General features: G+C 58.8%; 51 protein-coding genes and 3 pseudogenes (2 of these 54 running past the window's edge). 33 read left to right on the top strand and 21 right to left on the bottom strand.

The window, feature by feature from the left end; translation table 11 throughout:
* The 5 genes from ACSQ8V_RS34875 to ACSQ8V_RS34855 all read left to right on the top strand — a co-directional run.
* Window positions 1-199 carry the 3' end of a DUF1697 domain-containing protein gene (locus ACSQ8V_RS34875; protein WP_436208857.1) on the top strand. It extends 311 nt beyond the left edge of the window, so 199 of the gene's 510 nt are visible here — the last part of the coding sequence; its start codon lies off the left edge, out of view; its stop codon occupies window positions 197-199.
* A 313-nt stretch (window positions 200-512) separates the two neighbouring features.
* Window positions 513-1,316, top strand: coding sequence for a hypothetical protein (locus tag ACSQ8V_RS34870; protein WP_436208856.1), 804 nt, complete (start codon window positions 513-515; stop codon window positions 1,314-1,316).
* A gap of 331 nt (window positions 1,317-1,647) precedes the next feature.
* Window positions 1,648-2,691, top strand: a complete 1,044-nt coding sequence (locus ACSQ8V_RS34865) for a rod shape-determining protein (RefSeq protein ID WP_089164788.1) — start codon at window positions 1,648-1,650, stop codon at window positions 2,689-2,691.
* Window positions 2,692-3,459: 768 nt separating this feature from the next.
* On the top strand, window positions 3,460-3,951 hold the full coding sequence (locus tag ACSQ8V_RS34860; RefSeq protein ID WP_436186247.1) for a polyhydroxyalkanoate granule-associated phasin: 492 nt from the start codon (window positions 3,460-3,462) through the stop codon (window positions 3,949-3,951).
* Entirely contained in the window at window positions 3,948-4,835 is an 888-nt protein-coding gene (locus ACSQ8V_RS34855) for a class I SAM-dependent methyltransferase (protein ID WP_436208855.1), read from the top strand. Before ACSQ8V_RS34860 ends, ACSQ8V_RS34855 begins: the two co-directional genes overlap by 4 nt.
* A 141-nt stretch (window positions 4,836-4,976) precedes the next feature.
* Here the strand turns inward: ACSQ8V_RS34855 and ACSQ8V_RS34850 are convergent, their stop codons facing one another.
* Window positions 4,977-5,888, bottom strand: coding sequence for a LysR substrate-binding domain-containing protein (locus ACSQ8V_RS34850; protein WP_213763049.1), 912 nt, complete (start codon window positions 5,886-5,888; stop codon window positions 4,977-4,979).
* A 549-nt stretch (window positions 5,889-6,437) separates the two neighbouring features.
* On the opposite strand from ACSQ8V_RS34850, the gene ACSQ8V_RS34845 reads away from it, so the two are divergent.
* The 6 genes and pseudogenes from ACSQ8V_RS34845 (at window position 6,438) to ACSQ8V_RS34820 (ending at window position 10,399) form a co-directional block, all read left to right on the top strand.
* Entirely contained in the window at window positions 6,438-7,514 is a 1,077-nt protein-coding gene (locus tag ACSQ8V_RS34845; protein WP_436208854.1) for a tartrate dehydrogenase, read from the top strand.
* Window positions 7,515-7,662: 148 nt separating this feature from the next.
* A pseudogene (locus tag ACSQ8V_RS34840) lies at window positions 7,663-7,788 on the top strand (aldehyde dehydrogenase family protein); the annotation flags it as partial.
* Complete coding sequence (locus ACSQ8V_RS34835; RefSeq protein WP_436208853.1) at window positions 7,785-8,774, top strand: succinylglutamate desuccinylase; 990 nt, start codon at window positions 7,785-7,787, stop codon at window positions 8,772-8,774. The pseudogene ACSQ8V_RS34840 and the gene ACSQ8V_RS34835, both read left to right, overlap by 4 nt.
* Before the next feature lie 30 nt (window positions 8,775-8,804).
* A pseudogene (locus tag ACSQ8V_RS34830) lies at window positions 8,805-9,035 on the top strand (cupin domain-containing protein); the annotation flags it as partial.
* A 338-nt stretch (window positions 9,036-9,373) separates the two neighbouring features.
* Complete coding sequence (locus ACSQ8V_RS34825; protein ID WP_213762821.1) at window positions 9,374-9,601, top strand: DUF2934 domain-containing protein; 228 nt, start codon at window positions 9,374-9,376, stop codon at window positions 9,599-9,601.
* Between the two features lie 600 nt (window positions 9,602-10,201).
* The gene (locus tag ACSQ8V_RS34820) at window positions 10,202-10,399 is read left to right on the top strand and encodes a hypothetical protein (protein WP_213762822.1); all 198 of its coding nucleotides are present in this window, start codon (window positions 10,202-10,204) and stop codon (window positions 10,397-10,399) included.
* Between the two features lie 131 nt (window positions 10,400-10,530).
* Here the strand turns inward: ACSQ8V_RS34820 and ACSQ8V_RS34815 are convergent, their stop codons facing one another.
* From ACSQ8V_RS34815 to ACSQ8V_RS34790, 6 genes are all read right to left on the bottom strand, one after another.
* Window positions 10,531-11,658 carry a VIT1/CCC1 transporter family protein gene (locus ACSQ8V_RS34815; RefSeq protein ID WP_436208852.1) on the bottom strand — a complete coding sequence of 376 codons (1,128 nt, stop codon included), beginning with the start codon at window positions 11,656-11,658 and terminating at the stop codon, window positions 10,531-10,533.
* A gap of 1,051 nt (window positions 11,659-12,709) precedes the next feature.
* Window positions 12,710-13,900, bottom strand: coding sequence for an acetylornithine deacetylase (gene argE, locus ACSQ8V_RS34810; protein WP_436208851.1), 1,191 nt, complete (start codon window positions 13,898-13,900; stop codon window positions 12,710-12,712).
* A 3-nt stretch (window positions 13,901-13,903) separates the two neighbouring features.
* Window positions 13,904-14,575 (bottom strand): DUF1028 domain-containing protein, encoded by a 672-nt coding sequence (locus ACSQ8V_RS34805; RefSeq protein WP_436208850.1) that lies wholly within the window; start codon window positions 14,573-14,575, stop codon window positions 13,904-13,906.
* Between the two features lie 13 nt (window positions 14,576-14,588).
* Window positions 14,589-15,002, bottom strand: a complete 414-nt coding sequence (locus ACSQ8V_RS34800; RefSeq protein WP_436208849.1) for a RidA family protein — start codon at window positions 15,000-15,002, stop codon at window positions 14,589-14,591.
* Between the two features lie 7 nt (window positions 15,003-15,009).
* Entirely contained in the window at window positions 15,010-16,494 is a 1,485-nt protein-coding gene (locus ACSQ8V_RS34795; RefSeq protein ID WP_436208848.1) for a 4-hydroxyphenylacetate 3-hydroxylase family protein, read from the bottom strand.
* Window positions 16,495-16,575: 81 nt separating this feature from the next.
* Window positions 16,576-17,118, bottom strand: a complete 543-nt coding sequence (locus ACSQ8V_RS34790) for a flavin reductase family protein (protein ID WP_213762828.1) — start codon at window positions 17,116-17,118, stop codon at window positions 16,576-16,578.
* 157 nt (window positions 17,119-17,275) lie between these two features.
* On the opposite strand from ACSQ8V_RS34790, the gene ACSQ8V_RS34785 reads away from it, so the two are divergent.
* The 7 genes from ACSQ8V_RS34785 to ACSQ8V_RS34755 all read left to right on the top strand — a co-directional run bounded on the left by ACSQ8V_RS34785 (window position 17,276) and on the right by ACSQ8V_RS34755 (window position 24,874).
* Complete coding sequence (locus ACSQ8V_RS34785; protein WP_436208847.1) at window positions 17,276-18,199, top strand: LysR family transcriptional regulator; 924 nt, start codon at window positions 17,276-17,278, stop codon at window positions 18,197-18,199.
* Between the two features lie 188 nt (window positions 18,200-18,387).
* Window positions 18,388-19,554, top strand: coding sequence for an SRPBCC family protein (locus tag ACSQ8V_RS34780; RefSeq protein WP_436208846.1), 1,167 nt, complete (start codon window positions 18,388-18,390; stop codon window positions 19,552-19,554).
* 71 nt (window positions 19,555-19,625) lie between these two features.
* Entirely contained in the window at window positions 19,626-20,783 is a 1,158-nt protein-coding gene (locus ACSQ8V_RS34775; RefSeq protein WP_436208845.1) for an ABC transporter ATP-binding protein, read from the top strand.
* 1 nt (window position 20,784) lies between these two features.
* The gene (locus ACSQ8V_RS34770) at window positions 20,785-21,849 is read left to right on the top strand and encodes an ABC transporter substrate-binding protein (protein WP_436208844.1); all 1,065 of its coding nucleotides are present in this window, start codon (window positions 20,785-20,787) and stop codon (window positions 21,847-21,849) included.
* A gap of 32 nt (window positions 21,850-21,881) precedes the next feature.
* Complete coding sequence (locus ACSQ8V_RS34765; protein WP_213763050.1) at window positions 21,882-23,126, top strand: ABC transporter permease; 1,245 nt, start codon at window positions 21,882-21,884, stop codon at window positions 23,124-23,126.
* 12 nt (window positions 23,127-23,138) lie between these two features.
* On the top strand, window positions 23,139-23,966 hold the full coding sequence (locus ACSQ8V_RS34760; protein WP_436186233.1) for an ABC transporter permease: 828 nt from the start codon (window positions 23,139-23,141) through the stop codon (window positions 23,964-23,966).
* A 116-nt stretch (window positions 23,967-24,082) separates the two neighbouring features.
* Complete coding sequence (locus ACSQ8V_RS34755) at window positions 24,083-24,874, top strand: phytanoyl-CoA dioxygenase family protein (RefSeq protein WP_436186232.1); 792 nt, start codon at window positions 24,083-24,085, stop codon at window positions 24,872-24,874.
* A gap of 202 nt (window positions 24,875-25,076) precedes the next feature.
* Here the strand turns inward: ACSQ8V_RS34755 and ACSQ8V_RS34750 are convergent, their stop codons facing one another.
* Window positions 25,077-25,376, bottom strand: a complete 300-nt coding sequence (locus tag ACSQ8V_RS34750) for a VF_A0006 family four-cysteine protein (RefSeq protein ID WP_213762835.1) — start codon at window positions 25,374-25,376, stop codon at window positions 25,077-25,079.
* Window positions 25,377-25,835: 459 nt separating this feature from the next.
* On the opposite strand from ACSQ8V_RS34750, the gene ACSQ8V_RS34745 reads away from it, so the two are divergent.
* A complete protein-coding gene (locus ACSQ8V_RS34745) occupies window positions 25,836-27,737 on the top strand; it encodes a putative bifunctional diguanylate cyclase/phosphodiesterase (RefSeq protein ID WP_436208843.1) in 1,902 nt (633 codons plus the stop codon).
* 125 nt (window positions 27,738-27,862) lie between these two features.
* On the opposite strand, the gene ACSQ8V_RS34740 is transcribed toward ACSQ8V_RS34745, so the two are convergent.
* The gene (locus ACSQ8V_RS34740; RefSeq protein ID WP_436208842.1) at window positions 27,863-28,264 is read right to left on the bottom strand and encodes a hypothetical protein; all 402 of its coding nucleotides are present in this window, start codon (window positions 28,262-28,264) and stop codon (window positions 27,863-27,865) included.
* A 232-nt stretch (window positions 28,265-28,496) separates the two neighbouring features.
* Here ACSQ8V_RS34740 and ACSQ8V_RS34735 point away from each other — a divergent pair, with 232 nt between their 5' ends.
* Window positions 28,497-29,303: a DeoR/GlpR family DNA-binding transcription regulator gene (locus ACSQ8V_RS34735; protein WP_436208841.1), complete on the top strand. Its 807-nt coding sequence runs from the start codon at window positions 28,497-28,499 to the stop codon at window positions 29,301-29,303.
* Entirely contained in the window at window positions 29,300-30,451 is a 1,152-nt protein-coding gene (locus ACSQ8V_RS34730; protein ID WP_436208840.1) for an MFS transporter, read from the top strand. Before ACSQ8V_RS34735 ends, ACSQ8V_RS34730 begins: the two co-directional genes overlap by 4 nt.
* 309 nt (window positions 30,452-30,760) lie before the next feature.
* Here the strand turns inward: ACSQ8V_RS34730 and ACSQ8V_RS34725 are convergent.
* The 3 genes from ACSQ8V_RS34725 to ACSQ8V_RS34715 form a co-directional block, all read right to left on the bottom strand.
* Window positions 30,761-31,572 (bottom strand): IS5 family transposase gene (locus tag ACSQ8V_RS34725; protein ID WP_436180705.1). Its coding sequence is split into 2 segments (ribosomal slippage): window positions 30,761-31,224 and window positions 31,224-31,572, totalling 813 coding nucleotides; the frame shifts between segments, so codons are not numbered across the junction.
* An 865-nt stretch (window positions 31,573-32,437) separates the two neighbouring features.
* Window positions 32,438-33,166 (bottom strand): DUF2968 domain-containing protein, encoded by a 729-nt coding sequence (locus ACSQ8V_RS34720; protein WP_436208839.1) that lies wholly within the window; start codon window positions 33,164-33,166, stop codon window positions 32,438-32,440.
* 202 nt (window positions 33,167-33,368) lie between these two features.
* Window positions 33,369-34,241, bottom strand: a complete 873-nt coding sequence (locus ACSQ8V_RS34715) for a LysR substrate-binding domain-containing protein (RefSeq protein ID WP_436208838.1) — start codon at window positions 34,239-34,241, stop codon at window positions 33,369-33,371.
* 238 nt (window positions 34,242-34,479) lie between these two features.
* On the opposite strand from ACSQ8V_RS34715, the gene ACSQ8V_RS34710 reads away from it, so the two are divergent.
* From ACSQ8V_RS34710 to rbsK, 4 genes are all read left to right on the top strand, one after another.
* The gene (locus ACSQ8V_RS34710; RefSeq protein WP_213762843.1) at window positions 34,480-35,454 is read left to right on the top strand and encodes a sugar ABC transporter substrate-binding protein; all 975 of its coding nucleotides are present in this window, start codon (window positions 34,480-34,482) and stop codon (window positions 35,452-35,454) included.
* A gap of 209 nt (window positions 35,455-35,663) precedes the next feature.
* Entirely contained in the window at window positions 35,664-37,283 is a 1,620-nt protein-coding gene (locus ACSQ8V_RS34705) for a sugar ABC transporter ATP-binding protein (RefSeq protein ID WP_436208837.1), read from the top strand.
* Window positions 37,280-38,281: an ABC transporter permease gene (locus tag ACSQ8V_RS34700; protein WP_213762845.1), complete on the top strand. Its 1,002-nt coding sequence runs from the start codon at window positions 37,280-37,282 to the stop codon at window positions 38,279-38,281. The genes ACSQ8V_RS34705 and ACSQ8V_RS34700 overlap by 4 nt, the downstream gene beginning before the upstream one ends.
* Before the next feature lie 214 nt (window positions 38,282-38,495).
* The gene (rbsK, locus tag ACSQ8V_RS34695; RefSeq protein WP_436208836.1) at window positions 38,496-39,428 is read left to right on the top strand and encodes a ribokinase; all 933 of its coding nucleotides are present in this window, start codon (window positions 38,496-38,498) and stop codon (window positions 39,426-39,428) included.
* 464 nt (window positions 39,429-39,892) lie between these two features.
* Here rbsK and ACSQ8V_RS34690 read toward each other — a convergent pair whose 3' ends face one another.
* On the bottom strand, window positions 39,893-41,029 hold the full coding sequence (locus ACSQ8V_RS34690; RefSeq protein WP_436208835.1) for an acyltransferase family protein: 1,137 nt from the start codon (window positions 41,027-41,029) through the stop codon (window positions 39,893-39,895).
* A 189-nt stretch (window positions 41,030-41,218) separates the two neighbouring features.
* Here ACSQ8V_RS34690 and ACSQ8V_RS34685 point away from each other — a divergent pair.
* Window positions 41,219-41,557, top strand: a pseudogene (locus tag ACSQ8V_RS34685) (LysR substrate-binding domain-containing protein); the annotation flags it as partial.
* A gap of 142 nt (window positions 41,558-41,699) precedes the next feature.
* On the top strand, window positions 41,700-42,065 hold the full coding sequence (locus tag ACSQ8V_RS34680) for a VOC family protein (RefSeq protein ID WP_436208834.1): 366 nt from the start codon (window positions 41,700-41,702) through the stop codon (window positions 42,063-42,065).
* 264 nt (window positions 42,066-42,329) lie between these two features.
* Here ACSQ8V_RS34680 and ACSQ8V_RS34675 read toward each other — a convergent pair.
* Together ACSQ8V_RS34675 and ACSQ8V_RS34670 are read right to left on the bottom strand one after the other, a co-directional pair.
* A protein-coding gene (locus ACSQ8V_RS34675; protein ID WP_436207327.1) for an IS3 family transposase occupies window positions 42,330-43,510 on the bottom strand; the annotation gives its coding sequence in 2 pieces (ribosomal slippage) (window positions 42,330-43,258 and window positions 43,258-43,510; 1,182 coding nt in all).
* Window positions 43,511-43,668: 158 nt separating this feature from the next.
* Complete coding sequence (locus ACSQ8V_RS34670) at window positions 43,669-44,433, bottom strand: transporter substrate-binding domain-containing protein (protein WP_436208833.1); 765 nt, start codon at window positions 44,431-44,433, stop codon at window positions 43,669-43,671.
* 544 nt (window positions 44,434-44,977) lie between these two features.
* Here ACSQ8V_RS34670 and ACSQ8V_RS34665 point away from each other — a divergent pair.
* Window positions 44,978-45,700 (top strand): hypothetical protein, encoded by a 723-nt coding sequence (locus ACSQ8V_RS34665; RefSeq protein ID WP_436208832.1) that lies wholly within the window; start codon window positions 44,978-44,980, stop codon window positions 45,698-45,700.
* A gap of 359 nt (window positions 45,701-46,059) precedes the next feature.
* Window positions 46,060-46,710: a hypothetical protein gene (locus tag ACSQ8V_RS34660; protein ID WP_436208831.1), complete on the top strand. Its 651-nt coding sequence runs from the start codon at window positions 46,060-46,062 to the stop codon at window positions 46,708-46,710.
* Window positions 46,711-46,819: 109 nt separating this feature from the next.
* Here the strand turns inward: ACSQ8V_RS34660 and flhC are convergent, their stop codons facing one another.
* Window positions 46,820-47,479, bottom strand: a complete 660-nt coding sequence (flhC, locus tag ACSQ8V_RS34655) for a flagellar transcriptional regulator FlhC (protein ID WP_436208830.1) — start codon at window positions 47,477-47,479, stop codon at window positions 46,820-46,822.
* Between the two features lie 959 nt (window positions 47,480-48,438).
* Between flhC and ACSQ8V_RS34650 the strand changes: the two genes are divergently transcribed.
* Window positions 48,439-48,819: a hypothetical protein gene (locus tag ACSQ8V_RS34650; RefSeq protein ID WP_436186217.1), complete on the top strand. Its 381-nt coding sequence runs from the start codon at window positions 48,439-48,441 to the stop codon at window positions 48,817-48,819.
* Window positions 48,820-49,015: 196 nt separating this feature from the next.
* On the opposite strand, the gene ACSQ8V_RS34645 is transcribed toward ACSQ8V_RS34650, so the two are convergent.
* From ACSQ8V_RS34645 to ACSQ8V_RS34635, 3 genes are all read right to left on the bottom strand, one after another.
* A complete protein-coding gene (locus ACSQ8V_RS34645; RefSeq protein WP_213762854.1) occupies window positions 49,016-49,687 on the bottom strand; it encodes a flagellar basal body L-ring protein FlgH in 672 nt (223 codons plus the stop codon).
* A 140-nt stretch (window positions 49,688-49,827) separates the two neighbouring features.
* The gene (locus ACSQ8V_RS34640) at window positions 49,828-49,977 is read right to left on the bottom strand and encodes a DUF6726 family protein (protein WP_346730462.1); all 150 of its coding nucleotides are present in this window, start codon (window positions 49,975-49,977) and stop codon (window positions 49,828-49,830) included.
* A gap of 522 nt (window positions 49,978-50,499) precedes the next feature.
* On the bottom strand, window positions 50,500-51,204 hold the full coding sequence (locus ACSQ8V_RS34635) for a hypothetical protein (protein WP_436208829.1): 705 nt from the start codon (window positions 51,202-51,204) through the stop codon (window positions 50,500-50,502).
* A 489-nt stretch (window positions 51,205-51,693) separates the two neighbouring features.
* Between ACSQ8V_RS34635 and ACSQ8V_RS34630 the strand changes: the two genes are divergently transcribed.
* Window positions 51,694-51,954, top strand: coding sequence for a hypothetical protein (locus tag ACSQ8V_RS34630; protein WP_213762856.1), 261 nt, complete (start codon window positions 51,694-51,696; stop codon window positions 51,952-51,954).
* A gap of 1,399 nt (window positions 51,955-53,353) precedes the next feature.
* Here the strand turns inward: ACSQ8V_RS34630 and ACSQ8V_RS34625 are convergent.
* Window positions 53,354-54,595, bottom strand: a complete 1,242-nt coding sequence (locus ACSQ8V_RS34625) for an HD-GYP domain-containing protein (protein WP_436208828.1) — start codon at window positions 54,593-54,595, stop codon at window positions 53,354-53,356.
* 698 nt (window positions 54,596-55,293) lie between these two features.
* On the opposite strand from ACSQ8V_RS34625, the gene ACSQ8V_RS34620 reads away from it, so the two are divergent.
* Window positions 55,294-55,848 carry a lysozyme inhibitor LprI family protein gene (locus ACSQ8V_RS34620; protein ID WP_436208827.1) on the top strand — a complete coding sequence of 185 codons (555 nt, stop codon included), beginning with the start codon at window positions 55,294-55,296 and terminating at the stop codon, window positions 55,846-55,848.
* 106 nt (window positions 55,849-55,954) lie between these two features.
* Here ACSQ8V_RS34620 and ACSQ8V_RS34615 read toward each other — a convergent pair whose 3' ends face one another.
* On the bottom strand, window positions 55,955-56,425 hold the full coding sequence (locus ACSQ8V_RS34615) for a hypothetical protein (RefSeq protein WP_436208826.1): 471 nt from the start codon (window positions 56,423-56,425) through the stop codon (window positions 55,955-55,957).
* A gap of 327 nt (window positions 56,426-56,752) precedes the next feature.
* Between ACSQ8V_RS34615 and ACSQ8V_RS34610 the strand changes: the two genes are divergently transcribed.
* Window positions 56,753-57,079 carry the beginning of an NfeD family protein gene (locus tag ACSQ8V_RS34610; protein ID WP_436209251.1) on the top strand. The gene runs 1,128 nt beyond the window's last position, so only the first 327 of its 1,455 coding nucleotides appear in the window; the start codon lies at window positions 56,753-56,755; its stop codon lies off the right edge, out of view.

The raw sequence follows: 57,079 nt of genomic DNA, 5'->3' as shown, positions 1-57,079 counted from the left end.
CGACGCACCGCCTCCCGCAAATGTGCTGGATAGTGTGAGTGGCCGGCAAGCAGAAGAAATCGCACTCGGGACGCGTGAGATTTATGTGCACTACAAAGACGGAATCGCCCGTTCAAAACTCAAAATCCCGGCCGTTGGGATGGGCACCGCTCGCAACATGAATACCGTGGCCACGCTCGCCGAGTGGACCGCGGCGTAGGTCGATCGACGTGACCGCACGCATGACCGTCCCCCCCAGTGCTCGCTGCTCACTCGTCAACCACGGCGGCTACGGCAGATACCGGACTATGAGCCGCGTGGCCTCGTCGACGAGCGCTCCAAACCCTTCGTCCGAGAGGCTTTCAGAATGGTGCACGACCGCTATATGTGTCAGTGCCTCTATTGATGTCACGCACACAAACACCGCAAGCCCGCGTGATTGGAAACGGCCAGCCCATTGGTTTCAGCGATCGCCATGCCCTCCACCGGACAATCGACAACTTGGAACTATACTGGGGCACTTGGAGGTTTCAATGGCCGATCACGACCGACTGCATCCACTACGTCCGCTCCTGAAGAATTGGGTTTGGGAGCATGGTCGAATTGGGACTCGCTATCTCGACTGCGCCGATGGCGAAATCAAGTTTGATGAAGGCAAGAAATCGCATTTCGCAGCCGAGAAATATATCTACGTGCCCCTCGATAAGGACGCTCAAGACGATGTATCCGCGGAGGGTCCTGCGATCCAGGACGCGGGACTTGCGCGCTTCTTGCGGGCGGCGCAATTAGGCACGCCAGAGGAAGCCGGTTCTGTCGCGGAGGTTCAGCGCGCAGTGCAGGATTGCGTGGAACTCGGGCTATTCAGCGCATATCAACTGGAGGCTCGAGAGGCATTGGCCCGCTATACGCAGGAGCCCATGTTCGAGGACGAGATCCGCGCGGCGGTTGTCGAAGACATCCGGCGTATTTACACCGGCATGCGGGAGCAACTGGCGCTATACGATTTCAGTGTGCTTTACGGCTTGCCCGCGCCGCTGCTGATCAGCGAGACGCCCTTCATCGACTGGCGCGTGCGGGCCAGTCCGGGACTTCCGTTTGTATCGCTTCCGCTGGGACCTTACTGCCTGCTGGTCGGCGCGGTGTCGGGCAGGAAAAGCCGGATCGGCCCGGTGGTCTGGAAGGCCGCTACTGCCATGGGGCCGTTGAAGGACCACAACCGATGGATTGCGGAGCACGCACGTCTGTGGCTGGTGGCGACCACGGATGACCAGCTCATCGCGGCCCAAAGCCGCTTTGCCGCGGCCATGGGCTCCAGGCAGGAGGATGCGAAGCCCTGACCGAAACCGGCGACGGGGGACAACTCCTTCTCCCGATTAAGGGCGCTTATGGCCGACGCCTGTCGCAAATTTTGGCTTCTTGCAGCTCACAATGCCGGAGCCATCCACCACCGACATACGACAGAGCCGTTGCGGCCGGCTACGCTGGTTTGCCAGAATTCATCGACGGCCGGCCCTCCATCTCCAGGCATGCAGGTCCTCGTTGATAACAACGTGCGGGCGGCGCTGCGGCTCCGTTCCCCCGAAGCTGTTACTCTTCCCCATTCTCGACCGCAGGTTGGTCGCACGCGATGGGGCCAAGCGCTTGCCGTCAAGCAACACAGGATTTTGAATGTTCGGTTTTCTGCGCAGTTATTTTTCCAACGACCTGGCGATTGATCTCGGCACCTCAAATACGCTGATCTACATGCGTGGCAAGGGTATCGTGCTCGACGAACCCTCGGTCGTGTCGATTCGTCAGGAAGGCGGCCCGAATGGCAAAAAAACCATTCTGGCCGTGGGCAAGGAAGCCAAGCAGATGCTCGGCAAGGTGCCGGGCAACATTGAAGCTATCCGCCCGATGAAGGACGGTGTGATCGCCGACTTCAGCATTACCGAGCAGATGATCAAACACTTTATCCGGATGGCGCACGAGCCGCGCATGTTGGCGCCATCGCCGCGGATCGTTGTCTGCGTGCCCTGCGGATCCACTCAGGTCGAACGGCGTGCGATCAAGGAAGCCGCCCATAGCGCCGGAGCGTCGCAGGTGTACCTGATCGAAGAACCCATGGCGGCCGCCACCGGTGCCGGTCTGCCCGTGTCCGAGGCGACCGGCTCAATGGTCGTCGACATCGGCGGCGGCACCACCGAGGTCGGCGTCATTTCACTCGGCGGCATCGTGTACAAGGGGTCCGTGCGCGTCGGCGGCGATAAATTCGACGATGCGATCGTCAACTATATCCGTCGCAACTACGGCATGTTGATCGGTGAGCAGACCGCTGAAGCCATCAAGAAGGAGATAGGCTCCGCGTTCCCTGGCTCGGAAGTCAGGGAAATGGACGTGAGGGGCCGCAACATGTCCGAAGGTATTCCGCGTAGCTTCACGGTATCCAGCAATGAGATCCTCGAAGCGCTCTCCGATCCGCTGAACCAGATAATTTCCGCAGTCAAAATCGCGCTCGAAAACACGCCGCCTGAACTTGGCGCTGACATCGCCGAGCGCGGCATCATGCTCGCGGGCGGCGGTGCCCTGCTTCGCGACCTCGACCGTTTGCTTGCCGAGGAGACCGGCCTGCCGGTGCTCGTCGCTGAAGCCCCCTTGACGTGCGTCGTGCGCGGCTCGGGCATGGCGCTCGAACGCATGGACAAATTCGGCAGCGTCTTCTCCTACGACTGAAGGCGGCGGCGAGTGCTGGGCACAGTGAGACAGCCACGATTGCCGTGGTCAAAGGGGAAGAGGATTTCTATACTTTGCAATGGTCTCAGAGAGGCAATGCAATGCCGGCTCCGATTGATATCGCGTGAACAGGTGGGCCGGAAGGATGCAAGCTCTCATGCCCTTGAAACTTTGCTTGAACGTGCCCGGGGAACAACCACCGTATCCGAGTTGCGTCGGACATTGAAGCCTGCTTCCACGCTCGACAGCCGCTGATGCTAACGTCGAGCACTACGCCCATTTCAAGCGGCGTAAACACCTTGATGTGCGCGCCAGCCCAGGCGTCCCTCAAGGGGATTTCCTGTGCGGCATACTTCACAGAGCATCCCGCGTGAAGTATGCCGCTGTTTTTATGATCTCGTTCTCCCGATCAGGCCGAGCTCTATCGCCCCTTCCGTGATCGTCTGTCCAGCGCCTTGGAATTCCGTATCAGCGCCATTCATGTGCGCCAAAACGCGCTCAAATGACTTGTTGCGACGCAGCATTTATCGGCCTATGCTGCAGTGTGCCGACGGCGACTTAGGCGAGCTATGCCGATCGTAGAAACCTTGCGAAAGAGCCACGGACGCGTCGTATGAACTTGGTCTGTCAAACCTGCATGTCTTTGAACTCGACAGCGGATGGAACTGCGGACTACAACCGAGCCCTTTCGGCGTTCGACAAAAAAGTCGCTGCGTTCAGCGATCAGTTGTTCGAATCAGAGGCGCAAACGCATCCCTGGAGTACTTCATGACTTCCTCGACTTTCTTACCATCTCTCGGTGAACTTTCCACGAACTGGTTGCGCCTTTTTACGGAGACGTGCGAAATGCTCAACGCGACCACCCAGGTCGTTAAAGTTCGCACCACTCGCATGGCGATGGCCGGCCCGCTGCCCAATGAGCGGGACCGGGTTGAGTTCACTCTAATGAGCCGGGAAAAGAGCGAGGCAGCGTCCGAATCTATCCAGGCGATGGGTTCAGGATTCGTAAATCTGGGCATGGCATTGGCGATGGATACCAGCAAACATATCTGGGCTACGTCCGCGGCGGCCTCAGCCTTGGCGTCGAGTCAATCTGCAACGCAATGGATTGAATGCCAGGCGGCGCTGTTGAAGATCGCAGCAGCCTCTCCGGCCAATCCGTTGCAGTTGGCCAATTCAACCGCCCGCGTGGTCCAGGAGAGCCTCGCACCTATTCACGGCCGTGCGACCGCAAACGCCAAGCGTCTAGGTGTGCTTTGACAGCCGCCGTGTTAGGCGCACCGCTTCTTGAAGAGGATTCGCGGGCTCGCAATCACCGCGCCGGCAGTTTCTCGAAGGTCCCATGCAAATTGGATGGTGTGTCAGAAACCATGCTGTGGACGCTTTACGACCGTGCGTGCGAGGCATGTCGGCCTGACGGCATTCTCGCTGACCCCGATAGCGTGCGCATCTGCAATGCTATCGACTACGATTTCGTGCGTCGTTTTGGAGAGCCCGTCGGTTCGTTTGCCGCACGGGCGGCAAAGATCGACGAATTGTTGAAGCGATGGCTCCAACGCCATCCGGATGGCCTGGTTGTATCCCTGGGTGAAGGCCTCGAAACGCAAGCTCACCGCGTGGACAACGGCCGGATGCGATGGCTCACGGTCGATCTGCCTGCTGCGATCGAACTACGCCAGCACTTTCTTCCTTCATCCACGCGCTTGCGCCACGTTGCTGCGAGCGTGTTCGAGCCGGGTTGGATTGAAGGGATCGAACCGGGCCCTGATGTATTTATCGTGGTCCAGGGCCTCTTCATGTACCTTGAGCCCGACGCGGTGAGACGTTTGTTCATCAGGATCATCGAGCATTTCCCAGGCGCCGAGATCGCCTTCGACGTCATTCCGCGGTGGTTTTCCCAGTTAACCCAATGGGGTGTCATGCAAACGCCACACTATCGCCTGCCTCCCATGCCCTGGGGTATCAATAGCGATGAGATAGCAGCGCGCCTGCACAACTGGTCGTCAGCCATCACGGCATTGAGCGTGCTTGAGTACCGAGCCCCCCGCGGTTGGCCAAAGATAATGGAAGACCTTTTCCGTATGAATCCGCTAACAAAAGGCCATTTACCTTGCCTGGTACATGCCAGGGTTCGGAATCAATGACCGCCTGGACTCGTGATAAAGAAAATAGCCAACACAGGCAGACCACTAACCGCGAAAGCAGCAACCCGGCATTGCGACCGCTAACGCTTAAACCCATCCCCTGGCGTGAGCGCCTTCATCGACTCATTGTGCAACAGCGTCTCAAAGCGCCGGCAGGTTCCATTGCGCGAACTCGTCGGCGAGAAAGTCCACGCACACCCTCACTTTCGCCGAAGCAGCCAGCCGCGCCGGGTACACCGCCCAGACGTTAGCGGGTTGCGTGACATCAGGCAGCACTTGCAGTAACTGGCCGCTCTCAAGCAACGGGCGAACGTCCCACAGCGAGCGCAGCACAATCCCGCGTCCGGCCAGCGCCCATTGCACCGCGACCTCGCCGTGATTCGTCGACAATGGCCCGGTCACCTTGATCGAAACCGGTTCGCCACGCACATGCAAGCGCCACAAACCGAACGGGTGATCGCGTTCCTTGATCGCCAGGCACGCATGGCTCGCTAGATCGGCCAGTTGCTTCGGCGCACCATGACGTTCGACATAGTCCGGCGACGCGCACAGCACGCGATGATTCGACGCCAGCCGCTTCGCAATCAAATGCGCCGCGATCTCGTCGCCAATCCGTATATCCAGGTCGAAACCTTCCCCCGCCACGTCCACCAGCCGGTCGAACAGATCCAGGCGTATGCTCAGTTGCGGATGTTGGTCGGAGAGCCGCGCCAGCGCCGGGGCCACAATATGCCGCCCAAAACCAAAGCTGCTGGAAATACGCAGCGTGCCGCGCGGAATGCGGCGCGTAGTGGACACGTCTTCCACGAGATGATCGACGTCGTCGAGGATTTTTTCAGCCCACGCGTAGACACGTTCGCCCGCCTCGGTAATGGCGACACGGCGTGTGGAGCGATGCAGCAGGCGAGTGCCGAGATCGGTTTCGAGCACACTCACGCGCTTGCTGACGTACGCCGCCGAGACCGACAGGACCTCTGCCGCCGCGCTGAAGCTGGACTTGCGGGCGACCGTGCAGAAGACGCGGAGATCATCGAGGTTGGGGGAAGACGGGATATTCATTATTCACGCTTCGTGCACAGTGGCTTAACCAAAACGCCAATTTTAAGCCTTGTAGGGGGGAATAAAATAGTAGCCACAGCCCCAACCATGCTTACGGCTTTGCACCTTGGTTGGTCAGCGCCGTGGTTCGACGAGAGTACAAATTCGGAGGGGTTTATCCGCGGATAGCGCGGGGTGCCCCTTGGGCAGGTTCAGTCACTGGTGGCGAAGCGTGTGGGTATCCGTGTTCGGAGAAAGAGGGGTTCACACATCCTCCGCTCTGGCGAGCACCGTGCTTTTGGGGCACCTATGAATAGAAACTGCACGCTGTGGACACTTAGGGTAGCGTGGTTGAAAGCGTTTTCTTTGCTTCGTTTCTTTGTCGCTTTGGACAAAGAAATGACGTGCCGCCACGCACAGTGGCTAATAGTGATAAAGAGAAAATCCGACTCAAGCAGACCACTAACGCCAAAAGCACCAACCCGGCATTAACCCAGACTGCTAAAGCAAGACCCCAACCCAACACCTCCAAGTGCGAACGAAACCCTTAACAGGACCCCAACCATGACCTACAAAATCGCCGTCATTCCCGGCGATGGTATCGGCACGGAAGTAATGCCCGAAGCCATCCGCGTCCTCGACGCTGCCACGAAGCGCTTCGGCATTTCCATCGAATACAAGCACATTGAATGGGCAAGCTGCGGGTATTACCTACAACACGGCCAGATGATGCCCGACGACTGGAAAGCCCAATTGCAGGACTGCAACGCCATCCTCTTCGGCGCGGTCGGCTGGCCCGACACTGTCCCCGATCACATCTCGCTGTGGGGCTCGCTCATTAAATTCCGCCGCGAATTCGACCAGTACATCAACCTGCGCCCTGCCCGCTTGTTCGAAGGCGTGCCGTCGCCGCTCGCGAACCGCAAAGCCGGCGACATCGATTTCTGGATCGTGCGCGAAAACACCGAAGGCGAATATTCATCGGTGGGCGGCGTGATGTTCGAAGGCACGGACCGCGAGTTCGTGCTGCAGGAATCCGTGTTCACACGCCACGGCAGCGAACGCGTGCTGAAATTCGCATTCGATCTCGCGCAGCGCCGCGAGAAGAAAAAGATCACCGTCGCCACGAAAAGCAATGGCATTGCCATCAGCATGCCGTGGTGGGACCAGCGCGCCGCCGAAGTGGCCGCGCTCTTTCCGGACGTCAAGTGGGACAAGCAGCACATCGACATCCTGTGCGCCCGCTTCGTCCTGAATCCGGACCGCTTCGACGTGGTCGTAGCGACCAACCTTTTCGGCGACATCCTCTCCGACCTCGGTCCCGCATGCACCGGCACTATCGGCCTCGCGCCTTCAGGCAACCTCAACCCCGAACGCAAATTCCCCTCGCTGTTTGAACCGGTGCATGGGTCGGCGCCGGACATCGCGGGCAAGAACATCGCGAACCCCGTCGCCATGATCTGGTCGGCAGCCATGATGCTCGAGTTCCTCGGTGACTTCAAAGGCCCGGAACGCGACGCGCACGACGCTATCCTTGCTGCGATCGAAGCAACGCTCAAGGAAGGTCCGCATACCGGCGACCTCGGCGGCAAGGCGAGCACAACAGAAGTCGGTCAGGCGATTGCCGCGCGGCTGGCTTGAATCAACGAGCCTGGGCATCGCGCTTAAATGAGTTGGCTTAAATCAGGAGCATGGCCTTATGACACGCCAGTTCGAACTGAAGGAGTTGATCCGCCCGGACAATTTCATCGATGGCCAATGGCGCGCAGCCACCAACGCCGCCGCTCGCGCATTGTCCAGCGAAGCAGCGCCCTTTGGCGGCGTGACAGAATCGGGTTATGGCCGCGAAGGGTCGAAGTACGGCCTCGACGACTACCTTTCCATCAAGTACCTCTGCCAGGGGAATCTCGCATGAACACGCCCGTTGAACATTATCCGATCGAGGTCACGTTCCCCGATATCTCGGTGCATGCAGAGCCCGAATCGGGCATTCCGTATGTGCACACGTTCGACTCCGGCTTGCCCGGACCGCACGTGATGATCAACGCGCTGACGCACGGTAACGAGGTGTGCGGCGCGATTGTGGTCGATGCATTGCTGCGCTTGAAATTGCGGCCACGGCGCGGCCGCCTGACGCTCTCGTTCGCGAACGTCGAGGCGTATGCAAGCTTCGATCCGTCGAAACCCGATGCCGCCCGTTTCGTCGATCAGGACTTCAACCGCGTATGGACCAGCAAGGTGCTCGACGACACATCGCGTACGTCCAGCGAGCTTGCACGGGCTCGCGAGATGCGTCCGGTCATCGATACCGTGGATGCCCTGCTCGACCTCCATTCAATGCACGAACGCAGCAAGCCGCTGATTGTCGCGGGTCCGCTGGACAAGGGCATCGAGTTATCGTTGCGACTGGGCACGCCGGCCACGGTGATCTGCGATGAAGGTCATCCCGAAGGCCGCCGGATGCGCGATTACGAGGGTTTTGGCGATGCCGGCAGCCCGAAGAACGCGTTGTTGATCGAATGCGGACAGCACTGGGAACGCAGCGCTGTCACGGTCGCCCGCGATACCACCGCGCGCTTCCTGCTGCTCTCCGGCGTGGTCGATAGTGAAGACTTACCCGGCGACTGGCTGAGCCCCCTGCCGCCGACCATGCACGTTGTACGGGTGACGCAACCGGTTGTGGCGGAGAGCATGGATTTTCGCTTCGCCGAGCCTTATACGGGCCTGGAAATTTTCCCCGAAGCGGGCAGCTTGATCGGCTGGTCGAATGGCAAGCCGATCCACACGCCTTACGACGACTGCATGCTGGTGATGCCGTCGCTGCGGCAATTGCGCCCCGGCGTGACCGTCGTGCGACTGGGGAAGATCGAGCGAACAGTAAAGCGGGATACTGCGGCCTGACATCACGAGTAACGAATCAATAAGGTCCACGTGAAGGTTCGGCAAATCGAGCAGAGCGTCAGCCTGAAAAATCCCGAGGATTGGGGCACCGCCGGCTTGGCCGGCACAACGCCGATTTAAGTCTCGGGCGTGCAACGCGTGATCCAAGGTAGCGAAGCGATTGATACCGGTATTTTCGAATGCACGACAGGAACGTATCGGCACTCGGTGAAGCGGGCGGAAGTGATGCATTTTCTGGCGGGACGCGGTCGCGTTACGCCAGTTCGCAAGCGTCCTTTAGCAATTCACTTCTGCAATTCACTTCTGCAATTCACTTCTGCAATTCACTTCTGCAATTCACTTCTGCAATTCACTTCTGCAATTCACTTCTCATACGTTCATTGCGATTTTTACCGCCGCGTGCCGTTTGCCAAGTATTTCAACACGCCCGACACTCCCCGCCGAGTGTCGCCGCTGGCCATCCACCCGCGCTCAACGCAAGTTTTCGGGTGTCACGAAAATTGCTGCAAACGTCATTAAGCTCAAGCGAGCTTGGCACGGTCACGCTTTGCGTTGACCGACGTTTTTCGGATCGAGTACTCATTTTTACGGGGCAGACTATGGACGTCCAAATGTCGGAAGAGCAGATTCGCACGCTTGCGTTCTATCTTTGGGAACAAGACGGTAGTCCCGATGGACGCGCAGACGAGTATTGGGAGAAAGCACGGCAGCAGCTCGGTCTTGAAGGTGCGACGCAGGACGGTAAGGCAGTGGATGAGGGCGAGACCGAGACAGCAGGATTTGGCGAAGAACCTGAGGCGACGTCGGGCCGTCCGCTGGCGGAATAAAAGCCGGTGCGCCACGGCGATTCGGCCGTGAGATCACGCGGAGCCATTCGACGCAACGCGGGTTTCGCTTCCACGCCGCGCTTAGCGGGGCGGCAACATCTTCGGACAAGCAACACACCACGTATGCATCGCGCGTGATACCGCATCGCTGTTCACGTGGTCATTCCTGTAACGTATCCGCCTTTACGGGGCACAAGGCAATATCCGCCGATACCACCAGCCGAACCTCGGGCGGTGACCCGTGCAACCTTAGCCCCGGCCATGAAAATCCGATTCCGGCTAAACCCGGGATGCTGAGCCCCTGGCGTTCGTCGTCCCTATCGAACTATCGAACGTCGACCAATCGCGCTAGCGCTTGCGAGGCCGCGATACTGTTGCCCTAAACATACGCTTAACGCGACGCAGGCCCACCCGGCAAGGGCCTGTGCGGCTGTATTGGTAACACTACCAATGTCCTGAACCTGGCGGTTGGCGCCTACTGGAAGAACACAAACTGCGGCTGACCGGTGTTTAGTCTCGGGATTGCGCTATCAGGAGGCGCATACGTCTACCGGGTCACGCCGTTGTTTTCGCCGATAACTAAACGAAGTGGTGTTCAACATGAAGACGTTCAATCATCTCAGTGCCTTGACCTCGTCGCTTGCAGGAAGCCGTAGCAAGGTATCCAAGGCCGCAGCCAAAACCGAAAAGCAATGCTCCTCGTATGTATCGATGCTTCAGGCACCCATGACCGTACTCGCCTGCAACGTGTCCGATCGTGCCGACATTACAGCCATTGCGATACTTGGGTATAACTAGGCGGGTCGTTACGCGGGTGAAGTCACCGCTTGAGCGGCTTTCCCGGCTTGGCTGAAAACAGCGGGAAAGCGAAACGCACGCGAAGGCCGCGTTGGTTGAAGTGACATGGGGCCCAGGCGAAACCACCCGTGTCAGGATATCGACACGCCAAGCAAATGGCCTACGCAAAATGTAAAGCTTGCGGCAATACATCCAATTACGATTTGTCTCATCGCCGAAAACGCTGCACCACGTCCATTGAAAAGCGATGTGAACACGCCGATCGCAGCAAGTGCAAGCGCACTTAATGCAACGCACTGCATGATTGCCGCGAGGCCGCTGGTCCACAGGAAAGGCATCGCCGGGAAAATTGCGCCGATCGAAAACAAGCAAAACGAAACGCCTGCAGCAGACCAGGGATTCCCGCCCAACTCGGCGGGATCAAGGCCGAGCTCTTCACGTGTCAGCGTGTCGAGCGCCTTGTCCTTGTCTCGCATGATCTGGGCGGCAACACGTTTGGCCTCGTTACCATCGAGGCCCTTCGCTTGGTAAATCAGTGCGAGTTCGTGCCGCTCGGCGTCAGGCGTGTGTTCAAGCTCGTCCGCTTCTTTCGCAATCTGGGTGCGTGCGAGTTCCCGTGCATTAGTCACGGATAACCACTCGCCCAGCGCCATGGAACACGCGCCCGCAATCAGGCCGGCGAAAGCTGTCAGCAAGATGGTCTTGTTGTTGATCCCCGCGCCTGCTACCCCCATGATCAGACAAAAATTCGATACCAACCCGTCGTTCGCACCAAGGACGGCCGCCCTCAGATCATTGCCGGACGAGACGCCCTTGTGCCACGACTCCGCTTCGGCAATCTCGGCGCCTTTCGACCTCTGCGGGCGCTTGTGATTCGCCACGCTTTGCACCATGTCCGCGTGCCGATGTTCTTCCTCGGCCATCTGCGCGGCGTCCGGCTGCCCCGCGTATTTATCCCTGTCTGCGTATTCGGCGGCGGCAACCGTGCGCAACACGAAATCCGGGCCGAAGACTCGCACGAGCGCCCGCATGACCCGGGTCTTGGCGCTGTACTGATGCGTCCGGACCTTGACGCCGTTCGCCCGAAGTTTCTCGCGCCACACTTGCGCGTGCGTGAACTCGGACGCAGCGAGTTCCGCATAAATGGCCTTCTTCGAACCATCTTGCTCGACGTTCGCCAGCGTTTCGTAAAGCGCTGCACTGTCGAGTTCGTCGGCCAGGTTCGACCTGAACCTTTTTAGCTCCGTTTTTGACGCCAAAGGATTGCTCTCCTCGCCCGGGTCACTGGAAATTTCTCAGCAAATCCTAACGGATCAAGCGGACTAACTGGTTAAAGACCTTTAACGTCTGCGTAATTGAGAATAGCAATGGTTTGTACAACGTTCAACGAGCCCATTGGTTTTCGTTCGCACCGGGGGTGGATGAGGCCTGCTGGCGACCAGGGGTCAGGGTTGGTGCTTTCAGCGTTAGTGGTCTGCCTGAGTCGGATTTTCTCTTTATCACTATTAGCCACTGTGCGTGGCGGCACGTCATTTCTTTGTCCAAAGCGACAAAGAAACGAAGCAAAGAAAACGCTTTCAAACCACGCTACCCTAAGTGTCCACAGCGTGCAGTTTCTATTCATAGGTGCCCCAAAAGCACGGTGCTCGCCAGAGCCACGGATGTTTGAACCCCTCCTTCTCGCGAATCCTGACACGAACACGCTTCGCCCCGTACGCTCTCGGGCAAGCACGAGGCGCCCAGGAACCGGCACGGCCTCACGCGTATTTGCTTCTGCGGTTCTTCGTGAGTTAGCTGCTCGGTTTGCGCTGTTATTTCCGAGGGTTAGGGCTCACGCATTCTGCGGCCTCATTTCTTGGTGTGTTGGCGAAGTGATTCGTCATGCGTACAAATTCGGCAGGAGGTTTGTCCGCGGATAGCGCGGGGTGCCCCTTGGGCAGGTTCAATCACTGGTGGCGAAGCGTGTGGGTATCCGTGTTCGGAGAAGGAGGGGTTCACACATCCTTCGCTCTGGCGAGCACCGTGCTTTTGGGGCACCTATGAATAGAAACTGCACGCTGTGGACACTTAGGGTAGCGTGGTTGAAAGCGTTTTCTTTGCTTCGTTTCTTTGTCGCTTTGGACAAAGAAATGACGTGCCGCCACGCACAGTGGCTAATAGTGATAAAGAGAAAATCCGACTCTCGCAGACCACTAAGGCCGAAAGCACCAACCCGGCATCAACCCCGACCGCAAACCCCAAACCCCGGCACCACCCCCAACGACCAACTCCAACGACCAAAGCACCGCCCTAAGCCGCGCAGGCAAGCACCTAAGAGCGATCGGCCGGCAAAGCAGCGGGCAGGTTCATGGAAAGCTTGCCGAGAAAACTCAGGCATTTCGATAACTGGTCGAGTTCAACATACTCATCGGCTTTGTGTCCTTGTTCGATCGAACCTGGGCCACACACCACGGTTGGAATGCCGATCGATTGAAACAGCCCGCCTTCGGTACCAAACGCGAGCGTTCGCACGTCTTCCCGCTCAGCCGCGGCACACGCCAGCTCCCGCAGCCAGCTAGCAGCGGCCTGGTCGGAGAGCGCCGGATAGTCGACCAGTTGCTGCCAGTCGATGCCACTGCCCGCAAACGTCTCGCGCATGGCGCCCACGATTTCGTTATCCGCATAACGGGTGATCGATTCCACGATAACGTCCGCGCTGTCACCGGGCAGATTGCGAATCTCGAACTCCACCTCGGCGTGATCCGGTATTACGTTCAACGCGATGCCGCCGTTCAGGCGTCCCGTATGAACCGTCGTGTAGGGAGGGTCAAAGTCGTGATCAAGCGCCGCGTGGGTGCGCAGGTCCCGTTGCGTGCGGCGCAGGAACGTCACCAGCTCCGCCGCAAAATCCACCGCGTTGACACCAAGGTGCGTCAATGCCGAATGCCCGGCCAGCCCTTTCACGCAGCATCGGTACGCCTTCTTGCCCTTGTGCGCGACCGCGACCTGCATGCTGGTCGGTTCTCCAATAATGCACGCCAGTGGCTTCACCGGCGCAGCCGCCAGTTCACGCAAGAGGCCGCGTACGCCCCGGCATCCAACCTCTTCGTCGTAACTGAATGCGAGATGGATTGGCACCTCGCGACACGCTTGCACAAAATGCGGCACGCTCGCGAGCACAGCCGCAATAAACCCCTTCATGTCCGCCGTGCCACGGCCAAACACACGATCGCTGCCACGCGTCATTTCGAACGGCGGAACGGTCCACGGCTGGCCATCGGCGGGAACTACATCGGTATGACCGGACAAGCAGAGTCCAGCCCGGTCCTTGGGACCAATGGTCGCGTAGAGATTCGCCTTGCGCCCGGTTTCATCGAATACAAGGGACGACTCCACATCGTGCCGCTTTAGGTACTGCTGGATGAAATCGATCAACGCGAGATTCGATTCCGAACTGCGGGTATCGAATGCGATCAGGGAATCCAGCAGATCAAGCGTGCTATCCAGCAAGGCATGCGTCATAAGCTAAAGGTCTCCGGGTACGCCATACGACGGCGCTTGCTCGGGCCGTTTCGCGCGCGTCGCATAGTCGTTCATTTGCGGTTCGTAGCGCTGCCAGAGCACGCGCAAGTCGGCGATGGGTTCATCGGACCAGTCCACTCGCAACTCCGCAAGCGGCCAGACGTCCCGCCCGTATACGCAAAATCCCGCTGAATGCACGGGTCCCGCCTCACCGCCCGCCGCCGCGCCCGCTTCCAGCGAGAAGATCAACCGCTCGGCAAGCGAACTCGCGTGAGACGCTTCGAAGGCTTCGACCATGGCGGCCGGGATACCATCGTGTGCAAGCAGATTCCCCGCCGCGATGCAGTCGCGCCCCGCCTTCGTCGCGATAATGCCAAGTCCTTTCGCCCCGGTCACCGCTTCTCGCGAACCGTCGGTGTCCAGTACCGCAAGCTGTCGCCACTCGGCGTAGGGCCGTGCGTCCTGCAACTGCCGCAAGGCACTCTGCGCACCGAATCCCTGCGCCAGCAAATTCAGGCCAAGCACGCCAAGACGCGGATCGGTCACGTTCTGGCTCAGCACCACGCCGTGCGGGCTGGCCCACAAGCAACGGCTGGGGACCGCAATGCTCGAACTGCACACAATGCCGCCGACCATGCCTGTACGTTCGCATCGGCCAGCCAGTGAAAAGGTCATGAGAAGACTCCGTTCAACTATTCGGAATGACGGCGATCACGTCGATCTCCACCAGCCACTCGGGCCGCGCGAGCGCTGAAATCACGAGCCCGGTCGAGACCGGATACACGCCCTTCAACCACTTTCCCACCACCGTATAGACTGCCTCGCGATAACGGACATCGACGAGATAGATCGTGATCTTGCAGATATCCTCGAGCTTGCTGCCGGCTTCGTCCAGCAGCATCGCAATGTTCGCCATGGCTTTTTCGGCCTGCGCGGCGATGTCGCCCACCCCCACCGATTCGCGCGTATCCAGGTCCTGGCCAATCTGGCCGCGCAGGTAAACCGTGCCGTTCGCGACCACCGCCTGGCACAGGTCATTGTCCAGTTTCTGCTCGGGGTAGGTCTCGCGCGTATTGAATTTGCGGATACGGGTATGGCTCATGAACACCTCACACAACGCGCTTGAGCCGCGGCTCTGCGCTGGATTGAACAACACGGTCCGACAGGTTCGCAGCCTTCTTCACGTAGCCGAGCGTACTGTCGAAATCGAAGTTGCGGAACACGGCGCCCAGATGCGCGAACGGAGGCGACTGGGCAAACAACTGGAACGTCAGCCGATGTCCGGCGTAGTCGGAATTCAGCAAGTCACGGGCGAACGCAAGCAACTTGCGGCGGTCGTCGGAGACCCAGTTTTCGTTGACGGTGTAGTACTTGTCGAGCCAGTCGCTGATCTCGGGATTCGCAAATGAGGCCGCGTCCGGCGTCACGCAAATCTGCCCGCCGCACAGCTCGCGGGCAAGATGCATCATCTCGTGAAGCCGCGAACATGCTTGCACGCGCCCTGTATAAAGCAGCGACTGGTTGGGCATCATCAGCCCCGCAGGACTGCGCTCACCGCATGCAATAGATGCGGTCAAATGCGCGTTGATGGTCTCTCTGTACACCGCGAGGGTCGACAGTTTTTCCTGCACGGCCTGCTGCTTTTCGAGCCCGGTCTGACGCGCATTGAACAGCGCCGTGCCAATCATCAGGTCGGCCAGACGCAGGTTGCGCTGAACGAACGCAAACGCGCTATAGCGATGCAGCGTGGCGCGAATGAACGTGGCCGCCTTCGTGTGCTGATAAAACAGCACGTCTTCCCACGGGATCAGGACGTTGTCAAAGATCAGCAATGTATCGATTTCATCGCAGCGGTTGGAGAGCGGATAGTCCTCCGGATTCGCGCGGCCCGCGAAGCCCGTACGGCAGATGAACTTGAGCCCCGGCGCAGACATGTTGACGATGAAACCAACCGCATAGTCGGAGAGTTTCGCATCACCCCAGTTGGCGATAGTCGGCTTGACGAAGGCCTGGTTCGCATAGGCGGCGGCCGTTTCATACTTGGCGCCGCGCACCACGATGCCGGCATCGGTTTCTTTCACCACATGCAGAAGCATGTCGGGGTCCTGCTCCTGAGGCGGTTTCGAACGATCGCCCTTCGGGTCTGTGTTCGCGGACACATGGAACGGGTCCTCGTGCAGCGTCCGATGAATGTGGCGCTCAATATTTTCCGCAAAACGCGGGTCCACTTCGTTGAGCACATCCTTGCCGTCATACAGCGACCACATCTCGCCGATGGTTTCATCGCCCACCCGCGTTGCAATACCTCCCACGTCGTCGAGCACGGTATCCACCGCTAGCCGCTTGTCATGCCAGTCCTCCTGCGTGTACGGCAGCTTCAGGCCGATGGCGTTGCGCTCACCGGTCTTTTCATCCACATAGCTCATGATGCCCTGCGTCGCTTTCTCATGCGCCATGTCATAGATACGCGCACGGATATCGACGATAGGCTTGAACATGGGGTGCGTGGTCACGTCGTTCACGCGTTCGCCGTTGATCCAGACTTGCCGTCCGTCACGAATGGAATCGCGATACTGCTCGCCGGTTCTGATCATTTACTGTGCCTCGGTCCGTTGGGAATGTCGTTCGGAAATGGGTCCATGCCGGCCTGTCTGGATCGTCTAGAACGGGATCGTTTAAAACGCCAGGAACTGGCCGTAGTCGCGCTTGCAGTAGAGCAAGGGCATGTGCGTCACCGGCGCGCGGGTGACAGCCGCCACTTCGCCGAAAAACACCGTGTGCGTGCCAATAACCTGCTGCGCCACCACGCGGCATTCGAGCGCGGCCACCGCGCCGTCGATAAGCGGCACGCCCAGCGTGCCGGCCGTATTCGTGCAACAGGAAAAGTCGAAGGGCTTGGCCGTCGACGAGCGCCCGGCGAACGTATCCGCTATACCGCGTTGCGCCACGTTCAGCAGGTTCACCGCGAACACGCCGTTGGCCGCTACCGCCGCATTCGCCGGGCTGCGCGTGTTGATGCAGACCAGCAGCGTGGGCGGATCTGCGCACACTGAACTGCAGGCGCTGACCGTGACGCCGAAGCGCTGGTCGCCGCTGCCGGTCGTCACCACGTGAACCGAGGTGGAGTTCGACGCCATGGAATCCAGGAACGCAGCGCGCAAGGCGTCTACGTCCCTGACCTTGCCTTCACCTTCCGTTGAACTGTTGTCTCGTTGCATGTCGTCCCCCTCGCGTGTCCGCTAGCCTTTCGCAAAATCTACGCTCGGGCGACGCATCCGAAAAACATATTTCAAAAATGCAAATCATCGCTTTTGCCTATGCAAGCCCATTTATGTCCACGCACAATAAGCGCTAGAAAAGACCACGGGGCGGATCATGGAACCTGCGCAATTACGCTATTCGCTGCGTCAGTTGAGGTACTTCGTCGTCACGGCGGAAGTCTTGTCGTTCACGGCCGCGGCCAAGCTGCTGCATATCTCGCAGCCGTCCATCTCCACGGCGCTGGCGGACCTGGAGGTGTCGTTCGGGGTCCAGCTTTTTATTCGACATCACGCGAGCGGGTTATCCCTGACGCAGGCGGGCCGGGACATGCTCGGGCGTGCACGCGACCTGCTCAAGAACGCGGAGGACCTGCAGACGGCCGCCAAGGAAATGGACGGCGGCATGTCCGGCGCCATCACGCTCGGCTGCCTTGTCTCGCTCGCGCCGCCGCTCATGCCCGCGATGATGAGCCGCTTCCTCGCCGATCACGCGGGCATTGCGTTCCGTACGCTCGAAGCGCATCAGGAGGATTTGCTGCGGGGCCTGCATGATGGTTCGCTGGATATAGCGCTTACTTACAACCTCGACCTGACCGACGACATCGCCTTCACGCCGCTGCTGTCATTGCCGCCCTATGTGATCCTGCCCAGGACACATAGGCTGGCACGCGCGCGCAGCGTCGCGCTGGCCGACCTGCGCGACGAGCCTTACGTCATGCTCGACCTGCCGCACAGCCGCGAATACTTCGCCGGACTCTTCGACGCCGTCGGTGACCGGCCGATTGCGGCGTTCAAGTCGTCACAGCCTGAAGTTGTCCGCGGCATGGTGGCGAACGGCCTGGGCTACAGCATCCTCAACTTCCCGCTCAAATCAAGCCGCACCGTGGATGGCGAAGACTTCGTGATCAAGCAGTTCAAGGACGAAGTGAACGCGACCACGCTGGGTATCGCCCAATCCAGAAGCATGAAACTCCGGCAAGTCGTCCAGCATTTCGCTGCGTTCTGCGAAGCGGAAATCAAGCGCCAGCATGGCAGCTGAATGGACGGAAATGCACGGGTTGAAGAAACCCGGCTAGATAGGAAAAAGCTTGGTTCTACATGCAAAAACAATATTTTGGCTGGTAATTTGACTTGATAGATTGATGTCCATGCAGCGAGCAACCCGTAGCCACGATTGAACGGGTTGCCACATTCACTGAATGGTCACTGAATGGGAAAGGAGGCGCGATGGGTTCTGCAACGGCATCCTCGATCGCAACGTCGAACACATCCGGCGCTGGCCCGGACATCGTCCGCCAGTTGCAGGCCAACTGCGAACGCCCGTTCAGCGATGCACGCTCAATGCCGCCCGCGGTCTACACCTCGCCTGATTTCCTGGCGCTGGAACAAGAACGTATTTTTCGTCGCGAATGGCTGTGTGTCGGCCGGGCGAGTGCGCTTGGCGGAGCGGGCGACTATCTCACGGCCGATATCGACGGTCAGCCGATCGTCGTCCTGCGCGACGAGCACCTGGAGTTGAAGGCGTTTTCCAACGTGTGCCTGCATAGGATGTCCGTGTTGCTCGAAGGGCGCGGCAACACCCGCCGCATCGTATGTCCGTACCACGCATGGAACTACACGCTCGATGGCAAACTCCACGGCGCCCCCATGATGGAGCGCCAAAGCGGATTTTGTAAGGAAAACTACCTATTACCCACGGTGCGATGCGAAGCCTGGCAAGGCTGGATCTACGTCACGCTCGACGCGAATGCACCGCCGGTCGCAGAGAAACTCGCCGGCCTCACGGATCTGATCGCCGACTACGGTATGGCCGATTACAAGGAAACATTCTACGAAGAGCACGTCTGGGATACGAACTGGAAAATCCTGGCCGAAAACTTCATGGAGAGTTATCACCTGCCCATGCTGCATCGGGCAACGGTCGGGCCGCATTCGCGCCTCGACGAGATGGAATGCCCGCCCGGCAGTGATGCGTTCAATTACCACTGGATCACCAAGGAAGCGTCGCTGCCCATCGGCCAGGCGCATCCGGATAACCAGCGCCTTCAAGGACATTGGCGCAAGACGACCGCGCTGCTCGCGATCTACCCGACTCATCTTGTCACGCTGACGCCGGGTTATTTCTGGTACCTCGTGCTGCAGCCGCTGGGAACGGGCCGCGTTCATATTCGCTTCGGCGGCGGGCTGGCGCCTGAGTTCATCGCGGATCCGTTGGCTGGGCAATACATGGCGTCGCTGAAAGAGTTGCTGGACGCAGTCAACGAGGAAGACCGGCGAGGCGTGCAGGCCGTGTTCCGTGGCGTGCAGGCGCCGCTTGCAAAACCCGGCCATCTCAGTCACCTCGAACGGCCGAACTACGACTTCGCGCGTTATCTCGCGCAGCAGCTTGCCTGATGCACGAAGCACGACGCTCGCAGCAAGACACGCAACGCAACACCGATCTGAAACCCGGAGCCCACGACACGATGTCAACCCACTCCTTCATCTCCTTCGCGGGCGTGAGCAAGACGTATGACGGCGTTCATTACGTCGTGGAAGGGCTCGATCTCGACGTAGCGAAAGGCGAATTCGTCTCGCTGCTCGGACCGTCCGGTTCTGGAAAGACGACCACGCTGATGATGCTTGCCGGTTTCGAATCAGCAACTCAGGGAGAGATCCGCCTGAATGGAAAACGCCTCGACGATAAACCGCCGCATCAGCGCGACATCGGCATGGTGTTTCAGAACTACGCGCTGTTCCCGCACCTCACGATCGAACAGAACATTGCGTTTCCGTTGTCGGTACGAGGCATTGGCCGAGCAGAACAAAAGGCGCGCGTGAAGCGGGCGCTGGAGATGGTCGAGTTGCCGCAACTGGCTTCCCGCCGGCCGTCGCAGTTGTCCGGCGGACAGCAGCAGCGTGTCGCCCTCGCCCGCGCGCTCGTGTTTGAGCCAAGCGTGGTGCTGATGGACGAACCGCTGGGCGCACTGGACAAGCGGCTGCGCGAAACCATGCAATACGAAATCATGCGGCTGCATCGCGAGTTGGGATTGACGGTGGTGTATGTGACGCATGACCAGGCGGAAGCGTTGACCATGTCAGACCGGATAGCCGTGTTCTCCGATGGCCGCATCCAGCAGGCAGCGACCCCTACGGAACTCTATGAAAACGCGCACAACGCGTTCGTGGCGAATTTTGTTGGCGAGAACAACGGCTTGACGGGCCGGGTACTCGAACAGGACACAAGCTGGGCGACGCTGGAACTGCCGGGCGGAACGGTCATTCGCGGCCGTTGCGGGCGGGGTCTACGGAACGGCGAGGAAGCGATGCTGGCGCTGCGCCCGGAGCGCGCGCACATAGCGTCTGTTGACGCTGCGCAGAACGCCGCGGACACCAACCTGGTGAGCGCGCGCGTGGAAGAACTCGTGTATTGCGGCGATCACCACCGCGTTCACTTGAAACTCGGGGAGCTTGGTCATGGCGACAGCATCATCGTCAAAGTCCCGAATACGCAGCACCACGATCTTCCGTCACTCGGCAGTGCAACCGCCGTGGCATGGCGCCACGACGACTGCAAGATCCTCGCAACGGCCGCTACTATTACCCGCGGCCCTGCTCCGTCCTTCACCGCAGGAGTCCATTGACATGAAAGCAACACTCGTTCGAACCGGTCTGACGGGCATCGCCGGACTCGCACTTACGGCGGCAAGCTTGTTCGCCGCCACCGCACATGCAGCCGATACCATCTCGGTCGTAACCTTCGGCGGCGCTTACGAGACCGCGGCGAAGAAAGCGTTCTTCGAGCCGTTCACGGCAGCCACCGGCATCGGCTTCTCGACTGAATCGTACGATGGCGGCCTCGCCAAACTGTCCGCCATGGAACAGGCCAAGAACCCGACATGGGACTTGATCGACCTTGAATCCAACGACGCCATCACCGGTTGCGACGAGGGCTTGTTGCGCAAGATCGACCGCAAGTCGCTCGGCAACACCAGCGCCTTCATCCCCGGTTCGATCATGGATTGCGCGGTCGCCGCCATGGTCTGGTCGACCGTGTACGCCTATGACACCACCAAACTCAAGACCCCGCCGACCACCATCAACGACTTCTTCGACCTGAAGAAATACCCTGGAAAACGCGGCTTGCGCAAGTCCCCGAAGGTGACGCTCGAATGGGCGCTGCTCGCCGACGGCGTGAAAACCGCCGACGTGTACAAGGTGCTCGGCACGCCCGCCGGCGTCGACCGCGCGTTCAAGAAACTCGACACGATCAAGCCGAGCATTGTCTGGTGGGAAGCCGGCGCGCAGCCGCCGCAGTTGCTCTCCGACGGCGCGGTGGTTATGACACAGGTCTACAACGGGCGTATTGACGACGCGGTGCACAAGGACCACAAGCCATTCGTATCAGTGTGGGATGGCCAGGTCTACGACTTCGAATGGTGGGGCATTCCGATGGGCGCGAAGAACGGCGACGCCGCAGCCAAGTTCATCGTTTCCGCCTCGACCGCACAAAGCTACGCAGACCTGACGAAGTACATTGCTTACGCGCCGCCGCGCAAGGACGCCATTCCTCTGATTGCGAAGGATCGCCTGAACGACTTGCCGACGGCTCCCGCCAACTTCAAGCATGCACTGCAGATCAACGCGAGCTTCTGGGCGGATAACGCCGACCAGATCAACAAGCGCTTCCAGGTCTGGCTGACACAGTAAGGCGACCCGTGACCGTGACAGTGACCAGCAATCTGCAGGAGCCGGCTGACGTATCCGCTAGCTCGGGGGCCGACGGACGGACGGCGTATGCGAAAACCCGTCGCCGGGCGTCGGCCCAGGCGCTCCTGCTTGCGTTGCCGCTGCTGTTGTTCCTGCTCGCCACCTTCATTGCGCCCATCGCGATCCTGCTGTCACGGAGTGTCGAAAATCGCGAGGTGCCGGTGAACCTGCCGGCATTGTCGCAAGCGCTCAAGGCATGGAACGGCGAAGGTGTGCCCGACGAGCACACGTTTGCCATCCTCGCAGCCGATATGCGCCGTGCGTCCGACGAAGGGCAATTGGGAACCGTCGCGCGGCGGCTGAATTTCTACCTGCCGGAGTTTCGCAGCTTGCTGATGCGCACCGCGCGCCAGTTGCCCGAGACTGCGCCACCCGCCTGGAAACCTGCGTTGATCGAACTCGATCCGCGCTGGGGCACGCATGACATCTGGCGCATCCTGAAGCGCTCCGCTGTGTCGCCTACGCCCGACTATCTGTTAGCCGCCGTCGACGCCACCGTCACGCCTGACGGTTCGATCGCCTCCCTGCCCGCTGACAGTTCCGTGTTCGTCAATGCGTTTGCGCGCACCGTATGGATCAGTGCGTCGGTCACGCTGCTGTGCCTCGTGCTGGGTTATCCGGTTGCGTATTTGCTCGCCACCCTGCCGGCGGCCAAAAGCAACCGCCTGATGCTGCTGGTGATCGTGCCGTTCTGGACGTCGCTGCTCGTGCGCACGACCGCGTGGTACGTGCTCCTGCAACCGGGCGGGGTCATCAACAGCTTGCTCATGGGGATGGGTCTCGTCAGCCATCCACTACCGCTCTTGTTCAATCGGACCGGCGTGTTGATCGGCATGACGCATATCCTCCTGCCCTACATGATCCTCGCGATCTATTCGGTCATGAAAAGCGTGTCGCCGGTGTATATGCGCGCGGCGCAATCGCTCGGCGCGCATCCGGTCACCGCGTTCATCCGCATCTATGTGCCGCAGACTTTGCCGGGTGTCGGCGCAGGCTGCTTCCTCGTATTCGTGCTTGCGCTCGGTTACTACATCACGCCTGCATTGCTGGGCGGCGCCGGTGACGAAATGATCAGCCAGTTGATTGCGGCGCAGACCAACGAACAGCTCAACTGGGGGCTGGCCGGTGCGTTGTCGGCGTATCTCGTGATCTTCACTGCCGTGTTCTATTTCGTGTTCAACCGGCTCGTCGGCATCGACCGGCTGCGCTTCGGCTAAGGGGCGGGACTCATGCAAAGCCAGCGCCATCTCGTACTCTCCGAACGCATTGCGTCGAAGTGGTTGCGCGTGCATTCGGCGCTCATCCTGTTCTTCCTGATCGCGCCCATCCTGGCCATCGTGCCGCTGTCGTTCAACACCGGCTCGTACTTTTCTTATCCGATGCAAGGCTTCTCGCTGCATTGGTATGCGAAAGCGCTCGGCAGCAGCGACTGGCAACGTGCGTTCCTCAACAGCATCGGCATTGGCACAGCATCCACGGTGCTTGCCACCTGCCTCGGCACGCTCGCGGCGCTGGGCCTGAGCCGGGCGAATTTTCCGTTTCGCGCGGTCATCATGCCGCTGCTCATCTCGCCGATGATCATCCCCATCGTCGTCGTTGCCGCCGGGTTCTATCTGGTGTTCGCGCCGCTCGGTCTCGTCAATTCCTACGTTGGCGTGGTGCTCGCGCATGCGGCGCTCGGCACGCCGTTCGTGGTAATCACCGTGACGGCGTCCCTGCTCTCGTTTGACCAGAGCCTCATTCGCGCGGCGTCGGGATTGGGGGCCACGCCGTGGATCGCCTTTCGCCGCGTCACGTTGCCGTTGATCGCGCCGGCCGTGGCGACGGGCAGCGTGTTTGCGTTCGCCACCTCGTTCGATGAAGTCATCGTGATTCTTTTTATCGGCGGCCCGGATCAGCGGACTGTACCGCGGCAGATGTGGAGCGGCATTCGCGATTCGATCGATCCATCGATACTCGCGGTCGCCACCATGCTGATCCTGTTCGCGGTGGCGCTGTTCACCAGCATCAACTGGCTTCGCGGACGCAGCGCAGCAGCGGCGTTACCGGGAAGCTAAAGGCTTTAAGGGAGCCGGTGTTCGCTTTGCCGGCTCGGTTCCTTCACTAGCGGCAATCGCGTTTATACGAGACCGGACGCGCGGTGCCGATTGATCAATCGTTAAAGGAGAACAGCATGCTGGCAACAGAACGGGAAGCGTTCGATCGTGACGGCGCCGCCGTCTTGCGTGGGGTGTTTAAAGACTGGGTCGAGCCCTTGCGTGAAGGCGTGGAATACAACGCCACTCATCCGGGACCTTCGTTCAGGAACTACACGCCTGAAAAAACAACCGGGCGTTTTTTCGGTGACTACTGCAACTGGCAGCGCATTGAACCGTTCAGGGATTTTGTCGAGCACAGTCCGGCTGCATCGGTGGCTCAGGCTTTGATGGGCTCGCAGCGTGCACGCATCTTTCACGAACATGTGCTGGTGAAAGAAGCGGGTGCGGCGAAGCTCACGCCATGGCATCACGACGAGCCCTACTACTGCGTCAGCGCCGAGCAAGCCGTCAGCCTATGGATTCCACTCGATCCGGTGCCTCGCGAGACGTGCGTCGAGTTCGTGGCCGGGTCCCACAAGTGGGGAAAGCTGTTCCGTCCGCGCAAGTTCAGCGGCGTGGCGTATGACCACAAGTCGGATCGGCTGGAAGAGTTGCCGGACATCGATGCGAACCGGGATGCGTATCAAATCCTCGGTTGGGATCTGGAGCCGGGCGATGCCATAGCGTTTAACTTTCATACGGTACACGGAGCGCCGGGTAACGTGGCGGGCCAGCAATCGCGGCGTGTCGTTTCGTTCCGATGGCTCGGCGATGGCGCTCACTATGTCGACCGCGGTGGCGAGACCTCACCGCCCTATCCTGAACTGGCTGGCAGGCTTGCTTCCGGCGATCCATTGCCCGAAGCGGAGTTTCCGTTCATCGTCTAAGGCGTGTTGACGTTAGGCATATCCGGCGTTGGTCTCGCTGTTAACTTTTCGGGAGACCCGTTGACGTCCTGTCATTGGCGCGGGATTTGCCTGCTGCATTTAGGCCCTGGCTCAGCCCGGATGCTGAAGTTTGACGATGCGGCAGAAGGCGGCGAAGCGCAATAAATGGCCAAGGCCAGCAGGTGCCAAGGCCGATCTCAACTCAGCCGCTATTCGCCCGGCGACAGGCTGTTGCCACTTGTTGCGCAGCGTAGTCGTTCTCTATTCCTTGCAGATTCTGAACCAGACAAACGCGATAGTTTTTCTCGTTATTATTCAGAAACGCGCTTTCCTTATAGAGTTTTCGACACGACGTTGTAATCAGATCGGTCGCCTGTCTGCTCCTTACCCCTTTCAGCGATTGCATCACGCACTGGTTGTATGACGCGTCTTCGTTAAATGCCATCGCGATACCCGGAGCCGCAACCATCAACGCAACGAATGAGCAAATACCGCGCTTCATTTTTTGTCCTCCAAGTAAAAGACCGCACGGCATGATGCTCGATCTGAGTTCGCTAATGCACTCGCTTCGAGACAAGAATGAATCCGCCGCGTCATTCCCTGCATTTTACCTTCGGTCGCAAAGCGGACCTCACGGCTTAACGTCAGGGGCTCTACTCATGACGTCCCGGCTAGCCATGCTGCAGCGCAAACCAGACGTTAACCCGTATCATTTTCCGTAAGCCTGCGAACCAGGTCATCCTCCACACGTCCCCGTCTCGCCTTCGTCCGGCATCGGCCTGGCGAGAGTCTTGGTTAAAAAAACCGCCATTGTTCCGCCCTCTGATACTCCTGGTACCAGCAAGTCGCGCGGGCGTAACATCATATTATTCGAACAACGGACACATTTACCCGGATAATTAGGGGCAGACAAAAAGCCAATCGCGCCGATAACCAAGCACCTACCTATATTGCGCATGCCATGGCGTTCAGTGAACCGAGGTTGCCGTTTTTCAAATGGCTCGCAGGATCCGCTCAAGACCTGAGCGCTGATAATCGACAGATATTGCTGTCAAACCTGTTCACCAGGACGACGTCGATCGCAATGGCGTCAGTTTGCGAGATCAGCGTTTGCGTCACCGCCTATTATCTTCATCCGGGCGTCGGCTACGCGTTATGGACGCTCGCCGTAATCGCGCTGCTGATCGTGCGCCTGTCCCTGATTGCCATCTGTTGCAAGCGCAGCGCCCGCAACGAGCCCACGCCGACATCGCTGTTCCTGCTTGCCAGCATCTTGTGGAGTGCGCTTCTAGGACTCGGCGCCCTCTTATGCAATATCAGCGGAGATCAGACACTTTTCCTGTTGGGCAACGTTTGCGCAGTTGGCGTGGTAGGCGGGCTGGCCGGCCGTAACGCAGGCATACCCCGGCTTGTCCTGATCCAGATATCCATCATCTTTACGCTGCTGGGAATCGGTGCTGCACTGTCTCCGGCTTCTGGAAAAATCGTCTTGTTGTTCCAGGCGCCGTTTTGCGCTGCCGGCTTTTTTACCGTTGCTATCCGCAGCAACAAGGACACCGTCGCGCTGCTGCTCGCGCAGGAAACCAGTAACCGCCTCGCCCGGCACGATAGCCTCACGGGCCTGCCGAACCGCGCCCGCATCAGCGAACTCTTGCTGAACCGTACCGATGCCGAGCCGGCGCTCAGGCCCGGATCGTTCGCAGTGCTGCTGATTGATCTTGACGGTTTCAAGGCCATCAACGACAGCCTCGGGCACGCGGCCGGCGACCTGGTGCTTCAGGAATCCGCCAAGCGCTTGCGAGCGGTCTTGCGCCAGGGGGACGTTGTCGGCCGTCTGGCGGGCGATGAATTCGTCGCCATTTCCAGCGACGCCTCCGTCAGCGAAGAGGTCCGGCTGCTGGCGGATCAGATTGTGAAAACCCTTGGGCGTCCATTCTTACTTAACGAGGTGCTGGTGCGAATTGGCGCTAGCGTCGGAATCTCGCAATATCCCGAGCACGGGGAAACGGGACCGCAACTCCTCATATGCGCCGACCGTGCGTTGTACGCGGTCAAGCGCAGCGGTAAAAGTGCCTTTGCCGTATTCGATGCCAAGGCGCACGCCTCCGACGACAGCTTGAGCCTCCTGCGAAGCGACCTGGAAGGCGCGCTTCAATCATTTGGCAGCGGCTTGCGGATGGAGTATCAACCGATCGTCAATCTGGCAAGCGGAGTGGTCACGGGACGGGAAGCGCTGGTCCGCTGGACACATCCCACTAGAGGCGAGTTGCCGCCCACGACCTTCGTTCCCATTGCAGAGCGAACGGGCCTGATCCTGCCGCTGGGGGAATGGGTACTCCGGCGCTCCTGCGCCGAGGCAGCGCGCTGGCGCGAGCCGGTGGTCGTTGCGGTGAACGTATCGCCTGTGCAGCTGCGGGAAGATTCGTTCGCGGATCTGGTTGCGTCCGTCATGGAGGAGTCGGGGTTGCCGCCGTCGCGCCTGAACATCGAGGTCACCGAAACCGTGCTCATGAGCGACGATGTCCCGACCCGGCGCAACGTGCAAAAACTTCGCGCCATGGGTATCGGGCTCGCGCTCGATGACTTTGGAACAGGCTTTTCCACGCTCTCGAATCTATGCCGTTTTTCGTTCGATACACTGAAGATCGACAGCTCGTTTGTGCGCGAATCCGTGCATCGACGGGAGTCGGCGGCGGTGGTTCGCGGGATCGTGGCGCTCGCCCACGAGCTGGGGATTCCCACCACGGCGGAAGGTATCGAAACGTATGAGCAACTGAGCTTTGTGCGGGCTTGTGGATGTACCAGCGCGCAGGGATTTTTTCTTGGCCGCTCGGAGCGAATCGAGAGTATTTCGCAACTCTGAAAGTCGGCTGGATGGGGGTGGAGGGTTGGTTGTCGGTTGATTGCCGCTGGCGGTTTGCCGGAAAAGCGAAGCTCACGTTCAAGCTTCTCTGCCAGCTTGGTCATCGATTAGTGGCGTGAGCGCATTCACTCCTCGCATTGCACATCCTCCCTTGGCACCACGATAATCACCGGGTACGTCCCGTGGTCGAGTTCCACGCGCGCGACCACGGCCATTGTCGCGCTATCGATGTCGTCGTACACGCTGACTTTTTCATGCCGAAGGCTTGTGATGCCCGTACACCCGGACGCGCGACCCTCGTCGGAAACCTGGCATTGGATCGGGTTGTCTGCAAGGAAGCGATATCTGTCTCTGTCGGGCATCGCAAGGTATTCGTGAATGCTCTGTGCCGATCCCCCCACGCCGGTGACATACCCAATGGCGCATTGCTGTTTGGGTGTGTCGCTGCCCTCGGATGTTTGGGCGTTCGCGGCCATGCTTGCGGTCGCGACGACCGCCGCAAGTGTCAATGCAAAGAGGTATCTCATGGAGCAAGTCGCGGTTGTCTGATCGGAGTGCTCGATTGTAATGGCACCTTGCCCGAAGGGTTGAAAGCGAAGAACGGCTGCTCCTGCCAGATTCGCTGCGCTGGTCAGATCAGGTTTCACAGCCACGAAAGACGAACAAAAAAATTTGCCCACACTCGCTCGTTTACGATAACTTATGCTCACTTATGATCGATTTAGAGCAAACGAATAAATCCGGACAGAGACCGACAACATGCAAAGAAGCAGGCGTGACGCCGTAGACGGGTTGCTTCCCGACGAACGCGCAAAGCTGATTCTCGACAGGCTACGAACGCACGGCCGCGTACTGGCGGCTGAACTCGCGCTCGAATTCAACACCTCCGAACACACGGTTCGCCGCCATCTGCGCGATCTGGCAGACGCGGGTCATTGCAAGCGTGTGTACGGCGGTGCGCTGCTGATCTCCCCCGCTGCACCGGCCGGGTCCACCCGTCTGCGCCAGGCGGCTGACCGCAAGGCCCAACTGGCCGTTGCGGCGGCATCCCTCGTCCGGCCGCGGCAGATCATCCTGCTCGATGCCGGGTCGACCAACGTCGCTATCGCGGCCGCGCTTCCGGACAACGCCGATCTCACGGTCGTGACGAACTCCCCCGATGCCTGTTCGCGTCTGCTCGATCGCGCGGGTTTCGATGTCATTCTGATTGGCGGCCGGATGAGCGCGCGTGGCGCGGGGTCGCTTGGGGCCACGGCCCTTTTGCAGGTACAGCAGATCAAGGCCGATCTGTGTTTCCTCGGCGCTTGCGCCATCGACCCGGACGAGGGCGTGGCTGCATTCGAGGCGGAGGAAGCCGAGCTTAAACGTGCGATGGTCAAATCGAGCGGTCAGGTCGCCATCGCGATCACGTCCGAGAAGCTGATGACAGCGGCGCCCTTTTTTGTGGTGTCGGCGTCCGGCATTGAGCATTTGATCGTGGAGGCGGATGTCTCCGCGCAGCGGCTAGGCGAGTTCGAAAAAATCTGCGGCAACGTGATCGTGGCTCACGCAGGGACCCGATCATGAGACCTGTCGCTGAACGCATTGCCACCACGGCGGTGTTTCTTGCTAACGGGCTGGGCATAGGCGCGTGGGCCGTCGAAGTCCCGCGGATCAAGGAAGCTTTATCGCTAAGTGATGCATCGCTCGGGATCGCGCTGTTCTGTTTTGCGTTGGGCGCGATTGTTGCCATGCCGCTTGCGGGCCGCCTCGCGCCGCGTTTCGGAAGTGGCCGCGTCACAGCATTCCTGGGCGTTGCATTTGTTATTGCGCTGCCCTTGCCCGCGCTGGCGCCGGACTTCGCTTTGTTATGCGTCGTGCTCTTTGTATTGGGCGCTGCGAATGGCGCACTGGATGTATCGATGAACGGACATGCCAGTGCGATCGAAGGCGAATGGCAGGCGCCGATCATGTCGTCGTTTCATGCGGCGTGGAGCATGGGCGGCCTGTTGGGGGCGGCAGCGGGCGCGGCGCTTCAGGCCAATGGTATCGGCACGATGGGTGGATTGCTGCTGCCTGATGTCGTTATCGGCGCGCTCATTTTGATCAGCGCTGTACTTGCGCTGCGGGATATTGGACCGAGGGGATTAGCGTCGGCTAGCGGCTTTACCTTGCCTAGCGCGGGCGTCATGAAACTCGCTGCCCTTGCCTTTCTCTGCATGCTGGTTGAAGGCGCGGTGGCGGACTGGAGCGCGGTGTTCCTGCGCTCGGCGCTCGACACGCAAGCAAGCGCAGCGGCGCTCGGCTATTCGTCGTTTGCGTTCGCGATGGCGGCATGCCGCGTGGTCGGAGATGTATCGGTTCGACGCTTGGGCGCGAGCGTCGTGGTCGCGTTTGGAGGGCTTATCGCAGCGCTGGGCTTGGCGTTGGTGCTGGGTTATCCGAACGTGGTCACCGCTTGCGTGGGGTTCGCGCTTGTGGGGATCGGTCTGGCTAACATCGTGCCTGTGATCTTTAGTGCCGCGGGCCGTTCAACGACAACGCCGGCTGTTGGTGTTTCCATGGCCGCTACGGCGGGTTATGCCGGCTTTCTGGTGGGACCGCCGGTGATCGGGCTCGGCGCAGGTTTACTGGGTTTGCGGCTCGCGTTGTGTGGGCTTTTGCTTGCCGCTTTGATCGTCTGTGTGGTGGGGGGGAAAGCCGTGAGCCGGGCTGGCGTCGAGCGGGTGGTTTAAACGCTAAGCGTTGGGCGTGGGACCTGCCGGTTGGTGGGTTTTGGGGTTAGTGGTCGAGGTCTATGCCGGGTTGGTCGGTTCCGGGGCTAGCGGTCGGGGTCTATGCCGGGTTGGTCGGTTCTGGGGCTAGCGGTCGGGGTCTATGCCGGGTTGCTGCTTTCGGCCGTGGCGGTCTGCCTGAGTCGGATTTTCTCTTTATCACTGTTAGCCACTGTGCGTGGCGGCACGTCATTTCTTTGTCCAAAGCGACAAAGAAACGAAGCAAAGAAAACGCTTTCAACCACGCTACCCTAAGAGACTGTTGCAGAATTAAGTTTGCATATTTTTTAGCCGGGTCCAGCAAGTTAAAGCGCACGCGAGCGTGAGGAAGGCTTCGTGTATGTGCGCATATTTCTCGTAGCGCATCTTCAGGCGGCGATAGGAGTGCAGCCAAGCGATCGTACGCTCGACAGGCCAACGTGTTTTGCCTAGACCACTGCCATGGGGTGAGCGCAGTTTCGCGAGTTCAGGAGTGATGCCGCGTTTGCGAAAGCGTCGCCGATGTGGCTCAGAGCTATAGCCTCGGTCGCCCTGAACAATTTTGGGCTTACGCAAGGGCCGTCCTGGCTTGCCTCGAATTGGCGGAATGGCTTCGACCAGTGGGTCAAGCTGAGTGACGTCATGGCGGTTTGCGCCCGTCAGGATGACGCCGAGCGGGATGCCTTGCGCATCGACGATGATATGGTGTTTGCTGCCGAGTTTGCGCCGGTCCGTGGGGTTTGGGCCTGTTTTTTTCCCGCGTACAACGCGCGAATGGAGGAGCTGTCGACCAGTACTCTGGCCATATCGAGTTGGCCCCGACGGCGCAGTTCCGCCAGCATCGTTTCGTGCATGCGTTGCCATACGCCCGCTTTATGCCACTGGTCCAGGCGCCTCCAGCAAGTGGAGCCCGACCCGCAGCCCATTTCCTGCGGCAGCAAATTCCACGCGAGGCCTGCGCGCAGCACGAACACGATGCCTGTGAGCACGGCGCGATCAGGTATTGGCTTGCGTCCTGCATACCGGCGATTGCGCGGCGCAGCTTTGGGCAGCAACGGTTCGATGAGTGCCCATAATTGGTCGTCTATAAGTTCCTTAGCCATGGCTTCCTGTCAGGGAAAACAAGACAGAAGTTAACACCAGAGCCAAAAAGTTAACAGCCCCTTTTTGTAATTTCGCAACAGTCTCTAAGTGTCCACAGCGTGCAGTTTCTATTCATAGGTGCCCCAGAAGCACGGTGCTCGCCAGAGCGGAGGATGTTTGAACCCCTCCTTCTCGCGAATCCTGACACGAACACGCTTCGCCCCCAACGCTCTCGGGCAAGCACCATTGCCAATGAATCCGCACGGCCTCACGCATTTTGGCTGCCGCACTCTTCCGCGTGTCAGCTACGTGGTCTGACCGTTATGTCGGTAGGTCGCAGCACCACGCGTGTTGCCGCTCCAGTTTTGGTGAGTCACCCGCGTGGTCCCCACAGTCATTTGCGTAAGTACGGCCTTACGCATCTTCGCGACCTCGTTTCCAGCAGGGTTGGCGATATGGTTCGAGGCGCGTACACATTTGCAGGGCGGTCGTCCGCGGATAGCGCGGGGTGCCCCTTGGGCAGGTTCAATCACTGGTGGCGAAGCGTGTGGGTATCCGTGTTCGGAGAAAGAGGGGTTCACACATCCGTGGCTCTGGCGAGCACCGTGCTTTTGGGGCACCTATGAATAGAAACTGCACGCTGTGGACACTTAGGGTAGCGTGGTTGAAAGCGCTTTCTTTGCTTCGTTTCTTTGTCGCTTTGGACAAAGAAATGACGTGCCGCCACGCACAGTGGCTAATAGTGGTAAAGAGAATATCCGACTCTCGCAGACCACCACGGCCGAAAGCACCAACCCGGCATAGACCCCGACCGCTAACCCCAGAACCGCCCACCCCAGCATAGCCCCCGCCCCCCCGGAAAACCTCCCGCCCCCTTCGCAAAACTCACTGCGGCATCAAATCCCCATCCGCCTGACGCTGAAGATCCTGCACCTTGGTCTGCAACGCACGCAATTCCGCTTGAGCCGCGTCCTGCTGCGCCCGCAACGTGATAATGGCTGCCTGCTGTTGCGCCTGACGATCAACGACCTGAGTTTGCTGCGCGCGCGCCACATCGACATCCGCTTGCAAGCGGCTCGCCCGGTTCTGCTGCAAAGCAATCAGCCGATCCGCGAAGGCGTTTTCAGCCTGCAACTTCTCGCGACGTATTTCCGAATCGGCAAGTTGGGCCGTGCTCTTCGCGAAGTCCGCATAAACCGCTTCGGCACGCGTATCGGTCTGCGTCTTGATCACGCGCCAAAACTTCTTTTGCTGGAACAGCGCGACGTAATACGTCATCTGGTCCGGATAGAACAACATGCTCGCGCCATAACTGCCGTTATAGGTCGTGCGCATCTCTATTACCTTGCCGTCACGGATCATCTGCTGCAACTCGGTAATGCTGCCGTTGCTGCCGTCGCTTCCATTACCCGGCGCCTGCGGTTCGTCAGCCGCGCCGTTGGTCAGCAAGCCACGCCGCGCGCTCGCATCGCCAAGCGCATTTTCCGATGCCGACGGCGAATCCTGCCGCGCAGGCGTTGCCGCTAATGCTGTTGTTGCGGCGCAAGCGGCCGTGCAGACCACCGCTCCTGCCCAGAGAACTACCCCGCGCTGCCATTTATTATTGGATTTCATGGAATTTCCGAGTTCTTTGAACAAAGCGAAACCGACCGGATTATGGCAGATAGAATGCGCCGATATTCATTGGCCACATCCAAAAACCGTGTTCTTTGAGTCGAAATCGAAGCAGCGGATAGTCCGTATACCCAGTGAACCAGTTGCGGCATGTGTCGAAGGCCGCGAGGTTAAGCAAAAGGCCCCGTCGTAACGCCCACCTTCACCTGAAAATATCGGCAACAAGGTTCGACACCGCCCGTATGCGCTCGCTGCCACGCAGCGCCGGATGCAGGACCATCCAGACATCCTGATCCAGCTCCCTGATATGCGGTTCGATGCAGACCAGATCACTGGTCGTATCACCCGCCAGTTGCGCGAGCACGCCCAGACCCGAGCCGCCCAGCACGCCGTCGAACACGCCCAGCACATAACTGCTGCGAAGGCTCGGCGCAGGTGCGCCCGGCAGCGTCTTGAGCCAGCGGGCCGCGGGATGGCCCCCCCGGCGCTCGTCATAACCGACGAAGGAAAGCTTGCTCCACTCCTTCTTCTTGATGGCCACCTTGTGACGCAGGTAATAGTCTCGCGATGCATATAAACCAAAGCGAACCTTGCCGATCCGGCGGACGTACAGGTCACCTTCGTCCGGACATTCCGACCAGATGGCAATGTCGGCTTCACGTCGGGCAAGGTTGTATGGCTGCTGCGAGGTCAGCACTTCAATGGCCAGTCCGGGAAACCTTTCCTGGAAGGAGCCGAGAAGCTTCATCAGGATGTAGGACATCCACTCGACCGCATTGATCCTGACCGTGCCTTCAAGACCGTGAGAACCCGTGACATCCCCGGCCCGTTCTATCTGATGCGCCAGGGCTTCCATCTGCTCGGCCCATGCAAGCACCCGCTGCCCGAACGCCGTGACTGCGCAGCCGGAAGGCACGCGGTCAATCAGGGGTTCACCCAATCTTCTTTCAAGCTCCGTCAAGCGGCGCGACAGCGTTGCCGCGCTAAGATCGCACGCCGCAGCGGCGGATCTCATGGTTCCTTCTCGGGCGATGGCAAGCAAAAGCCGCAAGTCGTCCCAGTCAACGTGTTCCATTTTTGAAACGCTCGCTTTCGATTTTAGACGTAGCATATCGCGAATCGCGAGGATAGCATTAGACCCGGATGGGCTGGATTGCCGCTTGATTTACGCCACGGCTCATGTATCGGGTTTGTACGTATTAGCGTTAAAGCGATCCGGCAACAAGCATGTCGTTCAAATTGATTTACTGACCAAACGACTCGACGGCTATTCCCTCAGTAGACCGAAGAGCGAACTAACTAACGGAGACTCTATGACCCGCAAAGCTAATCAAGCACGGCGCCGCTTACTCGCTGCAACCGCGGCGACCGCAGTAGCAGCCGCATTCTCGCTGTTGCCTGTCTCGTCGGCGTTCGCTCAAACGGCGAAAAAACCCGTTGTCGCCCTCGTGATGAAGTCACTCGCCAATGAGTTCTTCCTCACCATGGAAACGGGCGCCAAGGATTACCAGGCGCATAACGCGAGCAAGTTCACGCTCATCTCGAACGGCATCAAGGACGAAACCGATACCGCGAACCAGATTCGCATTGTCGAGCAGATGATTGTCTCGAAGGTCGACGCGCTCGTGATCGCCCCGGCTGATTCGAAAGCGCTCGTTCCGGTCATCAAGAAGGCCGTGGATGCAGGGATCATCGTGGTGAACATCGACAACCAGCTTGATCCTGATGTGCTCAAATCGAAGGACCTGAACGTGCCGTTCGTCGGCCCGGACAACGCGAAGGGCGCGAGGCTGGTCGGAGATTATCTGGCCAAGCGACTCAAGGCCGGCGATGAAGTCGGCATTATCGAAGGCGTGTCGACCACGACCAATGCGCAGCAACGCACGGCCGGTTTCAAGCAAGCGATGCAAGCAGGTGGCATGAAGGTTGTTGCGCTGCAATCCGGCGACTGGGAAATCGACAAGGGCAACGCGGTGGCATCGCAGATCCTGAACGCGAACCCGAACATCAAGGCGCTGCTGTGCGGCAACGACAACATGGCGCTCGGCGCGGTGGCTGCGGTGCGGGCGGCCGGCAAGGCGGGCAAGGTGCAGGTCGTCGGTTACGACAACATCAACGCCATCAAGCCGATGCTCGCCGACGGCCGGGTGCTTGCAACGGCCGATCAATACGCCGCGAAACAAGCGGTATTTGGTATCGACACGGCTTTGAAGGCGCTCTCCGCGCACCAGAAACAGTCGCAACTGTCGAGCGTGGTGGAAACGCCGGTCAACCTGATCACCAAGTAAGCCTGCTGGCCCCAAGCCAACCGGCATGCGTCATCGCGGTTAGCCGCGGTGGCGCATGCTGAACGAACGCTGCAAGCGGCGTAGAGTATCCCGACGCGCGCCCGGCTTTAGCTTCCAAGCTTCAAGTGTTCAAACGTGTAGTGCGCCCCAGCCATAAACGGCCGGGGCGAAACTCGCATTCCAGTACCCGCCCTAGCCTCTCATAAGCGATGCCAAGTCCAATAGTCCCTTCCGCCGACATAGCGCCGGTGCTGACCATTCACGGGATCGGCAAGACCTACGTCGAACCCGTGCTCGCGGACGTCTCGCTCCACCTGCGTCCCGGTGAAGTGCTCGCGCTGACAGGCGAAAACGGCGCCGGCAAGAGCACGCTCTCGAAGATCGTAGGCGGTCTTGTGATACCCACTACAGGTTCAATGCAGCTCGGTGGTATCTCATACGCGCCGGCAAGCCGCAGCGACGCCGAAGTACTCGGCGTACGCATGGTGATGCAGGAACTGAACTTGTTGCCCACGCTGTCGGTTGCTGAAAACCTCTTTCTGAATCGCCTGCCAAAACGAAAACACGGGCTGGGCTGGATCGACCGCACGACGCTGCGCGAAAACGCGCGGCAGGCGATGGCCCAGGTCGGGCTCGACGCTATTGACCCGGATACGCTCGTGGGTGAACTCGGCATCGGCCATCAACAGATGGTCGAGATCGCGCGCAACCTGATCGGCGATTGCCGCGTGCTGATCCTCGATGAACCCACCGCCATGCTCACGGCTCGCGAAGTCGACCTGCTGTTCGAGCAAGTCGCCCGCCTGAAGTCGCGCGGCGTGGCGCTGGTATATATCTCGCATCGGCTGGAAGAACTGGCGCGGATCGCCGAACGCGCGGCCGTGTTGCGCGACGGGCGGCTCGTGCACGTAGACACCATGCGCAATCTCACCAGCGACAAGCTCGTCACGCTGATGGTCGGACGCGATATTGGCGAACGTATCGACCTCGGCGAACGCCGGATCGGCGCGACGGCATTCAAGGTGCAAGGCATGACGCGCGGCAACGCCGTGCGCGACGTATCGTTTGAAGTAAAAGCCGGAGAGATCTTCGGCATCAGCGGGTTGATCGGCGCAGGCCGGACCGAACTCATGCGGCTGATTTACGGCGCGGATCGGGCGGATAGCGGCAGCATCTCGATCGCGCACCAGGGTGCGGCGCTCAAGACCGTCAGCATCAAGTCACCCTCCGATGCAGTGCGCCAGGGTATTGCGCTCATCACCGAAGACCGCAAGGGCGAAGGCTTGTTACTGCCCCAGCCGATTGCCGCGAACATTTCGCTGGGCAATATTGGCGCGGTATCGACGCACGGTTTTATCGATACCCGCCGCGAGACCGAACTCGCGCAGAAACAGATCGACGCCATGCGGATTCGCACGTCGAGCGCTGCGCAACCGGTGTCCGAACTCTCGGGCGGCAATCAGCAGAAGGTGGTGATCGGCCGCTGGCTCGCGCGCGATTGCACGGTTCTGCTCTTCGACGAACCCACGCGCGGCATCGACGTCGGCGCCAAGTTCGACATCTATGCACTGATGGGCGCCCAGGCGCGCGAAGGCCGCGCGCTGGTGGTCGTGTCCAGCGACCTGCGCGAGCTGATGCTGATCTGCGACCGGATCGGCGTGATGTCGGCGGGACGCATGACCGGCATCTTCGAACGCGATAACTGGTCGCAGGACGCGTTGCTGGCCGCAGCGTTCGCGGGTTATGCAGCCCGCGATAAAATCCTCAGCGAATCTATTGAACCGGGCGCCGAGACGCCGGACTTCCCTATCACGGAGCACCAGTCATGACTGTACAAACAACTACGCCGAAATCGCAGACGGAGCCGCCCAAAAGCGCGAAGCCGATCGGCACGCGGCTGGGGTTCTCGAACTACCTGGGCCTGATGGGCGCGCTCATCGCGATGATCGCGCTCTTCTCCGTGCTGAGCTCGCACTTCCTGAGCTACGACACCTTCAGCACCATCGCGAATCAGATTCCCGATCTGGTCGTGATGTCGGTGGGCATGACGTTCGTGCTGATTATTGCGGGTATCGATCTGTCGGTGGGGTCGGTGCTGGCATTGGGTGCGGCCGTGACCAGCGTCGCGGCATTGCAATGGCACTGGGGGGCGCTGCCGGCCGCATTGCTCGGCATGGCCGGTGCGGCGCTCACCGGCTGCGTGACCGGGGCCGTGACGGTGGGTTGGCGCATCCCTTCGTTCATCGTTTCGCTAGGTGTGCTGGAAGCGGCACGCGGTCTTGCCTACCAGATGACGAACTCGCGCACGGCGTACATTGGCGACGCCTTCGACTTTCTCTCGAACCCCATCGCGTTCGGTATCTCTCCTTCATTCCTGATTGCTATCGCCGTGATGGTCGTGGCGCAACTCGTGCTCACTCGAACGGTTTTTGGCCGCTATCTGGTCGGCATCGGCACCAATGAGGAGGCCGTGCGGCTGGCAGGGGTCAACCCACGGCCGTACAAGGTCATCGTATTTGCGCTAATGGGTCTGCTCTCGGGTCTGGCAGCCCTGTTCCAGATCTCCCGGCTTGAAGCGGCCGACCCCAACGCGGGTTCGGGGATCGAACTGCAGGTGATTGCAGCGGTTGTGATCGGCGGCACGAGCCTGATGGGTGGACGCGGCTCTGTTATCAGCACGTTCTTCGGTGTCCTGATCATTTCGGTGCTTGCAGCAGGTCTCGCACAGATCGGCGCGAACGAGCCGACCAAGCGGATCATCACCGGTGCGGTGATTGTGGTGGCGGTCGTGCTGGATACGTACCGCAGCAAACGGCGCATCATGTAAGCGCTGGCCGAACCCGGTCCCGAGCGCTCGTGCAGCCGCGCTTTGGATAGTTGATTCGCGCTAAATAGGCGCGAATCACGGGTGGCTCAAGAAAACGTGTCCCTATTATCGCCGACGTCCGTGGCACCCAGTTTGGGCTTAGCGCATTCATTTAAGGTGCTTAACAAAAGCTCAACCCCGGTGATCGAGCCGTTCGCCAGCAGGAGAAATTGAAATGTCCAAAGAAACCAAGCAAGGCTCTGTCCTCATCATGGGGAGTATCAATACCGATCTGGTCGCGCGCTCGCCGCACCTGCCGCGTCCGGGCGAAACGATCAGCGGCCACGAGTTCTCGCAGATATCCGGCGGCAAGGGCGCCAATCAGGCGGTTGCGGCTGCGCGTATCGGCGGCCGGGTGGCCATGGCCGGATGCGTGGGCGGCGACGCCAACGGCACATTGCGGCTGGCAGATCTGGAAGCGGAAGGGATCGATTGCAGCGCGGTCGAAACCGACCCGTCAGTGCCGACCGGCGTGGCGATCGTCACCGTCGCGGACGACGGCCAAAACACGATCGTGGTGGTACCGGGCAGCAACGGCCAGGTGACCCCGGAGATGGTCAAGCGCCATGAGGCGGTGATCAAAGCCGCCGACGTAGTGGTGTGTCAGCTAGAGACCCCGTGGGATGCCGTCTATGCCACGCTTGTCACCGCTCGGAGATTCGGCAAGCTGACCGTATTAAATCCAGCGCCGGCTACCGGTCCGCTGCCACCCGAGTGGCTGCCGTTAGTCGACTATCTGGTTCCGAACGAAGTCGAAGCAGCGATCCTTGCCGGATTACCAGTCGAATCGCAAAGCGGTGCGCGCAGGGCGGCGAAAGAACTTCAGCGAGCGGGAGCGCGTAACGTCATCGTGACGCTTGGATCGCAAGGCGCCTATCTGTTGCCCGAAGCAGGAGAAGGCACGCACTACCCCGCGCCCAAGGTGAGCGCAGTGGACACGACGGCTGCGGGCGATACCTTCATCGGCGTCTTCGCAGCGCAGTTGGCTGCACGCCAACCCATTGAAGCTGCGATCAGCCTAGCCCAGCGAGCCGCCGCCATTTCTGTTACGCGCGCCGGCGCACAACCCTCCATCCCGACTCGCCAGGAAGTTGACAGCGCGCCCTAGCCCTCTCTGTTCCGGGACTCCGCAAGCGTCCCGGTTAATCGTTACCCGAGCGCGGGGTGCCGTGCCCCTTGGGCAGGTTCAATCACTGGTGGCGAAGCGTGTGGGTATCCGTGTTCGGAGAAGGAGGGGTTCACACATCCTCCGCTCTGGCGAGCACCGTGCTTTTGGGGCACCTATGAATCAAAACTGCACGCTGTGGACACTTAGGGTAGCGTGGTTGAAAGCGCTTTCTTTGCTTCGTTTCTTTGTCGCTTTGGACAAAGAAATGACGTGCCGCCACGCACAGTGGCTAATAGTGATAAAGAGAAAATCCGACTCTCGCAGACCACTGACACTGAAAGCAGCAACCCGGCACTGACCCTTGACCACTAACCCCAAGTCCGAGTACGAACGAAAACCAATTCACGAAAACTTCCAACCCACCCAGCGTTAGTCACCGGACCAAGGCGACGGCGATCCGACACCTAATGCGCGTGCTCAGGTTGCCGGATCGCACGCGGTGAACGCGAGGTCTTGTAGGCTTTGCGCAGATACGAGCACAAGGGCTTTTCGATAAACAGGAAGCTGAATATTGACGCCGCCGTTAGCAGGAGCAAAAATCCAAAAAACGGCGCGGGGGCGGTGGCGACGCTCGGGAACAGCATCTTGGCATACCTGAAAAGCGGCACATGCAGGATGTAGAACGCGAAACTCGCCTCCCCAAGCAGGACCATGGGCTTGCTCCCAAGCCAGCCGCTAAGCAGCCCTTTAGAGCGTGCCAGGCAATAGAGAAGCACGATAAAAGCTGGGAACAACAACGCCTTGGCCAGCACATGATTTGCCAGCACAATGACCGCAACTGCTGCAGCCAAAGCCGCGAAAGCCGCCACATCGAAGACAAATGCTTTAGCCGTGCCCTGGCTTAGATAAAGACGCGCCATGCATATCCCGGCGATAAACTCGCCTATCCGAAGCACCGGCGTAAAGTTGACCAGTTCTCGCATCCAGTACGCCTGTCCCAATGACGATGGCAGGTACGAAAGCGTTAACGTAGGAATAACGGAAAATAACCAGCACGCCCCGATCAAGCTCAACAGCACACCAACGCTGCGATTTTTCAGGAAAGCAAACAGGAAGGGAAACGACGCGTAGAAGACCGCTTCCGCGGAGAGCGACCATCCGGGGGTATTCCAGGCGTTCGCGGTGGCCGGCGTCCAGGCTTGCAACAGCGCCAGGGAAATCACCCCGTAAAACGCAAGCCGCGCATATAGACCGGCCGAGTGTCCGTGCAAGGCGGCAAGGTTCGAATAGACCAGCGGTGCGAATACGATCCAGCCCAGCAAATAGATCGGGTAGATTTTTGCAAACCGGGAAAAATAGAACTGTCGTACGGCAGGCGCCTCTGCCCCGCTCATTTCCGGATGAGTGTAAGTGAGGATAAACCCCGAAAGAATGAAGAACAATTCGACGGGGTCGCCCGAATTTTCATAGAAATAAAATGGCGAAATCCCTAACGATGCGGCGACATCCGGCGAAAGGTGATAGAGCGCAACGCTCAACGCTGCCAGGAAGCGAACGCCGGTTAATGCGGGAATGACTGGCCTTCTTGCAACTATTGTCATCGTTCATTGGGTTCGCCGCGTGCCCCAGCCCGCCTGGCGATCTTATGGTGCACGTTAAAAAAATGGAAAATTAATGCGGAATGGCGGATTTTCGGGAAAATAAAGCGTTCTTGTGGATAGCGGGTGTTGCGTCGGAGCATCGCGACTAGCGTTCATGCGCAGAGGACCCGTGATTAAACCAGAACGGAACTATGCCCGGCAGATACGCTTGATCGGCAGTGGTGCGTCCCGCCTCGGGGCACCGGCCCGTTCGAGCACATGCAGCGTGTGTTCGCCGAACATGGGCTACCCATGCCGGAGATCGCGGCCGAAACGCGCTCCATCACAGTTCTTAAGAGTCTTGTCACGCGCGCGGGGTTTTTGAGCTGGATGGCCGCGCTGATGTACGACACCGAAAGCGCAGCCGGCGTGTTCGATACCCTGCCCATTCCAGGGCTCGTCGCGCGTCGCACGCTAACGGCTTTCCGACGCCGCCAGGGCATTCTTCCCCGCCCCGCGGTCATGCTGCTGGACTGTTACGGTAGTTGACCGCGACCGCAGCATGAGCGCTCCAATCGCGCCGGACACCACCGATTTGTTCGTGTGCCCCGGTGCCCCGCCGCTTGATAAAATCTCTACGCGGTTTCTCCAATAACGGCAGCAACATCATCTTGGGGAGTGACGAATCATCATGGATCAGATTCTCGCTATTCGACCTTTCGTACCCGCGAAAGACTTCGACGCTTCGAAGCGTTTCTACCGGGCACTAGGTTTCACGCTGACCCACGAGGACGAAAGCATTGCGATATTAAAGCTGGGGAATTTCAGCTTCATTCTTCAGAATTTCTACGCAAAGGAATTCGCCGAGAACTGCATGATTCAACTTCTCGTCCGGGATGTGGATTCGTGGTGGCAAAAGACAAAACCCGGCGAGCTGACCAAGCAGTTTTCTATCGCCGCCCCTCGCGAGCCAGCGCTGCAAAGCTGGGGCATGAAAGTAGGGTTCATCTTCGATCCTTCCGGCGTGCTTTGGCACGTGGCTGAGGTACCGTTCTGAACCCGCAGGCTTTTGTTCTCCGCCAATATACGTAGTCAATACCCTTCACCGTCTGCTCGATCTTCAAACCGGGCGACTCAAGCGGTATGAGCGCTTGCGACTGTGCGGTGTCTTCCAATTGCGCGAAGAGCGTTTGAAAAGCGAGTTCGTGCAAGGATGGCATGTGTATTCCAAGTTATCACCTTTAATATTATTGCAGGTGATAACTTGCCGCCTGTCACGATCTGAGGTTCCCTCGATATTTCGTCTTCCAGTAGGTGGAACTTATGCAGCTTGCTCGCCCTGATTTTGTTCACTGATCCAGCGGTCGAGATACTGGATTGGTGACCTGTAGCCGAGCGTTGAATGCTGCCGTTTGCGGTTATAAAAGACTTCAATATAGTCGAAGCTCGCCGCCTTCATTTCGGCGTGTGTGGCGTAACGCACGCCATGATACCGCTCGTTTTTAAAGCTGTTAAACCAGCTTTCAGTGGGGGCGTTGTCCCAGCAGTTGCCCTTGCGACTCATCGAGCAGGTCATGCCATATTCTTTGAGCTTGTCTTGGAACGCGTGGCTGGCATATTGGCTGCCCCGATCCGAGTGATGCATGACGCCCTCGGCCGGCCGGCGGCGAAACCAGGCCATCGCCAACGCGTCCGTCGCAATGTCTGCCGTCATGCGCGGCTTGAGCGACCAGCCAATTACCTCGCGGTTGAACAGGTCCAAAACGACAGCCAAATACAGCCAGCCCTCGTCGGTCCAAAGGTACGTGATGTCCGATGTCCAGACCTGGTTCGGCGCTGCCGGAGTGAAGTTGCGATCGAGCAGGTTCTCAGCCACCGGCAAGCCGTGCTTTGAGTCCGTGGTGACCTTGTAGCGCCGCTTGTGACGAGCATGGATGCCATTCTCACGCATGAGCCTTTCGACTCGCTGCTTGCCGGCGCTGAAGCCTCGCAGGCGCAATTCACGCATCATGCGCGGACTGCCGTAAGCGCCCTTGAGTTCGGCATGGATGGCGCCAATCAAGGCCAGCATTTGATCATCGGTCAACCGCTTGCGATCAGGCGTGCCACCGCGCTTCCACGCTCTGTAGCCACTGATGCTAACGTCGAGCACCACGCACATTTCAAGCAGCGCGAACGCCTTGATATGCGTGCCAATCCAGGCGTACTTCACAGAACATCCCGCGCGAAGTACGCCGCTGCTTTTTTTATGATCTCGTTCTCCCGCTTCAAGCGAGCGACCTCGGAGCGCAGGTGGGACAGCTCCATTGCTTCCGGCGTGACGACCTTGCTGCCAGCCCCCGTCAGCTTGCCCGCCACAGCGGCCTTAATCCAGTTGCGCAGACTCTGGCTGCTCAAGCCGAGCTCCTTCGCCGCTTCCGTGATCGTCTGTCCATCGCTCACGCGTTTGACAGCAAGTTCCTTGAACTCTGCCGTGTACGCCTTTTTCGGTATCTTCTTCATTTCTAGTCTTTCCAAAGTAACGTCAATTTTACGTCACCTGTGGAAGGCTAAATTTCGGGGGAAGCTCAATCGCATGAATTGTTTGACGCTTGCCGTGCTAACGAGCACACGCCACTCGCGTAGAGATCAAATTTTCCCGCATCGACCAAAGCACGATCTTAGTCCACGACAACAGGATCGATCTCCGTAGCAGTGAGCCCATATCGCTCCATCTTGCTTCGGTGATCCGGCGACCCGAGATACTGGCGCAACTGAATATCGAATTCATTGCGCAGATCCACGTTAGCCTTAGCGAATGAGAACGCGCCTTTGGGGGGCGCGTACGGCGTTGCCGCCGTGAGATCGTGCGAGACGGCAGACAAGGCCGCATTCCCGATACGTTGCAAAAGCGTGCGGTTTCCGAGCGCCGTGCTCGCGTATGCGTCAATGCGGCCCTCCAGCAACGCGTCGATCGCCTCTTGCTGGTGCTCGTACTGGTTTATCCGCGATTCGGGTACGCCAGCGCGCCTGGCCGCGTCGTGTTGTACCTGACCGGTGATCACACCCAGCAGCGCGTCGTCGATCCGCGCCAGTCCCTCGTAGCTCGTCAGATGCTTTGGGTTTCCGGCGCTAACCAGGAACCCGTCGTACAAGGCCCAGACAGGTACGCTGAACGCAACAAGCTCGGCTCTCTCCGCTGTCACGAATAAAGGAACATTGATATCCCAATGCCCCGCCGCGACGCCGAGTAGCAGTTCCGAAAATGTCGTTAGCCTGCACTCGACCGAACGCACGCCAATGGTCCGCAAAATCTCTTCGGCAAGTTCGACATCCGAACCGGATGCCGACCCGCTCTGGTTGCTCATACCGAAAGGCGGCTCGTCGATGTACGCCAGGACGACTTTCTCGCGCCACTTTCGATTCAATTGCGTCGTGCCTGTCATGAACAATATCCTCTCGAACAACATGGACACCGGAAGATATCATTGTCGCATCCGACCGCGTTGCGCTATGCGTTTAGCCATCGAATCGATAAAGCACGCTATCTACACGAAAGCGCACGTCCTCTGCCAGACTGTTGCTCACGAGCAGATAGCGCTGGCCTTCCGCCATGAAGGCCGGCTCAAAATTGGTAAGCAGCGGAAACAGCTCGTAAGCACTGCGGGAAACCGTGCACTCCTTCTCACATCGCACGCCCAAACCCGGTGCGATGATTCGACACGCAATACGCTTTGCCGCGCATCGATCACCCGCAAGCCCGGGGTTTCGATGCGTGGTGTCGAATAGAAGCTCGGATCAATGCGCTACGCGAGGCTTATCATGACCCATCACGGCAATCCAGAACTTGCTGGCTTCTCAAACCGGCTTCATCTGCCTAAAACGGCCCAATGCGTTCAATGGCCTTCAGCGATGCTGCAAAGGGTTAGGTTAGCGGAACAAACCGCACGCATGGCATTCGACCTGCGTGCGTTGGCGATCAACTGAGCCATGAAACCCTACCTGTTTGCTTGCACGCTTGCGCTAGCTACCGGGGTGCTGTCGCTCACTCCGTTCGTCACCGTTCACGCGGACCCGGTCGCGCGCGATGCGAGCGGCTCCAGGAGCAAAGCCACTGATCAGAAAAGGCACTCTCAAGATACGCCGTTCGAGTTTCGTGGAATCCCTCTCGGCATAACCCTCGACGAGTTCCAGGCAGGCGCGACCGTAAGAGCGACCCCGATCGACAGCGTGCCGGTGTGCGAGACCGATGTGATCGCCGGCTCCCTCGGCATGGACCTGAAGACGCGCGAAAGCCTGACGGTTGCCTGCCGCTGGGCGCATCAACGCGCCAATGGCTGGGCGATATCGCGCGCAGTGGTCGACGGTGCGCCGGCGCAGGACCACACGCTGCGCTTCGCACGAGTCAACGGACAAACCACCTTCAGGTTGTATGAGATGTCATTCGTCATAGACGAAGGCACCGCGGCCGATCTGCGCCACGCTCTTGCGGACCGCTATGGCGCGCCGCGGGCTGGCGCTCATACATCTGGATCCACATCGGCAAGCAGTGCGCTGCCGGTCTACGAATGGGAAAACGCAGTGAGCTCGATCACTTTGCGTTTCTTGCCGGCTACGCGTAACGCCACGCTCGTTTATCTGCTGAAAGCGCCCGACGCCTGGGTGAAGTCTGTTGTGCAGCAATGGAAGACCAGCAGCGTCGATGCGAGCTGACGCAAGTTGGTAAGTACTACTCCGTGCAAGCTACACGACTTTTCGAGCGCCACGGAAAGGTTGAGAAAGGACTTGCAGGAGCGCTCTGTTGCTTGTCGTTTCACCGCTTGCTGAAGTGCGCGACCATGGAATTGCGGCCGGACGATCCATTGCTTTCCACGAGTCGGATCGCGACAGCGCCCTGTTCATCCTCGGAAATAAATCATGCAAGTCAGCAGGGATATCAGTTGTTGTTATCGCGGTCATTTCATCGTCAAGAGCGTGTCTGGTCGAGTCAGCCTTACTACAAGCATGCGAGGTTCACACGAATTGCACCTGCTCGCTACCCGCTGAAGAACGTAAACAGGAGTGACGGCGTCATGGTTAGCTCGATCGAATGCAGGACCGAAGGATACGGTTCGATCATTGTCGAACCCGTCATTCGTCTCGGCATGACGGACGTCACCAGACCAATGGAACGCCTCGCCAGCCGGATTAAAAGATCTCTGCGCAATGCATCGCTCATCTGCGCCGCGCTCAGCCCATCCTTGTTATCCGGCTGCGCATTGACCGTGATATCCGCCGTCGATGCAGCCGGGTCAGTCGTACAAGCCGGCTTGAGCATTGCGTCGAACCACTCGTCACCCACCGTCATCAATGGTGATCAGGCGTCTCTTCATGCCGTGTGCATCGAGTGGAATTCCATGGTCCCCGTTGGCGACTTTGTCCCGGCATTGCAATACGCGTTGCATAAACGCGGGGTGGAGTCGACCGTGTATGCGCCAGGGACTTCCCCGCCAAGTTGCGAAGCGACACTCGTATACAGCGCGGCCACGGATTGGGGGCATCGGACATTCACCGACGGATACACCCAGTACCTTTCCGCCATCAACCTCACGTTGATCCAACGCGGAAAGATCGTGATCGCCGCCAGCTACGCCACGAGCGGCGCCAAGCTCGACCGCTTCGCGAGCACGGCGACCAAGGTCACGGCGCTCATCGACAAGATGGTGGTTGCAACGTCGGATTGATTAGAGCATGAAGCGCCAATGCGGCTAGAAAGGCTGCGGCATCATCACTGATCCGATCACACACGAACCCGGGACTCGCAGACTCTATAGCGCGGCTCAGGTAGCCTGCTCAGGCGGCCTGCCCGCAGGATGCTTCGTGCTGAGCAGGTTTCACATCAGCGCAGCCCGATAGAGTCACATTCAACTCCTCCATGGCCTCGGGCTGTATGGTGTTGCATTCACCTGCAGCTTCGTCTTCGGTGATGCGCGAAACAGCCTTGGCGCTCCTGCCCGCCCGCGACGGCGGCTGGCAACTGCCACACATCGCGCTGTGAGCCGCGTCTTGCTTGCGCGTGACGAACTTGGCCGTGCAGGTGCAGCATCGGGTCAACTGCAGGATGCCGGCGTCGAAGAAACGCACGAGCGTCCAGGCGCGCGTGAAGCTCAACATGATGTAGCTGTCGTGACGCTCGCAATGCTCGAGATAAAGCTTATAGCCCTTCGTCAATGCATCGAAATGCGAACAGCCCGCGAGATCCGTCAGGAATCTATAGATGTTATAGAAAAGCGATGCGTGAATATTCGGTGCCCATGTCAGGAACCAGTCAACCGAGAACGGCAACATGCCCTTGGGCGGAGACACGCCCCTCACTTCCTGATAAAGGCGAATCATGCGGTCACGAGAGAGGTTGACTTCGCTTTCCAGTACTTGAATACGTGCACCGAGTTCGATCAAGATGGCGGCCCGCATCACGTCCTGAGCGTCTTCAGTAATACTTTTCTTCGCCATTGGCGTAATCCTCTTCTTATACAAACTGATCGGCTGCTGTATCGGCCAGCGTTGTGGCCCTGCACCCAAGGATTCAAGCCCGGGAACCGCGCACTCGCAAGAACGCTTCGGCACTTCGAGTCGGCGCTTTAGCCGGATTGTGCGTAATCAGGGTACCGGCGAGATCGACTATCCGATCCTCAGGCACCCTAAGTCCCAGGAGGAAAAACATAAGCAGAACCCCGGACATAAAACCTACTGCACCGCCGATTAGCAACATGCTCCCTCCGTGGATTTTACCGAGCTCAAAAAATGCCGTCGATGAATTGATCACTTGATCATCTGACGAAAACGTTAGGAGACCCGTTGCATTGTATTGGTAACGACCTTCCCTGAATCGAATGATCCTCCTTTCCTCTCAAGTAAATTTCTTGGAAAAGACAAGTCTTTTCCCTAAGGCTTACGGAATATTTCCTTTAATTTCCTGCCATTTTTGATATGCATGCGATTACTTTCAATTCTTTAATAAACGCGGCGAAATTATTTATAAGATTCAGGAAGGACTTGGCGAACGTGCATGTTGCTCGGCGTTTCAGCGCTAGCGAAAGTGCGCAATCATGAACCTGCAAATTGACGAAGCAATGTGCGGGAGTGGCTGGATCGCAACCATCCCTCGCATTCCTCTTCGTTCATGGATGCAAGAGGATATAAGGCTGCAGAAGATCACTTAGCAGGATCGTGCAGTCTGCTTTCTTCGCAGGATCGATCCTGGACAGGGTCGGCAGCCGGCGTGGAAACTGACATTAATGCAGATGCGATGAAGGTCGCTGGAGCAGTGCATGGCGCCCGTACACCGTGCTTTGCCACTTGCGCCCGTGAGAACGATCGGCAGTGTTGCCAAGTTTGTCACCTGTCGACGGTGAAGTTGCGTTGGCATCTTTTACTCGACTTCCGCTTAAGCGAAGTCCTACTCGATAATCATGAAACAACTTACCCAAACTCTGCTTCTCGCAAGCGTCCTGGCAACCGGTGCCGGCAGTGCATTCGCTCAAAGCACTTTGCCGTCCAACCTGGATGGCGGCCGCGTTGGCCGCGAAGGGTTCGGATCGAGCTTTGCGGTGGTCAATGATCTACAGCATTTGCAAAGGCTATATGACCTGAACGGCCGGGAAAGCGAGATGAGGGATATCTACCACGACGTCCTGCTAAAGACGCAGGTCCCGGCGATCCGCCAATATGTCTACGAAGCACTGGCGCGCAATCTGCTCCGCCCGACCAACGTGGACCAGGCGATTACGACCATTCGCACGAGCCTGGATGAAGATCTGAGCACGCTGGCAAAACATCCGCCCGCTCCGTGAAGGGCGCGCCCGCCAAGCGGGCGCTGAAGCGGATGCTATTCTCGGACGTATCGAATCGGGGGAAAGGTCACCGGCGGTCTTGCGTTTCGTCCGAAATAATTCCGGAGAAAGCAGCGGCTCAAAAGCGCTCAGCAATGATGCCGGGGCACCCGGCACCAGCAACGTGGCCCCAGCCCCGACCGCTACCCTCGCGGGATCAGAACGTCAGCACGCTAAGAAACATTCGCTGCAGCCAGCCTACCGTAGTTGCGTCGGCGAGCATGCCGACACCTGCCTGTTCAATACGCGCGTTGGCAACTTTGCTTGACGATATGTAGTTTCCAGCCTCGATGTCCTTAGGATTCACTATGCCCGACAACCGCAGGCGATCGCGGTTCTGGTTCATCGCAATGATCTTGTCCCCTGCAACCACAAGATTCCCGGTCGGCAGCGTGGCGATAACTGACACTGCCAGCGTCCCGGTCATCCCGGTCGTATTCGACACAGCCCCCTGCCCTTTGAAAGTCGTGCTCGCGGACCCTATGTTAAACAGCTTGGCCAGTCGCGCCGCTGCGCCGCTAGACTGATCGGCAGCTTGCGCGCTAATGTCGCTCGAACGGTCCGCTGATGCATCGCCGCTGTTATTAGCCGAGTAGGACTCCGAGAGGCGAATCGTCAATACGTCGCCCACGTGTTGCGCGCGAGGCGTTTCGTATAGGGCCAGCGTGTTGCCGCCCTGGAAGATCGCGCCCCCCGTTTCAATATTCAACGGACTTGAGACTACGACTGGCGCGAACGTCGGCATATCGACGATAGAATTCGAGCCGCCTGAACATCCAGCTAACGACGCCATACCGCTAGCCAGAATCACAAACTTTAACGAGTTCATTTTTTAATGGTTCGCGAGATCAAGGTTCTTGGCCATGCGTGGCACGATGAAATAGTGGCCCGCGTCTGGATTGCTGACTTGCCGCTAAGCCCTAAGCCGTGCTCACCCGCTCGTCATGTGGAGCGGCGAGCCGGTCATTGTCAATCGATTGCGTCGGCGCATGTGTCAAACGGCGCGGCGGCGGCATGACCCACGGCCGGCACGATCTTAAGCGTGGCCGACACCAGGCGGCACGGCAGTGCGGCCACCGCGCAACCCTCCATTGGCAATATGACCACGCTCGCCATCATGCATGCCACCAGCCGCACGCAACGTTTGTAAGACTGCAAATTGAACATAAATAAGACCGCTACCCTTTCAGACGCTGGTGTTAATGCGTGTGCCAACCGAGCCGGTCGACGGTAGCGCTGGGGAAGTCGCTGGCTCAATCGGCAGCGATAGCGAATCGGTCTTAGCGCTCTTGCCGGCCGCGCTACCTGAGTTACCGCCAGTCGGGCGCATGGGTGTCGGCGCAATACGTTCTGCAGGGCTACGGCTGTTAACATTCATGATCAGGCTCGCTTTCAATAAAGATGAAGGGATCGAGGCAGCGTCAAGGTAGCCTCAAGGCGGACTTGAACGCATACTTGAACGCACGCCAGGTCGCTAGAACTCTCTTTCGACATCGAATGATCGCGCTTAACGGCTAGCGTTGATTAATGAAAGATCACCGCTTTTTCTAGACTCCTTACCAGCACTTACCATACGGTCTCAACCACAATTAATACGCGCTGCCGACCTGCGCTGCCAATGATCATTCGGCACCGGCAAACCTATATCTTCACGTCGACTACCAGTCCGATCGGATTCCATCTAACGCCCTTGGTCTCTTCGCCCAAACCATCCAGAACATCCGCTAACGGCACCTCCTCCGCATTAACGTCAGGTGCCACATAGGATTGCCATGCGTTGTTGAGCGTGCTGACAGCGCCAGCAATCGTGGTGCTATCGTTCGCACTATCATCACTGCCGGCCGTGGACCCAACGGGGTCGTCAAGCTGCCAGTCCCAGGTGTCGGCTGCGGCATCCTGGTCCACGGAGGTCGCCCGGACAGTCTTCGCAAGCTCTTCTATGGAAGAGCCGAGATCGACATAGGCCGACGTGACCTGGTCCGTTAGCGCAGCATCACCCTCTTGCTGATCGGACGCATTGAGCGCGTGCTGCAAGACAAGCGCCTGATACAGCGCCACCAGGAATTGCTTGCCTGCGCTTTTGTCCGCCTCCCCGCGCGCCTGGGATTCGGCGGTAGTGCCCGAGTTGCCCGAAAAGGAATCAGTGTCCGTAGAGCCATTACTGGCCGACGCAAACCCGCTCGGGTCGATCCCCATGCGTTGCAGCGTAAGTTTCAGCGCCGCCATCAGGGCATCGCCGCTTCCTGACGATGTCGCCGACGGCGGCCGCTCGGGAAGCGCGCTGCTGGTCACATTGGACGACGGCTTGGCCGTGCTGTTGGGAAAATCCGAAGATGAAATTGACATGCTGGAATCGAGTGCCATGGTGTCTCCCGGTTGGTTGTTCAGTGATGCCGAATCGGCTGCGTAGAGGGGGGTGGCAGTGCTTCCCGGATCAGGTTCGCAGTGCTGCATATGCTTGAGTGGCGAGTGTACGAATTCATTCTCCCAGACGTCATATCGACCTGGCATGCAGGAATCTGTAGTGTTGGAAAGTCTGAGTAAGAAGCTGGAGCCAGCGAGATATCCGGCAGTCTTATGGACTAAGCGCTACCGGCACGACAATGAAATATTCGGTGATAAATGCGTTGCTTTCAGTTTAGGAATCAGCTTGTAAACAGTGTATTTTTTGGACGTTGAATGCAAAGAATTCGACCAGGTTATCCGCCAATTCATGGCTCATTTTCCTAGGCAAATAACGTCCTTTAGAAAATTCCCTTACCGGTTATTTCGAAACCTAAGGTTGTTCGAATCGCTGACGTTATCACTAAGTATTGAACGTACTTGGAGGATGAAATGAATTTTTCCACGACCGGCGAGATTGCTTGCAAAGTGCGCATCAACCCCATCATGCTGGTTAGCGGTCAAGGTGTATCAAGCCGTGCAATTCGATATCGGGGCAAACACACGCTGCGTGCCTTGCTGGGATTCCTGGATAGTCAGCGCGAGGTTCGCGCGCTGGTCTTCAGCCACACATCCGACGGGGAAATGTTATGGGTCGACATCCAGACCGGGGAGTCAAGAAGCTTTGAGGAGTGGCGATTCGAAGCGGCATGATCGACGTATCATGAGCGACGTATCAAGAGGCCGGCGTCCCCGCGATCATCGGGGCGCAGCATTCAGGTAATAAACACGATCCGATCTCCCACCGTCGAACCGCATTCCACGAAATACGCAATGCGGGCAGCCCTTACGTCAAGAAGAACGCGGTCGATACCTTCAACACCGGGACTTTCATGCAAATGCGTCTTAACAATGACTCTCGAGCTCGGCTTGGCTAACGCGTCAAGCCGGATTTCAACGAGATACTTTATGGCGTCTCGTTGGTTCATAAAATACAGAATCATTAACAACGTGTCCTTACCGCAGTTAAAGCGACGCTAATCAACACTACGTTCCATCGGGTCCGAAAGTGGCACGAAACACGAGAATGCAGGCAGATGCCAGCGCTCTGTTACTGGACGGAGATTTCACCCGACATGACGTCGATCCAGACAGGGCCGTCTTCAGCTTGGTGGCTGTAGACAAACGCCCGTACCTGTGGTCCCGCTATTCTCAGAAAGCGCAGTACATCGCTCCTGCGTTGCTTGCCGCGATAAGGAACGCGACATACCCTTTGATCACATTCCATCAGCAATACAACGTCGTTACACTTAAGAAGCCGCTCGATCATTGTTTCGCTCAACCCATGTGAAAGCTCGGCTGCCCTTGTTCGCTGCATGACCGGCATGACGCCGTGATCCGCCAGCGAGCCAACCGGCTCCGGTGACGAGGGAAAGTGAGTGACATTCCCCAGCGCCTGACTCGCATGCTCGGCGGTGTGCCGCGCGATTGATGCATTCCGGCTGGGAACGTCGCGAACACCTGTGCGCTTCCTGGCGCTAGTCATTTACATCCGACCGCACAGGCGATGGCCGATACGCCCGCCACGGCACCCACGATTCCGCCCAGGGCAAACGTTCCCACCGAACTGGCGCAAGCTTGAAGATTGAGTATGCAAAAGAGCATCGCGATGAAAATGAAGCGCCGCAATATTTTCTCCCTCAACAGTCGTTGCTGCGGTTTGGACCGGCCAGAACTCCGGGGCACCTGACGCAGTTTCCCGTCATGGCCCTGATGTGCATTTGAAGGAGTCAACGCAGAAGACGCCATGCACGCATAGAGAGGTTAGAGCGCTTTGAAGAGGGGCATTTCGGCAATTACGGGCTGTAGATGCCATCTGCTTACCGGGCATTACCTGGACGGGTGCGCGAACGCAACAAGCCCTTAGCCGGTCTTTTCGCGCCGCGCCGGGGCAATCGGTCGTACGTGATTCAGAGCCTGATGCGAATGGAATTTCGGCGGGACACAATCAAGCTGAAACTGCGGCGGCTGGATAGTCCGCTTAAGCTAACCCGGGGCAACCCGGGTACATCTGTCAACACGATGCAAAGACCCATGACGCACCCTGCGTGGCCTACGCAAAAGGGCCGACCTGATTCAACCAGAGGTCGTTTAGTTGCGGAAGGTTCCACTGTTTGGGGTCTTCAATGGCCACTATCCGGTCAGCGCCCTTTAATTTCTTCAGGTCTACTATCTGAGGGAAGACCGGTTGATTCGACTTGCATGAGAAGAACGTCTTTACTGTCGGCGCGAGGATAGACCCGCTGCCTTGATCGAGCACGACAGCAAGAAAGCCCGATTCAAGCCGAACCAGTGAGCCCACCGGGTAGATGCCCAACGTGCTGATGAACGCCGCGAGAATGGTCTTGTCGAACTGCCCCTCCCACGACGCCATGCTGCGAAGCGCCTGAGTCGGATGCCAAGACGATTTGTATGGCCGCTCGGATGTCACTGCGTCGTACACGTCGCAGACCGCACCCATCCGGGCCAGCAGGGGAATGGCTTTATCCTTGAGCCCGTGGGGATATCCACGGCCATTGACCTTTTCGTGGTGGTGCAGAGCGACCTCCAGCACCCCGGCACTGACGTCGGCTGACTGCAGCATGAGCCAGCCGTCGTAGGAGTGTTTCTTGGCGACCTCGTACTCTTCCACACTCAGCTTCCCGGGCTTGTTCAGCACGGCCAGCGGCATAAGCGCCTTGCCCAGGTCATGCAGCAAACCGGCCACGCCGGCTTCCAGCACACCTTGCTCGTCAAGCTCGAGTTCGCGCGCCAGCGCCGTCATCAGCGCACACACGGCAACGGAATGCATATACGTGTAGCCGTCGTGGTGCTTCAGGCGCGCCACGCTGGTCAATGCGTACGGGTTGCGAATAACGGACGCGGCAATGCTCTGCACCAGCGGCATCATGCTGGTGCCAGACACAGCTCTTCCCATGCGGGCTTGCTGAAACACCACCTTCATCTCATTGGAGGCTGATTCAAACAGACGCTTTGCGTGCTTGATTTCCTCGCCTACCGGTCTTCGCGGCAGTTGCGTGCGCGCCGTAACGAATAGCTGATCGTCCCCCGTCTGCGCGGCCGAGCTGCCTGCGTCGAACGGGTCAACCGGTTCGCCCTGGCAGTCCTCAGAGCACGACAGACCTCGATCCGTATCGATCACAATGGACGTAATTCCGCTTGCGATGATCCTCTCGATATCGATAACGGTGAGCAAAAACGAGTTCTTCCAGAATGGGTGATCGAGCCAGCGCCGATCCAGACTGTGCAGGAACATGCCAGGACGCAATAAAGAGGCTGCGACCGTTTTCAACATAAGCCAACTCCGATGAGCCATGTTTTGGAACTAGCGAAGGGAGAAGCCAGAACACCGTCAGCTTCGGCCTACACGTACGCGCTCCACCAATGCACTGATCAGATCCTTGATTTCTTTCACCCCGGCACCCTGATTGCCCGGGCGAGCGGCTCAGGCCGTCAGATTCAATCCGGTCATTGGCCTTGAGCGCCGTACCTCAATGACAATGACAGTCTGCGCGGCTCGCTCCAGGCTAGCGGACCCCGTTGCATCGCTAGCGCCAGGGCTCGCCGCTGATGCCTGATCACTCGCCAAACCTTCGATACGGAATGATCGCGCGTACCGGCCAGTGAGCATTAAAGAATGACCGCAATATTTCCCAGACGCCTTACACCGGCTTACCGCACATTCAATAGGGCGACCCCACGTTGCCTTGCGCAGCTAGCGGTCAGACTGACCGTAAGCTCTAAGTAAAACGCTCAACCAGCGCCGGTCGTACCCTCCTTTATCCGCCAGCTTCGCCGTCGGATCGTCCCTAGCGTACCTCACGCCGCTTTCAAAAAACCCGCTGGTCAGCCGTTTACGTGCTCGTTTAACAACAGTCTGGTTCAACTGGAAATATTTGGTAAGTACAGACCGAACCGCCGTTCTTTTCCTTGCATTCCAGGCATCGAATCCAGCCGAATATGAATGAAAGGCCCATTCTTCCAGCGATAACGATGACCCTCTTCAAGACCACCCTGATCTCCGTGATTCTATTAGGTAGTCCGCTTGTGGCTCACGCCACCAGCTTCGATTGCAACCTCGGTCACTCAGCGACTGAAAAGCTGATTTGCCACAACCCGGATTTATCGAAGCTCGACGATGAACTCGGAAGGCTGTATTGGAAAGCGCGCCGCGCAGTTGCGGATAAACGTTCATTCCGTGCGGACAGCGATGCCAAATGGACTTGGCGAGAAACGCATTGCACGGATGAAACGTGCCTCACGACCTGGTATTCCGGCCGTATTGGAGAACTTCAGCAATTGGTCGATGACCTGCAATCCATCTCGAAGCCCTCGCCTGTTAGCACAGCCTCAGAGCGTGTGTTGCCGGAATCCACGATTGCGATAGGTCAATGCACCGTTGCCGAGCCCGGTATGATTTCGCTCGATAACTGCAGGTCGGCGATGAAATCCAATATGCATTGGAAATACGACGTGCATGGAGGCGACTGGTTCTGCGGAGTCGCCGTGCTGGATGAATCGAAATTGCCTGCGGTCGCCCTGCAATGAGCGAGCGGATCCACATTGTCAGCAATGGGTCATTCGAACACCGCCTGCTCGCCGAACGCGTTATTTAAAAAATTCAATACCCTCATTTCTCAAGCCAAGCCTTGACCTAGCGCCGGTGGCCTCCCGAGAACGCGTGCATGCCACCCCCAAATCGCGATGATCCGCCACGAAAGCCGAAGCCCATCGACGCGCCAACGTGCATATGACCCATTTGATGAAAATGGTTGAAGTGGGAAAAGTGGTGGAAGCGATCGACGAAAATAAAGCTCACGCCCCCGCCAATGAAAAGCGGCGGCCCCCAATACCATGGATCGGGATACGGGTAGTACGCGACCGGGTACACAAGCATGCTGCCATCAGGGCTCTCGACGATCTGCCAGGTTCCATCGCTTTGCAGACACGCCCGTCCCACGACTTGCTGCGTCGATCCATCAACATCCGCTTGTCCCGCTACGGCACGGCAATTGGCGCCGTGATCAACATCTGCACCGGCTGCATCGTCGTACGTTTGCGCAAGCGCGGGCGCAGCGAAACCCAGGACAGCAAGCATTATTCCCAACCGAAGTAACTGACGCATCATCATCTCCTGCGTGGACCCGTGCACGCCCCGTTACGCCAGCGTCGATTGACGCATAGCGCGTGCTCGCACCGCTTGAGGCGCGGTATATGGATTAAACGATCGAAGCCGTGAAAATATTCCGGCATCGCACGCAACCCGAAACAATCGGCGAAGGTAAACGACGCCTTTGCCGGTGCCTGATACCACCGAGTGGCCGCTGCGGCTTTATCGTGGAAATCCTTAGAGCGGACACATTTGGTATGTGCTTAATTTGGCATAAGCTTAATGTCAGGCAACCCTCGTTGAGCCTGCGTCAGACTGTCTGCAAACGCGGCTCTTATCGTGATGGAACGCTATCCGTCTTGCTTGTTTCACCCGGATGCCGTGCGCGCGCTTTCCGGCACAGCGGCCTTACTATTGCGCAAAGCGGTGGCCCTTTTCGCGGGGCTGGTGCTCTGCAGCGCCGCAGCCGCAAGCCCGGTTGTCGTGGTCATTCCGCTTAACGGCGCTGTCGGTCCAGCTAGCGCCGACTTCGTCGTTCGCGCGCTTGCCCGGGCAGCCGAAGAACGCGCTCAACTGGCCGTTCTCGAGATCGATACGCCCGGCGGACTCGACCAGTCGATGCGCTCGATCATCAAGGCAATCCTCGCATCGCCCGTTCCCATTGCTGCG

It is taken from the genome of Caballeronia sp. LjRoot31, assembly GCF_964253885.1.
GTDB lineage: Bacteria > Pseudomonadota > Gammaproteobacteria > Burkholderiales > Burkholderiaceae > Caballeronia.
This window is presented reverse-complemented; position numbering and strand designations above follow the sequence as displayed.

Bases quoted from the DNA above. Each gene is read 5' to 3' on its own strand.
- ACSQ8V_RS34870 (WP_436208856.1), top strand. From the start codon at position 513: ATGGCCGATCACGACCGACTGCATCCACTACGTCCGCTCCTGAAGAAT.
- ACSQ8V_RS34865 (WP_089164788.1), top strand. From the start codon at position 1,648: ATGTTCGGTTTTCTGCGCAGTTATTTTTCCAACGACCTGGCGATTGAT.
- ACSQ8V_RS34860 (WP_436186247.1), top strand. From the start codon at position 3,460: ATGACTTCCTCGACTTTCTTACCATCTCTCGGTGAACTTTCCACGAAC.
- ACSQ8V_RS34845 (WP_436208854.1), top strand. From the start codon at position 6,438: ATGACCTACAAAATCGCCGTCATTCCCGGCGATGGTATCGGCACGGAA.
- ACSQ8V_RS34835 (WP_436208853.1), top strand. From the start codon at position 7,785: ATGAACACGCCCGTTGAACATTATCCGATCGAGGTCACGTTCCCCGAT.
- ACSQ8V_RS34825 (WP_213762821.1), top strand. From the start codon at position 9,374: ATGGACGTCCAAATGTCGGAAGAGCAGATTCGCACGCTTGCGTTCTAT.
- ACSQ8V_RS34820 (WP_213762822.1), top strand. From the start codon at position 10,202: ATGAAGACGTTCAATCATCTCAGTGCCTTGACCTCGTCGCTTGCAGGA.
- argE (WP_436208851.1), bottom strand. From the start codon at position 13,900: ATGACGCATGCCTTGCTGGATAGCACGCTTGATCTGCTGGATTCCCTG.
- ACSQ8V_RS34805 (WP_436208850.1), bottom strand. From the start codon at position 14,575: ATGACCTTTTCACTGGCTGGCCGATGCGAACGTACAGGCATGGTCGGC.
- ACSQ8V_RS34800 (WP_436208849.1), bottom strand. From the start codon at position 15,002: ATGAGCCATACCCGTATCCGCAAATTCAATACGCGCGAGACCTACCCC.
- ACSQ8V_RS34795 (WP_436208848.1), bottom strand. From the start codon at position 16,494: ATGATCAGAACCGGCGAGCAGTATCGCGATTCCATTCGTGACGGACGG.
- ACSQ8V_RS34790 (WP_213762828.1), bottom strand. From the start codon at position 17,118: ATGCAACGAGACAACAGTTCAACGGAAGGTGAAGGCAAGGTCAGGGAC.
- ACSQ8V_RS34785 (WP_436208847.1), top strand. From the start codon at position 17,276: ATGGAACCTGCGCAATTACGCTATTCGCTGCGTCAGTTGAGGTACTTC.
- ACSQ8V_RS34780 (WP_436208846.1), top strand. From the start codon at position 18,388: ATGGGTTCTGCAACGGCATCCTCGATCGCAACGTCGAACACATCCGGC.
- ACSQ8V_RS34775 (WP_436208845.1), top strand. From the start codon at position 19,626: ATGTCAACCCACTCCTTCATCTCCTTCGCGGGCGTGAGCAAGACGTAT.
- ACSQ8V_RS34770 (WP_436208844.1), top strand. From the start codon at position 20,785: ATGAAAGCAACACTCGTTCGAACCGGTCTGACGGGCATCGCCGGACTC.
- ACSQ8V_RS34760 (WP_436186233.1), top strand. From the start codon at position 23,139: ATGCAAAGCCAGCGCCATCTCGTACTCTCCGAACGCATTGCGTCGAAG.
- ACSQ8V_RS34755 (WP_436186232.1), top strand. From the start codon at position 24,083: ATGCTGGCAACAGAACGGGAAGCGTTCGATCGTGACGGCGCCGCCGTC.
- ACSQ8V_RS34750 (WP_213762835.1), bottom strand. From the start codon at position 25,376: ATGAAGCGCGGTATTTGCTCATTCGTTGCGTTGATGGTTGCGGCTCCG.
- ACSQ8V_RS34745 (WP_436208843.1), top strand. From the start codon at position 25,836: ATGGCGTTCAGTGAACCGAGGTTGCCGTTTTTCAAATGGCTCGCAGGA.
- ACSQ8V_RS34740 (WP_436208842.1), bottom strand. From the start codon at position 28,264: ATGAGATACCTCTTTGCATTGACACTTGCGGCGGTCGTCGCGACCGCA.
- ACSQ8V_RS34735 (WP_436208841.1), top strand. From the start codon at position 28,497: ATGCAAAGAAGCAGGCGTGACGCCGTAGACGGGTTGCTTCCCGACGAA.
- ACSQ8V_RS34730 (WP_436208840.1), top strand. From the start codon at position 29,300: ATGAGACCTGTCGCTGAACGCATTGCCACCACGGCGGTGTTTCTTGCT.
- ACSQ8V_RS34720 (WP_436208839.1), bottom strand. From the start codon at position 33,166: ATGAAATCCAATAATAAATGGCAGCGCGGGGTAGTTCTCTGGGCAGGA.
- ACSQ8V_RS34715 (WP_436208838.1), bottom strand. From the start codon at position 34,241: ATGGAACACGTTGACTGGGACGACTTGCGGCTTTTGCTTGCCATCGCC.
- ACSQ8V_RS34710 (WP_213762843.1), top strand. From the start codon at position 34,480: ATGACCCGCAAAGCTAATCAAGCACGGCGCCGCTTACTCGCTGCAACC.
- ACSQ8V_RS34705 (WP_436208837.1), top strand. From the start codon at position 35,664: ATGCCAAGTCCAATAGTCCCTTCCGCCGACATAGCGCCGGTGCTGACC.
- ACSQ8V_RS34700 (WP_213762845.1), top strand. From the start codon at position 37,280: ATGACTGTACAAACAACTACGCCGAAATCGCAGACGGAGCCGCCCAAA.
- rbsK (WP_436208836.1), top strand. From the start codon at position 38,496: ATGTCCAAAGAAACCAAGCAAGGCTCTGTCCTCATCATGGGGAGTATC.
- ACSQ8V_RS34690 (WP_436208835.1), bottom strand. From the start codon at position 41,029: ATGACAATAGTTGCAAGAAGGCCAGTCATTCCCGCATTAACCGGCGTT.
- ACSQ8V_RS34680 (WP_436208834.1), top strand. From the start codon at position 41,700: ATGGATCAGATTCTCGCTATTCGACCTTTCGTACCCGCGAAAGACTTC.
- ACSQ8V_RS34670 (WP_436208833.1), bottom strand. From the start codon at position 44,433: ATGACAGGCACGACGCAATTGAATCGAAAGTGGCGCGAGAAAGTCGTC.
- ACSQ8V_RS34665 (WP_436208832.1), top strand. From the start codon at position 44,978: ATGAAACCCTACCTGTTTGCTTGCACGCTTGCGCTAGCTACCGGGGTG.
- ACSQ8V_RS34660 (WP_436208831.1), top strand. From the start codon at position 46,060: ATGGTTAGCTCGATCGAATGCAGGACCGAAGGATACGGTTCGATCATT.
- flhC (WP_436208830.1), bottom strand. From the start codon at position 47,479: ATGGCGAAGAAAAGTATTACTGAAGACGCTCAGGACGTGATGCGGGCC.
- ACSQ8V_RS34650 (WP_436186217.1), top strand. From the start codon at position 48,439: ATGAAACAACTTACCCAAACTCTGCTTCTCGCAAGCGTCCTGGCAACC.
- ACSQ8V_RS34645 (WP_213762854.1), bottom strand. From the start codon at position 49,687: ATGAACTCGTTAAAGTTTGTGATTCTGGCTAGCGGTATGGCGTCGTTA.
- ACSQ8V_RS34640 (WP_346730462.1), bottom strand. From the start codon at position 49,977: ATGATGGCGAGCGTGGTCATATTGCCAATGGAGGGTTGCGCGGTGGCC.
- ACSQ8V_RS34635 (WP_436208829.1), bottom strand. From the start codon at position 51,204: ATGTCAATTTCATCTTCGGATTTTCCCAACAGCACGGCCAAGCCGTCG.
- ACSQ8V_RS34630 (WP_213762856.1), top strand. From the start codon at position 51,694: ATGAATTTTTCCACGACCGGCGAGATTGCTTGCAAAGTGCGCATCAAC.
- ACSQ8V_RS34625 (WP_436208828.1), bottom strand. From the start codon at position 54,595: ATGTTGAAAACGGTCGCAGCCTCTTTATTGCGTCCTGGCATGTTCCTG.
- ACSQ8V_RS34620 (WP_436208827.1), top strand. From the start codon at position 55,294: ATGACCCTCTTCAAGACCACCCTGATCTCCGTGATTCTATTAGGTAGT.
- ACSQ8V_RS34615 (WP_436208826.1), bottom strand. From the start codon at position 56,425: ATGCGTCAGTTACTTCGGTTGGGAATAATGCTTGCTGTCCTGGGTTTC.